The 56,763-nt window shown below is 51.3% G+C and carries 55 protein-coding genes and 1 pseudogene (1 of these 56 only partly in view); 22 read left to right on the top strand and 34 right to left on the bottom strand.

The features are described from left to right. From H6F57_RS04355 to H6F57_RS04330, 6 genes are all read left to right on the top strand, one after another. Positions 1-194: the 3' portion of a type II toxin-antitoxin system HigB family toxin gene (locus H6F57_RS04355; RefSeq protein WP_190626424.1), read on the top strand. 109 nt of this gene lie to the left of the window's left edge; the window shows 194 of its 303 coding nt (coding positions 110-303); its start codon lies beyond the left edge, outside the window; the stop codon is at positions 192-194. Between the two features lie 85 nt (positions 195-279). Continuing rightward, a complete protein-coding gene (locus tag H6F57_RS04350) occupies positions 280-687 on the top strand; it encodes a transcriptional regulator (protein ID WP_190626423.1) in 408 nt (135 codons plus the stop codon). Further along, the gene (locus H6F57_RS04345) at positions 687-1,502 is read left to right on the top strand and encodes a tetratricopeptide repeat protein (protein ID WP_190626422.1); all 816 of its coding nucleotides are present in this window, start codon (positions 687-689) and stop codon (positions 1,500-1,502) included. Before H6F57_RS04350 ends, H6F57_RS04345 begins: the two co-directional genes overlap by 1 nt. 211 nt (positions 1,503-1,713) lie before the next feature. Then, complete coding sequence (locus H6F57_RS04340) at positions 1,714-2,298, top strand: TetR/AcrR family transcriptional regulator (protein WP_190626421.1); 585 nt, start codon at positions 1,714-1,716, stop codon at positions 2,296-2,298. After that, a complete protein-coding gene (locus tag H6F57_RS04335; RefSeq protein WP_190794981.1) occupies positions 2,298-2,495 on the top strand; it encodes a hypothetical protein in 198 nt (65 codons plus the stop codon). Before H6F57_RS04340 ends, H6F57_RS04335 begins: the two co-directional genes overlap by 1 nt. Before the next feature lie 5 nt (positions 2,496-2,500). Then, entirely contained in the window at positions 2,501-3,118 is a 618-nt protein-coding gene (locus tag H6F57_RS04330; protein WP_190626419.1) for a GNAT family N-acetyltransferase, read from the top strand. 178 nt (positions 3,119-3,296) lie between these two features. Here the strand turns inward: H6F57_RS04330 and H6F57_RS04325 are convergent, their stop codons facing one another. The 5 genes from H6F57_RS04325 to H6F57_RS04305 form a co-directional block, all read right to left on the bottom strand. Then, complete coding sequence (locus H6F57_RS04325) at positions 3,297-3,824, bottom strand: DUF937 domain-containing protein (RefSeq protein WP_190626418.1); 528 nt, start codon at positions 3,822-3,824, stop codon at positions 3,297-3,299. 71 nt (positions 3,825-3,895) lie between these two features. Continuing rightward, entirely contained in the window at positions 3,896-6,349 is a 2,454-nt protein-coding gene (locus H6F57_RS04320; RefSeq protein WP_190626417.1) for a DUF4912 domain-containing protein, read from the bottom strand. A gap of 297 nt (positions 6,350-6,646) precedes the next feature. Further along, positions 6,647-7,495 carry a neutral zinc metallopeptidase gene (locus H6F57_RS04315; protein ID WP_190626416.1) on the bottom strand — a complete coding sequence of 283 codons (849 nt, stop codon included), beginning with the start codon at positions 7,493-7,495 and terminating at the stop codon, positions 6,647-6,649. Positions 7,496-7,847: 352 nt separating this feature from the next. Beyond that, the gene (gene rimM, locus H6F57_RS04310; RefSeq protein ID WP_190626415.1) at positions 7,848-8,408 is read right to left on the bottom strand and encodes a ribosome maturation factor RimM; all 561 of its coding nucleotides are present in this window, start codon (positions 8,406-8,408) and stop codon (positions 7,848-7,850) included. A gap of 26 nt (positions 8,409-8,434) precedes the next feature. Continuing rightward, positions 8,435-9,730, bottom strand: coding sequence for a valine--pyruvate transaminase (locus H6F57_RS04305; RefSeq protein ID WP_190626414.1), 1,296 nt, complete (start codon positions 9,728-9,730; stop codon positions 8,435-8,437). A gap of 203 nt (positions 9,731-9,933) precedes the next feature. Between H6F57_RS04305 and H6F57_RS04300 the strand changes: the two genes are divergently transcribed. After that, the gene (locus H6F57_RS04300) at positions 9,934-10,704 is read left to right on the top strand and encodes a ZIP family metal transporter (RefSeq protein ID WP_190626413.1); all 771 of its coding nucleotides are present in this window, start codon (positions 9,934-9,936) and stop codon (positions 10,702-10,704) included. A gap of 912 nt (positions 10,705-11,616) precedes the next feature. On the opposite strand, the gene H6F57_RS04295 is transcribed toward H6F57_RS04300, so the two are convergent. Next, a complete protein-coding gene (locus H6F57_RS04295) occupies positions 11,617-12,204 on the bottom strand; it encodes a phycobiliprotein lyase (protein ID WP_190626412.1) in 588 nt (195 codons plus the stop codon). Positions 12,205-12,921: 717 nt separating this feature from the next. Between H6F57_RS04295 and H6F57_RS04290 the strand changes: the two genes are divergently transcribed. From H6F57_RS04290 to H6F57_RS04255, 8 genes and pseudogenes are all read left to right on the top strand, one after another. Next, positions 12,922-13,440, top strand: a complete 519-nt coding sequence (locus H6F57_RS04290) for a phycocyanin subunit beta (protein WP_190626411.1) — start codon at positions 12,922-12,924, stop codon at positions 13,438-13,440. Positions 13,441-13,541: 101 nt separating this feature from the next. Continuing rightward, positions 13,542-14,030, top strand: a complete 489-nt coding sequence (cpcA, locus tag H6F57_RS04285) for a phycocyanin subunit alpha (RefSeq protein WP_190626410.1) — start codon at positions 13,542-13,544, stop codon at positions 14,028-14,030. A 102-nt stretch (positions 14,031-14,132) separates the two neighbouring features. Continuing rightward, a complete protein-coding gene (locus tag H6F57_RS04280) occupies positions 14,133-14,948 on the top strand; it encodes a phycobilisome linker polypeptide (protein WP_190626409.1) in 816 nt (271 codons plus the stop codon). 204 nt (positions 14,949-15,152) lie between these two features. After that, on the top strand, positions 15,153-16,028 hold the full coding sequence (locus H6F57_RS04275) for a phycobilisome rod-core linker polypeptide (protein ID WP_190626408.1): 876 nt from the start codon (positions 15,153-15,155) through the stop codon (positions 16,026-16,028). Between the two features lie 97 nt (positions 16,029-16,125). Further along, positions 16,126-16,341 (top strand): annotated as a pseudogene (locus H6F57_RS04270) (phycobilisome linker polypeptide); the annotation flags it as partial. A 49-nt stretch (positions 16,342-16,390) separates the two neighbouring features. Further along, positions 16,391-17,224, top strand: coding sequence for a HEAT repeat domain-containing protein (locus H6F57_RS04265; protein ID WP_190626406.1), 834 nt, complete (start codon positions 16,391-16,393; stop codon positions 17,222-17,224). Positions 17,225-17,346: 122 nt separating this feature from the next. Next, positions 17,347-17,937 carry a HEAT repeat domain-containing protein gene (locus H6F57_RS04260; RefSeq protein WP_190626564.1) on the top strand — a complete coding sequence of 197 codons (591 nt, stop codon included), beginning with the start codon at positions 17,347-17,349 and terminating at the stop codon, positions 17,935-17,937. A 149-nt stretch (positions 17,938-18,086) separates the two neighbouring features. Then, positions 18,087-18,824: a WecB/TagA/CpsF family glycosyltransferase gene (locus H6F57_RS04255; RefSeq protein ID WP_199289665.1), complete on the top strand. Its 738-nt coding sequence runs from the start codon at positions 18,087-18,089 to the stop codon at positions 18,822-18,824. Between the two features lie 70 nt (positions 18,825-18,894). Here H6F57_RS04255 and sfsA read toward each other — a convergent pair whose 3' ends face one another. Both sfsA and recJ read right to left on the bottom strand, forming a co-directional pair. Further along, positions 18,895-19,626, bottom strand: coding sequence for a DNA/RNA nuclease SfsA (gene sfsA, locus H6F57_RS04250; protein ID WP_190626405.1), 732 nt, complete (start codon positions 19,624-19,626; stop codon positions 18,895-18,897). Positions 19,627-19,659: 33 nt separating this feature from the next. Beyond that, positions 19,660-21,909, bottom strand: a complete 2,250-nt coding sequence (gene recJ, locus H6F57_RS04245; protein WP_190626404.1) for a single-stranded-DNA-specific exonuclease RecJ — start codon at positions 21,907-21,909, stop codon at positions 19,660-19,662. A 318-nt stretch (positions 21,910-22,227) separates the two neighbouring features. On the opposite strand from recJ, the gene H6F57_RS04240 reads away from it, so the two are divergent. From H6F57_RS04240 to H6F57_RS04225, 4 genes are all read left to right on the top strand, one after another. Continuing rightward, complete coding sequence (locus H6F57_RS04240; protein WP_190626403.1) at positions 22,228-23,316, top strand: hypothetical protein; 1,089 nt, start codon at positions 22,228-22,230, stop codon at positions 23,314-23,316. 152 nt (positions 23,317-23,468) lie between these two features. Beyond that, positions 23,469-24,956 carry an adenylate/guanylate cyclase domain-containing protein gene (locus H6F57_RS04235; protein WP_190626402.1) on the top strand — a complete coding sequence of 496 codons (1,488 nt, stop codon included), beginning with the start codon at positions 23,469-23,471 and terminating at the stop codon, positions 24,954-24,956. Positions 24,957-24,974: 18 nt separating this feature from the next. Further along, positions 24,975-26,027: a tRNA dihydrouridine synthase DusB gene (dusB, locus tag H6F57_RS04230; RefSeq protein ID WP_190626401.1), complete on the top strand. Its 1,053-nt coding sequence runs from the start codon at positions 24,975-24,977 to the stop codon at positions 26,025-26,027. Between the two features lie 135 nt (positions 26,028-26,162). Further along, positions 26,163-26,816, top strand: coding sequence for a DUF3318 domain-containing protein (locus H6F57_RS04225; RefSeq protein ID WP_190626400.1), 654 nt, complete (start codon positions 26,163-26,165; stop codon positions 26,814-26,816). A gap of 87 nt (positions 26,817-26,903) precedes the next feature. Here the strand turns inward: H6F57_RS04225 and H6F57_RS04220 are convergent, their stop codons facing one another. Beyond that, entirely contained in the window at positions 26,904-27,872 is a 969-nt protein-coding gene (locus H6F57_RS04220; protein WP_190626399.1) for a CIA30 family protein, read from the bottom strand. A 523-nt stretch (positions 27,873-28,395) separates the two neighbouring features. On the opposite strand from H6F57_RS04220, the gene H6F57_RS04215 reads away from it, so the two are divergent. Next, positions 28,396-29,679, top strand: coding sequence for a glycosyltransferase family 4 protein (locus H6F57_RS04215; RefSeq protein ID WP_190626398.1), 1,284 nt, complete (start codon positions 28,396-28,398; stop codon positions 29,677-29,679). Positions 29,680-29,824: 145 nt separating this feature from the next. Here the strand turns inward: H6F57_RS04215 and H6F57_RS04210 are convergent, their stop codons facing one another. Then, positions 29,825-30,517 (bottom strand): MotA/TolQ/ExbB proton channel family protein, encoded by a 693-nt coding sequence (locus H6F57_RS04210; RefSeq protein ID WP_190626397.1) that lies wholly within the window; start codon positions 30,515-30,517, stop codon positions 29,825-29,827. A gap of 126 nt (positions 30,518-30,643) precedes the next feature. Beyond that, a complete protein-coding gene (locus tag H6F57_RS04205; RefSeq protein ID WP_190794980.1) occupies positions 30,644-31,354 on the bottom strand; it encodes a DUF4333 domain-containing protein in 711 nt (236 codons plus the stop codon). Between the two features lie 191 nt (positions 31,355-31,545). On the opposite strand from H6F57_RS04205, the gene H6F57_RS04200 reads away from it, so the two are divergent. Further along, positions 31,546-33,057: a UbiD family decarboxylase gene (locus H6F57_RS04200; RefSeq protein ID WP_190626395.1), complete on the top strand. Its 1,512-nt coding sequence runs from the start codon at positions 31,546-31,548 to the stop codon at positions 33,055-33,057. After that, positions 33,044-33,382, top strand: coding sequence for a hypothetical protein (locus tag H6F57_RS04195; RefSeq protein ID WP_190626394.1), 339 nt, complete (start codon positions 33,044-33,046; stop codon positions 33,380-33,382). Before H6F57_RS04200 ends, H6F57_RS04195 begins: the two co-directional genes overlap by 14 nt. 1 nt (position 33,383) lies before the next feature. On the opposite strand, the gene H6F57_RS04190 is transcribed toward H6F57_RS04195, so the two are convergent. From H6F57_RS04190 to H6F57_RS04080, 23 genes are all read right to left on the bottom strand, one after another. Further along, entirely contained in the window at positions 33,384-34,577 is a 1,194-nt protein-coding gene (locus tag H6F57_RS04190) for a glycosyltransferase (protein ID WP_190626393.1), read from the bottom strand. Between the two features lies 1 nt (position 34,578). Then, a complete protein-coding gene (locus H6F57_RS04185; protein ID WP_190626392.1) occupies positions 34,579-35,754 on the bottom strand; it encodes a glycosyltransferase in 1,176 nt (391 codons plus the stop codon). 15 nt (positions 35,755-35,769) lie between these two features. Further along, positions 35,770-37,026: a glycosyltransferase family 4 protein gene (locus H6F57_RS04180; protein WP_190626391.1), complete on the bottom strand. Its 1,257-nt coding sequence runs from the start codon at positions 37,024-37,026 to the stop codon at positions 35,770-35,772. Beyond that, positions 36,986-38,398: a hypothetical protein gene (locus H6F57_RS04175; protein WP_190626390.1), complete on the bottom strand. Its 1,413-nt coding sequence runs from the start codon at positions 38,396-38,398 to the stop codon at positions 36,986-36,988. The genes H6F57_RS04180 and H6F57_RS04175 overlap by 41 nt, the downstream gene beginning before the upstream one ends. After that, positions 38,395-39,417 (bottom strand): glycosyltransferase family 4 protein, encoded by a 1,023-nt coding sequence (locus tag H6F57_RS04170; protein ID WP_190626389.1) that lies wholly within the window; start codon positions 39,415-39,417, stop codon positions 38,395-38,397. Before H6F57_RS04170 ends, H6F57_RS04175 begins: the two co-directional genes overlap by 4 nt. Further along, positions 39,414-40,085 carry a class I SAM-dependent methyltransferase gene (locus H6F57_RS04165; RefSeq protein ID WP_190626388.1) on the bottom strand — a complete coding sequence of 224 codons (672 nt, stop codon included), beginning with the start codon at positions 40,083-40,085 and terminating at the stop codon, positions 39,414-39,416. Before H6F57_RS04165 ends, H6F57_RS04170 begins: the two co-directional genes overlap by 4 nt. Before the next feature lie 29 nt (positions 40,086-40,114). Further along, entirely contained in the window at positions 40,115-40,801 is a 687-nt protein-coding gene (locus H6F57_RS04160) for a methyltransferase domain-containing protein (protein WP_190626387.1), read from the bottom strand. A 30-nt stretch (positions 40,802-40,831) separates the two neighbouring features. Beyond that, positions 40,832-41,941: a glycosyltransferase family 1 protein gene (locus tag H6F57_RS04155; RefSeq protein WP_199294688.1), complete on the bottom strand. Its 1,110-nt coding sequence runs from the start codon at positions 41,939-41,941 to the stop codon at positions 40,832-40,834. A 74-nt stretch (positions 41,942-42,015) separates the two neighbouring features. Then, positions 42,016-42,891 (bottom strand): sulfotransferase, encoded by an 876-nt coding sequence (locus H6F57_RS04150; protein ID WP_190626386.1) that lies wholly within the window; start codon positions 42,889-42,891, stop codon positions 42,016-42,018. A 21-nt stretch (positions 42,892-42,912) separates the two neighbouring features. Further along, the gene (locus tag H6F57_RS04145) at positions 42,913-43,842 is read right to left on the bottom strand and encodes a glycosyltransferase family 2 protein (protein ID WP_190626385.1); all 930 of its coding nucleotides are present in this window, start codon (positions 43,840-43,842) and stop codon (positions 42,913-42,915) included. A 37-nt stretch (positions 43,843-43,879) separates the two neighbouring features. Next, positions 43,880-45,070: a glycosyltransferase gene (locus tag H6F57_RS04140; RefSeq protein WP_190626384.1), complete on the bottom strand. Its 1,191-nt coding sequence runs from the start codon at positions 45,068-45,070 to the stop codon at positions 43,880-43,882. Next, positions 45,067-46,002, bottom strand: a complete 936-nt coding sequence (locus tag H6F57_RS04135; protein ID WP_190626383.1) for an NAD-dependent epimerase/dehydratase family protein — start codon at positions 46,000-46,002, stop codon at positions 45,067-45,069. The genes H6F57_RS04140 and H6F57_RS04135 overlap by 4 nt, the downstream gene beginning before the upstream one ends. Continuing rightward, the gene (locus H6F57_RS04130) at positions 45,999-46,844 is read right to left on the bottom strand and encodes a class I SAM-dependent methyltransferase (protein WP_190626382.1); all 846 of its coding nucleotides are present in this window, start codon (positions 46,842-46,844) and stop codon (positions 45,999-46,001) included. The genes H6F57_RS04135 and H6F57_RS04130 overlap by 4 nt, the downstream gene beginning before the upstream one ends. Then, a complete protein-coding gene (locus H6F57_RS04125; RefSeq protein WP_190626381.1) occupies positions 46,834-47,400 on the bottom strand; it encodes an acyltransferase in 567 nt (188 codons plus the stop codon). Before H6F57_RS04125 ends, H6F57_RS04130 begins: the two co-directional genes overlap by 11 nt. A 175-nt stretch (positions 47,401-47,575) precedes the next feature. Beyond that, positions 47,576-48,301, bottom strand: a complete 726-nt coding sequence (locus H6F57_RS04120) for a class I SAM-dependent methyltransferase (RefSeq protein WP_190626380.1) — start codon at positions 48,299-48,301, stop codon at positions 47,576-47,578. 396 nt (positions 48,302-48,697) lie between these two features. Continuing rightward, positions 48,698-49,624: a glycosyltransferase family 2 protein gene (locus H6F57_RS04115; protein WP_190626379.1), complete on the bottom strand. Its 927-nt coding sequence runs from the start codon at positions 49,622-49,624 to the stop codon at positions 48,698-48,700. Positions 49,625-49,627: 3 nt separating this feature from the next. Then, positions 49,628-50,245 (bottom strand): sulfotransferase family 2 domain-containing protein, encoded by a 618-nt coding sequence (locus tag H6F57_RS04110; RefSeq protein WP_190626378.1) that lies wholly within the window; start codon positions 50,243-50,245, stop codon positions 49,628-49,630. Between the two features lie 37 nt (positions 50,246-50,282). Continuing rightward, the gene (locus tag H6F57_RS04105) at positions 50,283-51,017 is read right to left on the bottom strand and encodes an FkbM family methyltransferase (protein WP_190626377.1); all 735 of its coding nucleotides are present in this window, start codon (positions 51,015-51,017) and stop codon (positions 50,283-50,285) included. 5 nt (positions 51,018-51,022) lie between these two features. After that, the gene (locus H6F57_RS04100) at positions 51,023-51,736 is read right to left on the bottom strand and encodes an SAM-dependent methyltransferase (RefSeq protein WP_190626376.1); all 714 of its coding nucleotides are present in this window, start codon (positions 51,734-51,736) and stop codon (positions 51,023-51,025) included. 34 nt (positions 51,737-51,770) lie between these two features. Continuing rightward, entirely contained in the window at positions 51,771-53,066 is a 1,296-nt protein-coding gene (locus tag H6F57_RS04095; RefSeq protein WP_190626375.1) for an ABC transporter ATP-binding protein, read from the bottom strand. Positions 53,067-53,107: 41 nt separating this feature from the next. After that, positions 53,108-53,974 carry an ABC transporter permease gene (locus H6F57_RS04090; protein WP_190626374.1) on the bottom strand — a complete coding sequence of 289 codons (867 nt, stop codon included), beginning with the start codon at positions 53,972-53,974 and terminating at the stop codon, positions 53,108-53,110. 33 nt (positions 53,975-54,007) lie between these two features. Further along, positions 54,008-54,433: a hypothetical protein gene (locus H6F57_RS04085; protein WP_190626373.1), complete on the bottom strand. Its 426-nt coding sequence runs from the start codon at positions 54,431-54,433 to the stop codon at positions 54,008-54,010. A 228-nt stretch (positions 54,434-54,661) separates the two neighbouring features. Beyond that, a complete protein-coding gene (locus H6F57_RS04080) occupies positions 54,662-55,966 on the bottom strand; it encodes a glycosyltransferase family 4 protein (RefSeq protein ID WP_199289664.1) in 1,305 nt (434 codons plus the stop codon). Between the last annotated feature and the right edge of the window lie 797 nt (positions 55,967-56,763).

The following is a 56,763-nucleotide window of genomic DNA, read 5'->3' as shown; positions in this document are numbered from 1 at the left end:
ACCTGGCTGAAGTGCGCAGAGTATTTCCGACTGCCGACTCAGTTGGCAACCTGACAGTTTTCAATATAGGCGGCAATAAATATCGCCTGATCACGTTGATTGACTATACCTACCAAAAAGTGTTTATCCGCAACGTTCTTACCCATGCCGAGTATGACAAGAACAACTGGAAAAAAGACAACTGGTATGAGTGATCTAACAGGCCAGTTTCAGAGCACGACGTGGGCAAAGAACAATTTACTAGAAAACTAGCGATCGCAAGCAGTAGAGGAATCCACCATGTTTGCCACTGGGCCAGAAAGCTACCTTCAGCTCTTGCAAAAATTTCCGCCTCGACCGATCAGAACGGAGGAGCAGTTTCTAGCCGTACAAAACGTGATTGACAGCCTGGTAGATGCTGAAGACATAACGTCAGAAAAGCAAGACTATCTCAATGTTCTAGGCATGCTTGTCTATGAATATGAAGAGCAGCATGTGTCAATGCCAGACCTAAGCGGCATCGACTTACTTCGTGCACTGATGGATGAGTTTAGGCTCAAACAGAAGGATTTGGTTCCCGTCTTTAAGACCGAGTCTATTGTTTCGGCCATTCTCAATGGCCAACGCAATTTCACCGTTGAGCACATTGAAAAGCTGGCTGATTTTTTTCATATTTCACCCGCCGCATTCTTTCCTCGCCCACTGTGATGAATTTAGTTTTTCGGCCTCTAGTAATAGCTTTGCTCTGCCTGCTATGTGTCACGGGTTGGGGTCTCCCTGCCCAAGCACAATCCACCCTGGCAGACCTTTCCCCCCAGGTGGTGCAGGAGATTTCTGACCTGCGTCAAAAAGCCTTTACCGCCTCCCAAAAGGGGCAGTTTGTCGAGGCTGAAACCTACTGGAGCCAGCTGATCGACTACTTGCCCAACGAAGCTGCCCTGTGGAGCAACCGGGGCAACGTGCGAGTGAGCCAAAACAAGCTGGCTGAAGCGCTGGAAGACTACAACCAGGCGGTGACTCTGGCCCCGGCCCAGCCCGATCCTTACCTCAATCGGGGAGCGGCTTTAGAAGGCTTGGGGCGGTGGGAGGATGCGATCGCCGACTACAGCCAAGTGCTTGCCTTGAACCCCGATGATGCAGCTGCCTACAACAATCGGGGCAACGCCCAGGCCGGTCTAGGCAACTGGGAAATAGCCCTGGCCGACTACCAAAAAGCCGCCGATCTCGACCCCAAATTTGCCTTTGCCCGGGTCAACGCCGCCCTGGCCGAATACCAACTGGGCCACGCCGAAGAAGCCATTCGCCAGTTTCGCAGCCTCACCCGCCGCTACCCCAACTTCGCCGATGCTCGCGCTGCCCTCACCGCCGCCCTCTGGGGCCAGGGCCAAAGTGGCGAAGCCGAAAGCAACTGGGTCGCCGTCATGGGCCTCGATCACCGCTACAAAGATTTAGACTGGGTTGGCACCGTGCGCCGCTGGCCCCCGGCCATGGTTGCCGCCTTGGAGAAATTTCTGCATCTGTAGCCCGCAAAGCAATACAGTTTGCCGCTGGTTTTTTGCTATGTCCCTGCCCGCAGAATTGCAGACGGCTGGGCAAATTTTTAAGGTCTGTTGGCTGGGCGATCGCGGTTCCAATCTCTAACCAGACTGGACAACCAGCTCACTAATTGGGCAAAGTTGACGATCAAAAAACCTGTGCTACTCTTAAAAATAACGAGCGCTCAGTTAAAAAAGAATGCCGAAGGTTGTTGACCACGACGAGTATCGTAAAGAGCTTTTAGGTCAGTGCTTTAACTTATTTGCCGACCACGGCTACGCCAGCCTGACTACTCGACAGATTGCTAAAGCGCTGGGCGTTTCCACCGGCACGCTGTACTACTACTTCCCCAGTAAGGAAGATCTGTTTATGCAGCTGATCGAAGAGCTGACCACCCAAGACTTGCTACGGGCCACCGCTCAGATTCAAGGGCTGAGCAGTTTGAGGGAGCGCATTTTGGCCTTAGGCGATTTTCTAGAAGCCAACGAAGACTACTTCATTAAGCAGACCTTGCTGATGATGGATTTTTATCAGCAGGCGGGGGTGGGGCAGTCGCGGGTGAATGAGGCGGTGCAGCGGGTCGCGATGCGATCGCGCGACGAAATCATGACTGCCCTCCAGCTCGACAATCCCCTGATAGCCACCCACATCCTCTGTCTAATTGACGGGCTGATTTCCGAGCGCATGGTCGACCCAGCAATGGTGTCCTACCGTCAGCAGGCCGAGCTTTTGGCCGACCTACTCACCGCCTACCTGGAAAAATTCCCTGGAGGAAAGCGATGATGCTGCGTTCGCTTTGGGTGTGGCTGCGCTATGGCCGCCGCCAGCTCTATCCCTGGCTGGTGCTGGCGTGGGCGGGGTGGCAGTGGCTGCTGCTCTGCGGGGTCGATCGCGATCGCGCCGCCATTCGCTGGATGTCCACCCTGGTAAAAATTGACGGCGTTAAATTGACCGCGCTTCTCAACGACTTAATCTGGTGAACCCTATGGAAACCTTAGCCCTAACCACCCTGCAACCCACCCAGTTCGATGGAGCCACGGAGCTGTTGACCGCAGCCTTCGCCGATGATCCGCTGTTGCACTACCTGGTACCTACCGATGTGTGCGATCGCCCGACAGTAATGGCCTACCTATTTCGCATGCTGCTGATCTGCGGCGCTGGGGGTGGGCACAGCTATTGCCTGAGCGATGGCCAAACCCTCAAAGGCGTGGTGATTTGGATGCCGCCAGAACAGTCAGTCGATCTCATAGACCTGTTGCGGGCAGGGTTATACGAGCTGCCCTTTCGCCTGCCCCTACAGTATTTGCCACGCTGGCAGGCGGCCTTGGCCCTCGACCACTATCGCCACCAGGCCATGCCCCATCCTCACTGGTACCTGATGTTGCTGGCGGTTAGCCCCAGCTCTCAGCGCCAGGGCGTTGGCCACCAGCTCATGCAGCCAGGCCTAGATGAAAGTACCCATACCCATCACCCTTGCTACGTCGAAACCTCCACCGAGGGCGCAGTGCGCTTTTACCAGCGCCACGGCTTTGAAGTCGTTAAAACCGGCCCTTTCGCCGAGCAAGCGCCAACGTTTTGGACGCTACAGCGGCGGAGCGGGTGAGAGGGAGGAGATAGGGAAGATGGAGGAGAGGGAGGGGATAGGGAAGATGGAGGAGATGGGGGGATCAAGAAAAGCAGTGTCAGACTACCACCTTCTCATCCTCCTCACGCAAAAGCGCCACCCAGGGGCAGCGCTCAGGAGAAGTCATGACCAACGCTGAACGGTTCGCCTAAAAACCCTATTGCGGCGAGTTCAGAAAGCGTTCGGCAAACTTCACCACGGTGCCTAGGTCGGTGGAGTTGGGAGCGCCAGAATTGAGGAACGTTTTGAGCAACGGGTTGCCGCTGCTGACTGTGCCGGGCTTAGCGGCCCCCATGCCCAGCAGCCCAATGACCACGGGCAACAGCTTGGGCAGCATAGTTTGAATCATGCCGGTATTTAGACCACTCTTTTGGGCCACAGCCTCGATCAGCTGCTGCTGCATCTGAGGTGGAATGGCCGCGGCGAGTGCCGCTGCGCCACCTGCTCCGGACAATTTGCTGAGCATACCTTCGAGCTGACCGATACCCATGGTGGCGGCATGCTCTTTGAGAGTGGGCTGTAGAGCCTCCCCAAGGGCGTTGAGAATGCCCCCCATTTGGTCGGTATTTATGCCCTGACTTCCGGCGAGCTGCTGCACGGAAGCCATCACCGAGCTGAGCTGGTCGATGCTGCCCTGCTGGTTGGGGTTGTTGATGGAGCTCAGAACATCAAAAAATAGAGACATAGTCGTTCCTTTCGCTGAAGTGCGGTCGTGGAGTAATTGCGATCACGGGGAGATAATATCGGGAGCGCAGCCTAGGCGGGCACGCGCACATGGAGCGATCGCACCAGCTGGAGCCACTGACCGTCGTCGGTGAGGTAGCCCAGTTCGGCTACATAGTCGCGATCGGCGGTCCAAATTGACACGTGTTGGTCGTGGTCGCCATCCGCCAAAATGTATTCTTGGGTGGCGTGGGGAGGTTGGCTGTCCAGTTCTACGTTGGTGGCATCGTGAATGCGCAGGGCCATAATTCGGCCCCCTTCTTGCCGTAGGGCCTCTTTGTGGGCTGGGGCAACTTCCCAGTAGGCGTAGGCGGCATCAGCCCCGCGGGGCACCAAAATGATTTTGCTCTCGACCCCCATGTCGGCGCGTCGACCGACGCCAACGGCAGTCTCTTGCCCTGGGGCGGCGGCATCAGCAGTGCGGCTCCCCACGCTGGCACCTAGCCCGGCGGTGGTGACTCCACCGGCCAGGCCAAGGAGAGCCGTCTCTTCGATCGCACCTTCTCTGTGTTCAGTCTGTAGGTCGCCGCTCAGGCCAGTGGCCCCTCCGAGGGGAGCGTCGAGGGTGGTGCCAGGGAAGGCTGCGGCTCCATTTGATGGGCAGGCGGGTACGCGCACCGGCTCAGACTTAGCCAGAGCTTGCCACTGGTAGTTGCTGTCGACATAGCCTACCTCTACCAGGTAGTCGCGATCGTCAATGGCAATGGGCAATTGCAAATCGCCCATTGCCACCAGCTCAGCGTTAAACTCTTGCAGGCTGTTGAGGCGGTTGCTGTGGCCGGGCAGCTCGGTGACATCGTACAGCCGAGCCTTGAGGCTGCGAGAGCCAGCCTTGAGATCGTCCACAATTGAGGCGGGCAGTTCCCAGTAGGCGTCAGCTGTTCTGCAATCGCGAGGGGTGAGAATGACCCGCGCCAGGGCAGCGGTTTCGGACGGGCGGGCGATCGCAGCCGCGCCCACCCCCAGGGCACCCAAACCAGCGGCAGCAGTAGCAGCGCTTACCCCAGCCGTACCGGGAGTGCTGCTGGGGCAAGCGGGCACGCGCACGTGGGCCGATCGCGCCAGGGCATGCCAGGTGTTGTCGGTGCCTAGGTAGCCCAGTTCGACGAGATAGTCGCGGTCGTCGACGGCCACGGGCAGGTGGCGATCGCCTACGGCTACGGTGTCGCAGTCAAACGGGTAGGTGTTGTGGGGCGACTGTCGGTCAACATCAGCAATGTCGGTGACATCGTGAAGTTTGAGCGCCAGGGAGCAATTTTGCTGGCGGAGGGCCTCGACTTCGCCCTCGGGCAGTTCCCAGTAGGCGTAGGCATCACGGCAGGTGCGCGGGGTGAGAATGATGCGGCGATCGGTGGTGACTGCTAGGGGAGCCGCCAGAGGCACTGCTACCGGCGCACTATCCTTGAGCAGCCACCAGAGCAGACTACCCAGAACGGGCAGCGCCAGCAGCCAGGGCCACCAGGGCAAACCCCGCGCTGGGGCTGAAGCGGGGGGGACAGGGTCGGTTTCTTCGAGGGTGTTTTCTGGGGTGGCTTCGGCGGCGGGGTCGGTTTCTGCTTCAGTGGTGCCACGATCGGCGATCGCTGCGTCTTGAGCCCCCTCAATTAGCGCCTCGCTGCTGGGGCTGACGGCAAAGCCAAGAAAGGCGAGGGCCGCGGGGCTGGCCGTCTGGGGATTGTAAACGTAGGCGAGAGGCTGGGAGAAAGGATAGCGATCGTCGTCGGGCAGGGTGTCGTGCATGGGCACAATTTTCACCGCCGGGTTGTTGAGCGCCTGCTCGGCCACAACATAGCTAATGCTGTTCTCGTCGAGATTTTCGACGATGCTGGCAGCGTCGGCCTCTAATAACACGGTTGCCCCAGGAGCCGACTCAAAGACCCCCGAGGCAAACACCGGATAGTTGAGAAAGGCCTGGCGGGTATCGCTGTTGCCGGGTTGGTCGATTAGCACGATGGGGGCATCTTGGCCGCCCACCTCAGACCAGTTGGTAATTTCGCCGCGAAAGATTTGGGCAAATTGCTCAATGGTGAGGCTACCAGCAAAGGGGTTATTGGGGCTGACCAGAATGGCGATTTTTTGACGCGAAACCGGCACTTCCCGCAGCCCGGTGCTGGCCTCTTCCTGGGTTAGGCTGCGGCCAATGGCGGCAAGATCAGCGTCGCCATCGGCTAGGGCTTGCAGGGCGTTGCTGGCGCTGTCGTAGTCAACGGCTACATCGGCATCGCCGTACTGGCTAGAGAAGCGCGATCGCAGCGCCTCATTTACCAAACGCATGGCCTCTGAACTCTCAATGGTTAACTCGCTACCCGGCGCTAACGAGGTGGGTATTTCAACGCCCTCTAGAGGTTTAGAGGTCTGTGCCCAGACCCCGTCGCGCTCCAGCACAACGGTGGCGGCAATCACTAGAGGTGCTGCGGTCATCCAAAGCAGCGATCGCCCCAAAAGTGTCTTGGCGCTTTGGGCATGAGCACTGTGGCGTTTAAACATAAGCAGGTACCAGAATATTTCGAATGTAAACAGAGAGGATTGCTAAATTTCTAGACTGTAAATCTAGGTTACTAAAGACATTACAGCCCAGCCGTTTGAGCTGAATTTGAACCCGAGTTAAGCCGCTTTGAAGCGCTTCTAAAAGCTAGAAAATCTACATTGCCTGCTAGTCTCGGTCATTCTTGGCATCGGGAGCTTAAATCACAAACGTAAGAACGTCATAAACGCTCCTGTACCCAGCAACTGCGCTAGGGTTAACGGCTGTGACAGATAAATTTATCAAGGTGGCAACGCGGGCTAAATGCGGTCTACATCAAAGGTGTTGCACTGGTTGATGTCACCCGTTTCAATGCCGCGATAAAACCATTCGGCCCGCTGCTGCGATGACCCATGGGTAAATGAGTCGGGGGTAACGTAGCCTTGGGATTCCATTTGCAGGCGATCGTCGCCGATTTGGCTGGCGGCGTTGAGGGCTTCTTCGATGTCACCTTCCTCTAAAATTTCCCGCGACCTCTGCGCCCGGTTGGCCCACACCCCGGCAAAACAGTCGGCTTGCAACTCTAGCCGTACTGACAGCTCGTTGGCCTCGGTCTGGCTCACTCGCTGCTGGGCACGCTGCACCTGGCTAGATACTCCCAGCAGGTTTTGGACGTGGTGCCCCACCTCATGGGCAATCACGTAGGCCTGGGCAAAATCGCCCGGCGCTCCCAAACTCACCTGCAAGTCGCGGAAAAAACTGGTGTCAAGATACACCTTTTGGTCGGCCGGGCAGTAAAACGGCCCCATGGCCGCTTGCCCCCTACCACAGGCTGACTGAGTGGCCCCAGAATAAAGCACTAGGCCGGGCTCCTGGTAGGCGGCACCAAACTCAGACTGAAAGATGCTGTGCCAGGTGTCTTCAGTTTCGCCCAGCACGGCAGCCACGAAATCGGCTGCGCGATCGCTCTCCTCTGATGAGGCCTGGGGTGCCCCTTCGTAGGGGTTGCCCTCTACCCCACGCTCAAGCACCACCGATGGATCGCCCCCCAGCAACGCCACCACCAGCGCCAGCAAGACTGACCCCAGCCCCCCAATGGCAGCACCGCCACCAGGCATGCCCCGGCGATCGTCAATATTGAGGCTGCGCCGACTCGATTGCCACTTCATCAATTCACCTCGTTTTGCTAGGCATTGGTAGTTATGCCTTAGAGTACCGAATTACAACGTCTGTTTCATCGTCGTTTCGTTGCTAATGCTACGGGTGTGGTCTGCTGTCGGCACTGGACAGAAACCCTTGGTCAGGTTCTGCTGACTGAACCTTCAGGTCTGCCTTTGGGAAGAAGTGGGAGCGCTGGCGCTGTAAATAAAGTGATGTTTCAGCCAGCGATGGCTGAACCCTGTCGATGACTCAGTTCCACAAGCAAACCCCAGCCCTCTAGAGAGGACTGGGGCGAATTGGTCGTTCCATTTATGGTCGTTGATAGCAACAGTAAGACTTAAAGATAAGAAAGTTATAAGACTAGGGGTCTAAAAGTCCAGCCGGAGGACTAATTTCCAGGTATTTTTCGCCTAAATTTACCACCGGTACAATGGCGGCGACGAAGGGCACCAGCACCTTACGGGGCTTGGCGGGCTGCGAGTTCTTGTCGGCAGCAGGATAATAAGTAACTTCTAAGAGGTCGTTGCCGGCGGCAAATATATCGGTTACAGTGCCAATTTCCTCGCCTGTGACCTGCACAATGACCCGTAACCCCACCAGGTCAGCCACATAAAACTCGTCATCATCAAGCTGCGGGCGATCGCCCGCAGGCACCAGCAGCACCGCATCCCGCAGCGCTTCGGCATCCTCACGGCTGTTGATCCCGGCAATCTGCACTACATACAGTCCCTTGCCGTCGATATGCCGCCCGCGCACTAGCTCTACAGTCTCTGGTGTGAGGCTGCGCGGGCGTTTGAGCCAGCGCTCTCCCGGCTCTAAAAACCGCTCTGGAAAATCGCTGCTGGGGTAAACGCGCACTTCGCCCTTCACGCCCTGAGGGGCAACAATGCGGCCAATCTCAACCCAGTCTTCGGGAGTCATTGCACTAGATGATGTAGGAGGAACCATTAGGCGGGCACCGCCATCGAGCTGGGTTGGGCTTGATAGACCTCGCTTACTAGGGCACCCAGACGGATCGCAGCCTCCGCCAAATCTTCGCGGCTGGCGGTCAGGCTGAGGCGCAGGCACTGGCGGGTGTGGGGCCAGTCTTCGCGCAAGCCCGGAAAGAAGGGATTGCCCGGCACCACAATTACCCCCCGCTGCTTGAGCTGCTCATACAGGTTTTGGTCGGTGATCGGCAGCCCATCAAACCACAGCCAGGCAAAAATCGCCCCCTCGCCGTTGTGCAGATACCAGGGCAGCTCATTGGGCATGGCCTGGTCTAGGGCCGCTGCGAGCACCGCAAATTTGTCTTGGTAGTAGGGGCGAATCACCTGCTCGGCCAGGCGGGCCAGCTCGCCGGAGGCAATGGCGCGAGCCGCGATCGCCTGTCCGTAGCGCGACGAGTGAATGCAAAAATTGGTTTGAAAACATTCCAGCACATTAATAATCGCCGGATCGCCGATCGCTACCCCCAGCCTCTCGCCCGGCAGCCCTGCTTTCGACAGACTCATGCAGTGAAGAATGTTGTCGCCAAACACCGGCTCCATATCAGTAAAGTTGAGCGCTGGGTAGGGGGGCGCGTAGGCCGAATCGACCAACATCGGCACGTTGTGGGTCGCGGCCAAGCTGGCGATCTGCCGCACATCCTCACCACTCAAGACGTTGCCCGTAGGATTGCAGGGGCGCGAAAACAGCACAAACCCCGTGTCGGCAGTAATACTGAGCTGGCTAAAGTCGGGCCGATAGCGGAAGCGGTGAGCTGCTTCATCCACATCGATCGTAGGTCGGTAGGCTCGCACCGCCTCGGGTACCAACGAAATGCCGCCGTAGCCGGTGTAGTCGGGGCTGAGGGGCAGCACAATGTCTTTCATGCGCCCGGTGGCCTGGTAGCCGCCCAAGGCATTGGCCGCTAAGAAATAGAGCGCCTGGCTACCGGGAGTGATGAGAATGTGGCGATCGCTCAACTCCAGCCCGTACCGCTGGTTAAAGTCGTTTTTAATCGCCGCAATTAGTGGCTCGTAGCCCTGACTGGCGCCATAGCGACACACCACATTGCCGTACTCGGGGCTGGCCAACAGCTCCTGGGTGCAGTCGCGCCAGAGCTGCTCAATCTCAGGCAAAATCACCGGGTTACCGGCGCTGAGGTTGATGAAATGCTGTCCCTGACCCGCGCGCAGCGTCTCAATGATGTCTTTCATAATGGCGCGCACGCCGGTGAGGTGAGACATTTCCTCGCCAAAGCGGGTGAGTTCAGGGGTCATAGGAAGTGAGGGGTGAGGGGTGGATGGGGGTGTCCTGCAGGCCGAGTGGATGGGTGCCGACTTGAAAGACATTATCGAGACGCTACAGCTCCTACCTAAACGCCCTAGATAGGGTCACGATAACTATAGTCACTAGGGTCAGACTAGTATAGTAGCCTCGCCAGGCCATCCACCCATCCACCCTCTACTCATCCATCTATCCCATGAATCCCCTAGCCGCTGGATTTTTTGCGAGTCTCTTTGCTGGCCTGAGTACAAGCATTGGTGCCCTGCCGGTGCTGCTGCCCTTCGACCCATCCGAGCGCACTCAGGGTATTTTGCTGGGCATCGGCGGCGGCATGATGCTGGCAGCCACGTCCTTTTCGCTGATTTTGCCCGGCACCGACGCTGCGATCGCCCTGGGCTACCCCGGCCCGCTTGCAGCCGCGGTCATGGTCACCGGAGTTCTGCTCGGCGGCGCGTTTTTGTGGGGAGCCCACCATGTCTTTCCCCACGAGCATTTTTTTAAGGGAACCGAGGGGCCAGAGGCCCAAAACATTAAGCGCATCTGGCTATTTGTGATCGCGATCGCCCTGCACAACTTCCCCGAAGGCTTGGCGGTGGGTGTAGGCTTTGGCGGCGGTGAACAGGCTGGGGCGATCGCCCTAGCCCTGGGCATTGCGCTGCAGAATATTCCAGAGGGACTGGTGGTGGCGATCGCCCTGCGCGACATCGGCTATGCCCCCCGCAAGGCCTTTGCGGTTTCGTCGTTGACGGGCTTAATTGAGCCGATTGGGGGCCTGTTTGGGTCGGCGGTCGTAACCATGGCCCAGGCCGCCCTGCCCTGGGCCATGGGCTTTGCCGCTGGGGCTATGCTGTTTGTCATTGTGGATGAAATCATCCCCGACATTGATCAGAAGGCTTTAGGCCAGCGAGGCACCCTCGGCCTCATGGGTGGCTTTGTAATCATGATGTTCTTGGATATTGCGCTGTGATGGATTTGTCTCTGAGCTAGTGCAGTCGTCACCTTTTGCCGCAAAAAAGCCTTCCGCCACCAGCGAGGGCTAGTCACCAGCGGAAACCTCATGCGGGCGCGAGCGGTTATAGGGCGGAGAGTATTGTAGACATTGCGCCCTAGCAATCCCTGTAATCACTATTCCACAAAGCGGTAATTGTTGTTGACATCCTAATTCCAAATGCAAAATGGGTTTGAGGTTGCCAACTTTCGCACAAAATCTTTTGCCGAAGTTCAACCGCCTTGTAATTGTGACTCCAACAAAGTCTGGCGATTACTTTTCAGCATTTGCCGCTCGTGAAAAATGTCGATAGCCCGCCGCAATTAGGGCATCCATATCGAGCACATTTACATCCGTGATCGAGAAGGTTTTGTCTAGGGCAAAAATTCTTGACTGCTCGCCTCCTGGCCATTCATAGCCCTCCACACATCGCAAAATAAAAAAGCTCTCTTCTTTAGCTTGAGGTCATAGCAAACAGGCGACCTGCCATGGTGTTTTTGCTTAAAAAATCTTTGAATTTCAATTTAGATTAGGGCCAATAATGGCTAAGGTTTAGCCTACGAGATGGGGTAATTAAGTATTCTTATCTCGATAGGGAGAGTAACGAACGGTTATGCTTCTTCAAGCAAAGACTTGATTATTTTCTTTTCAATAAAGAATTGAATGCGGCATCGAGATAGTGGAGTAAATTCCCGATCAAAATCCCTAGCCAAAATCTACCGGCGCGAGGCCAGCTCGTTGATGCTGCGTCAGGTCGGGCGGCGGTTAGGAGCAGTGCTTTGGCCCTGTCAAACGATGCCTACACATACCCCCTCATCTATTAGTGCCAATAGATGAGGGGGTATCATTTGAGCTATAGGTGTTGCCTAGATAGGTGACGGACTCAGCCCCTTACCAGCCAAAGGCCGATACAGGCGCTAGCGCTTGTTCTGCTTTACCCTCGGCCTCATCAGTTGGTGCAGCCAGCCGCGATTCGGCACAGAATGAGGCAGTGCTAAAGCCGCCAAACCGCTTCACCACGCTGGTGCGCAGGCGCAGGTTGGGGTTGGCAAACCAAAAGCGCTCCACTGAGCTCATAGTTTCGTACTCAGTAATCAGCAGCAGCCCTTCGTCACCGTCGATTTCGTAGCGGCCAATAACGGGCACAATCTCGGCATAGCCCCGCTCGCGCAAGAGCTGGCCGCGGCTGGGGTCGTCAGCATCGGGCACCAGGGCAAACACAGTGCTGCCTTCGTGGTTCTCATCCTCTTTATCCCAGGCCATAACCCCTTGCCAAGTAACAAGCGCGCCGCCAACGGCGAGGGTGGGGTCGACCTCATGCAGGTTACAAATTTCTACTACGCTGGGGTGTCCAGCATCCAATGCCTCCACGGCAATGGTAGACCCACCCAACTCAGCCCGGCGAAAGGGCAGGTGGTGAGTAGTGCGCTGGGAGTTCCACTGGCCCGCACTCATGCGGAAAAAGTCCATTACGTCCATGGGGCAGGTCTCTACTGTCTCAATGTTGCTTACTGGCGTTCTCAGAATTACAAATTCAATTCATCCGAACCCAGGTTGGCCTAGCTGGATCTTACCGCTGTCTGCGGGCTATTGCAGCGGCTAAGTCAGAGGTGGCCTGGGCTGGCTACCGCAAGCAGGATGTTTACTAAGCATTGAAATCTAAGTAGAGACTAGCGATCGCGCTCCCAAAGAAAGTCTCTGACCCCTGCGATCGGGGCCTTTCCCTGGCCATGACATTGCGGAATATTACGTTATCTGAGAAGACTTGAAGTCAATTCAAAGTCCCCGAAGTGCCTGAAATAGCAGAATTCTTTTGCTTTACCTCCACGGTATGGGTCACTTTTCCTTAATAACTTGTAAAAGACAAAGACCCACCAGCGGTGTATAAACATCTTTGGAGGGTTAATTGAATTAGCGAAAGCCAATTCAGGCAACGGTTTCGAGAAATATTGCGGATCTCTTACAGAGTCGCTTTTTCTCATCTCATCTGCCTTCCCTTTGAGGTTGCCGAGCCGAATGTATAGAAGCTTGAACAACCTTGAAGAAATGTAAACTAGATGAGAAAACCGAGCACGCTGATCTTTAAGATCCTTCCTAATAGATTGGTTAGACAGCTCCGGCTGAACTAATGATTAACTTGGTCTATCCTGACCATTTTCAAGCAACTCAGCGACAAAAATTAGGAGATTTGAGTCGATGTTTGACGCATACACTAAGGTTGTTTCTCAAGCTGATGCACGAGGAGATTTCCTGTCTGGCGATCAGCTAGACGCTCTGTCCCGTGTTACTGGCGACGGTCTCAAGCGGATCGATGCTGTTAACCGCATGACCGGTAGTGCTTCCAAGATCGTGTCTGATGCCGCTCGCGCTCTGTTTGCCGAGCAGCCCCAGCTCATCGCTCCCGGCGGCAATGCTTACACCAACCGTCGTATGGCTGCTTGCCTGCGCGACATGGAAATCATCCTGCGCTACGTGACCTACGCTACCTTCACTGGCGATGCTAGCGTCCTCAACGATCGCTGCCTGAACGGCCTGCGCGAGACCTATGTTGCCCTGGGTACTCCCGGTGCTTCCGTAGCTGCTGGCGTTGAGAAAATGAAGGCTGCTGCTATCGGTATCGTCTCTGACACCCAAGGCATCACCCAAGGCGATTGCAGCTCTCTCTACTCTGAGATCGGTAGCTACTTCGACCTAGCTGCTGCAGCTGTTGCCTAGGCTCAGCCTAAATTGAACCTCACTTGAGTTGAGCCAACTTGGTTTAATTCTCACTGCCTGTTCGTTTGCTGTGAAGACAATTTAAGGAGAATCTTTAGACTATGAAAACCCCATTAACCGAAGCTGTTGCAGCAGCCGATTCTCAAGGTCGCTTTCTAAGCGCTTCTGAACTACAAGTTGCTTTTGGCCGTCTACGTCAAGCCAACGCTGGTCTAGAAGCTGCTAAAGCTCTGACCAACAAAGCTGATTCTCTGGTCAGCGGTGCTGCTCAAGCTGTGTACAACAAGTTCCCCTACACCACCCAAATGCAGGGGGCTAACTACGCTTCTGACGAGCGTGGCAAAGGCAAGTGCGCCCGCGACATCGGCTACTACATCCGCATGGTCACCTACTGCTGCGTAGCTGGCGGCACTGGCCCTATGGATGAGTACTTGGTTGCTGGTCTTGACGAAATCAACAGCACCTTCGAACTGTCCCCCAGCTGGTATGTGGAAGCTCTGAAGTACGTCAAAGCTAACCACGGTCTGTCTGGCGACGCAGCCACCGAAGCTAACTCCTACATCGACTACGCCATCAACGCTCTAAGCTAGGTTGGCCATTTGCCCGGAGGGGCAGACAGTTGTTAGCGCATTGTTAGCGATTGTTTGCTGCTCCGGGCATTGTTGTATCTATATACGCCCAAGGAGGCAACCATGGCAGTAACCACTGCGGCGGGACGCCTTGGCGTTTCGCCCTACGACGAGTCGATGCGGATTGAGCTGCGGCCCAACTGGATCGAAGGCGATGTGGAGGCAGTAATTCGTGCTGCTTACCGTCAGGTCTTTGGCAACCAGTACATTATGGCCAGCGAGCGCAATACCAGCGCCGAATCTTTGCTACAGCAGGGAGCTATTTCAGTTCGGGATTTTGTGCGGGCTTTGGCCCTGTCTGACCTCTATCGGGATAAGTTTTTCCTGAGCGGGCCACAAAATCGCTTTATCGAGCTGAACTACAAGCACTTGCTAGGTCGGGCGCCCTACGGCCAGGACGAAATCGCCTTTCACACCGACCTTTATAACACCGATGGCTACGCAGCGGAAATCAATTCCTATATTGATTCCCAAGAGTACCGCGATAACTTTGGGGACAATGTAGTTCCCTACTATCGCGGCCACCTAACCCAGCGGAGCCAAAAGACGGTCGGGTTTACCCGCTTCTTTCAGCTTTATCGGGGCTACGGCACCAGCGATCGCGCCCAGGGGAGCGTTCGCTCGCGGCTCGTGTCTGAAATCGCCAAAAACTCTTCGTCGCCCGTGGGCAGCGGAGCTACTGGAGCCGCCATTGTAGGCGGATCTGGGGGCGATCGCGAGAAGCTATATCGGGTGCGAGTTACCCAGGCCACTGTGCCGGGTCGCCCCCAGGTGCGTCGCATCTGCACCGAATTTTTGGTGCCCTACGAGCAGCTGTCTCGCAAACTCCAACAAGTTAACCGCTCCGGCGGTCGGGTAACTAAAGTCGACCTGGCCTAGGCTGCGGCTTTAATACCTCATATGGCGGAGTGCTTGGTCTTGCTTTTGCAGGCCGCGTTAGTTATCTCCTCTGGACGGGGGCAGCTAGGTTTAGGCCTTAGCTCGCTCACTTTCAGGAGACCTAACCTGAGTACTGCGCCATCTTTGTATTCTGCCTGTGTAGATTGAGCTCACGCTCACTGTGTTGATAAGGAGGATAATCCTGTGCCTATTACAACGGCAGCATCCCGTTTGGGAACCGCTGCATTTGATGAAACCCTGCCCGTAGAGCTGCGTGCCAACTGGACTTCCGACGACGCCGATGTAGTCATCCGAGCCGTGTATCGCCAGCTGTTGGGTAACGATTACCTGATGAAATCTGAGCGCCTAGTGGGTGCCGAGTCGCTGCTCAAAAATGGCTATATCAGCGTGCGCGATTTTGTGCGGGCTGTGGCCAAGTCTGAGCTGTACAAAGACAAATTCTTTTACGGCAATTTCCAAACCCGTGTGATTGAGCTGCACACCAAGCACCTGCTCGGTCGCGCCGTTTACGATGAGTCTGAGGTGGTTGATCACCTCGATCGCTACGAGACCCAGGGCTACGATGCCGATGTTGACTCGTTCATCGACAGTGAAGAGTACCAGGCTAACTTTGGCGACAACGTAGTGCCCTACTACCGCAGCTTTGTCTATCAAGCTGGCCAGCGTTCGGTAGGCTTTACCCGCATGTTCCAAATGTATCGGGGCTACGCCACCAGCGATACTTCCCAGGCGGGAGGCAAAAAGTCTCGCTTAGCTGGGGAGCTGGGTCGCAATACCTCGTCTTCAATCATTAGCCCCACCAGCGCTGCTGCTGGCTGGTCGGCTAAGGCTAACAAGCTGACTACCCCCAGCAAGGCTCTAGGTGGGTCTACCCCCTACGGTGTCGGTGCTGGTAAGGTCTATCGGATTGAGGTAGTTGGGGCCAACCTGCCTCGCTATCCCAAGGTACGGCGCATCAATACCGCCTACCTGGTGCCCTACGAGCAGCTGTCTGCCAAGCTTCAGCAGATTCACAAGCAGGGTGGTAAGGTGACCAGCGTTACCGCCGCTAGCCTCTAAGCTAAATGCCATCAGTGGCGCAATTCCTCAAGAATGCGCCACTGATGGGTGAAACGCCTCATTCGACGAGATCTCGCAACGACCAGGAGAGTTTTCTATGCTCGCTCAAAACGCCTTTGGTAGTCAGACTACTAACCGCATGTTTCTCTACGAGGTTGAGGGGCTGCGCCAAAATGACGCCACTGACCAAAACAACTACCCCATTCGCCAAAGTGGCAGCACCTTTATTAAGGTGCCTTACAGCCGCATGAACGAGGAAATGCAGCGCATTACTCGCATGGGTGGCAAAATCGTCAGTATTCAGTCTTTGTCGGCCGACTAAGCCAAAGACAGGTCTGAACGTGCTGGAGACGTACTGAGGTATGGGACAGGATCCGCAACAGTTGGTCAACGCCGAGGGAGAATCCCTGACGGTGGATCAGGCCATTGAGAACCTGCGCCAAACCGCTGATACCGGGCTGCGCTATTACGCTGCCTGGTGGCTGGGGCGCTTTCGCGTGGCCCAGCCCGAGGCGATTGCCGCTCTGGTGTCAGCCCTGGAGGATGTGGGCGATCGCGCCCCCGACGGGGGGTATCCACTGCGTCGCAATGCCGCTCGAGCACTGGGTAAACTGGGCGATCGCACCGTTGTTCCGGCGCTGATTCAATGCTTAGATTGCGATGACTACTACGTGCGCGAGTCTGCCGCCCAAGCGCTAGAGTCCCTGGGCGATGCTCAGGCAATTCCAGCGCTGCGATTGCTGCTGGCGGGCGGGGTTGCCGCTGCGGTGGCGGTGCCCGATAAGCCCCACCTGGTGCAGCCCTATAACGCGGTGCTAGAGGCCCTCGGCACCCTGGGCGCTACCGACGCAGTAGACGAAATTATCCCGTTTCTAGAGCATGAGGTGGCCCAAGTGCAAAATGCCGCTACCCGCGCCCTCTATCAGCTGACGGGGCAGGCAACCTACTGCGATCGCCTGGTACAGCGCCTGCAAGAGCCCAACCTACAGCTGCGGCGATCGGCCATGATGGATTTAGGGGCGATCGGCTATTTGCCCGCCGCCCAACCTATTGCCGCCACCCTAGCCGAAAACAGCCTCAAGCTGATTGCCCTCCAGGGCGTTTTAGAAACTCACCTGCGGCAGACCGGGTTTCCTCAACGCGGCCTGACGGATGAAGCTCGCCAGGTATTGTTATTAATGGACGAGCTGCTGTAAGTGCTGAGGGCTTGCAGCACAAATGAATTAATTGGATCAATAGGGCTGGAGAACGGTTAGTTGTGGGCGCAACAGTAGCAGAGCTAGTTCAGGCGGTCGAAACCGCTGATTCTAAGGGCGCAATGGTTGTTGCGGTCCATCATCTAGCAGCTGCTCGAGATGTCGCCGCCATCCCCACTCTAATCACCGTGCTGGGGTACAACAATCCTGGTGCTGCGGTGGCCGCAGTGGATGGGTTGGTGGCCTTGGGCCAAGACGCTGTGCCTGCGCTATTGGAACAAATTGATGGCTACAACTATGGCGCGAGGGCTTGGGCCATTCGGGCCGTGGCTCTGATCGGCGACCCCCGCGCTCTGCCCGTGCTGCTAGAAACGGCCAAAGGGGATTTTGCCCTGAGCGTGCGTCGCGCTGCGGCACGGGGGTTAGGCACCATCGATTGGGCTAAGCTGCCTGCCGACCAAGCGCCCTCATCTCAACAAGAGGTGCTTAGCGTATTAATTGGAGCGGCCCAGGATCCAGAATGGGTAGTGCGCTACGCAGCAATGGCTGCTCTCGAGGGCCTCGCAAAAGCCCTGGCGGAGCCTGAAACTCAAAAGCCACCGATCCTTACCTGTCTTCAGCAAGCCTTTCATCACGATGAAACTCTTGCTGTGCAGGCCCGGGCCTGTAAGGCCTTAGAGACCCTGGGCGAACTGGCCAACGCTACAAATTAAAGCCTCTGCCTCGACGTTGAGAAATGCAACACATTGATTCAGTTTCGAGGTATGGTCTTCTATGGTTAATGCGCACAGGGGCCAAGCCCGAGCGCTGAAGGCAAACGCTCAGCGGTTTAGCGCCCACAATTGAGTTGGGGAAGGTGTTCATGGTGTTGGCACGGTCAAATGCACCAGAAGTCTTGCAGGTGATGGGGCTGCCTGTTCACTGGCGAACCGACTATGCAGACTGGCTCGTCGATCAGTATCGCCGAGGGTATGGGGCCCATGTGGTCACTCTGAATGCCGAAATGGCGATGCAGGCCGACCAAAACCCCGACCTGCGCCAGGTCATTGTCAATGCCGAACTTGTGATTCCTGATGGGGCGGGGGTCGTGCTGTACTTTCGCGCCAAAGGGCAGCGTATAGAGCGAGCTCCAGGTATTGAGCTGGCCGCCACAGTACTCAAGCGCATCTCCCCCCAAGAAACAGTCTTTATGTATGGCGGTGTACCCGGCGTGGCCGATCGAGCTGCTATGTATTGGCAGCGCCAGGTAGCCGGGCTTAAGGTGGTGGGCACTCAACACGGCTACCTAGGTCCAACCGATCAGCCCGAGTTTTTGCGTCATTTAGAGCAGCTCCAGCCCAGCGTGATTTTGGTTGGCATGGGCGTGCCCCGACAAGAACTGTGGATTCGTGACCACCGCTACCTCTGCCCCAACAGCGTGTGGATTGGCGTGGGCGGCAGCTTTGATATCTGGGCTGGGGTCAAGTCTCGCGCCCCTGAATGGATGTGCAACAACCACCTAGAATGGCTCTACCGCCTCTACAAAGAGCCCTGGCGCTGGCGGCGGATGTTGGCACTGCCTCACTTTGCGTGGCGATCGCTCACCTACTCGGCCCGCTAAAGATGAAGGGTGTAGGGTATGGGGTATAGGCCAAAACCTTGAACCCTATACCCTGCACCCTACATCTTCCTCAATCCAGCCTCAAATTTGCCAGTCCTAGATATCGCAGCCCGGCCGGAGTCACCTCAAACCGGCAGGGCAGAACTTTAACGCCCTTAGCCATGGCTTCGCGCAGCAACAGGCCATAGGTGGGGTCGGCCTCGTCTCCAGGGGCAAAGTCCGTACAATCGCCTCGGTTGATGAAGTACAGCATCGCCGCCTGGGTTTCAGGAACCAGCGCCGCCAGTTCCCTTAGATGCTTTTGGCCACGGGTGGTCACCGTATCGGGAAACAGGGCTAGGGTGCCCTTGGCCCAGGTAGTATTTTTGACCTCAACGTAGGTTGTTAAGGCTGCATCCTCCCCAGAAATGACAAAGTCGATTCGGCTTTTGCCGTCGCCGCCGTAGCGAACCTCTGGGCGAATGGTGGTGTAGTTGCCCAATTCTGGAATTTGCCTTGCCTCCAGCAGCGACTTCACCACGCGGTTGGGCAGTGCCGTGTTGACCCCGGCCCAGGTAGGCACAGTGTCGCGCACCTCTGTCAGTTCCCAGGTGTAGGCCAGCTTGCGTTTGGGGTTGGGGTTGTAAGAGACCAGGGCGCGGCCACCAATGTGGTAGACCCCGGTCATGGGGCCGGTATTGGGGCAGTGGGCAACGATCACCTCGCCGGTTTCTAGCTCAATATCGACAAAGAATCGCTTGTAGCGCTTGAGTACTGTGCCCTCAATCAGGGGCGGAAAAGGATAGAACCAGTCGGCTGACATGAGGGCGGGAAATGTTGGGCAGTGCCCACCCTATCAGGAAAGGGCAGTAACCGGCACCTGAGCAAAATAGCGACGACGAAATTGCTCCTCTTGCAGCACATCGAGAAACGGCTGCATCGCTGCGGGGGCTGGTGTCATGGGGCCGGGATCAAACTGAATTGTGAGGATGTCTTGCTCTGGGATAGCAGCATCCAAGGAGTGCAAATCTGGAGTGATCTCAAAGCCAGCGGTTTCTAAGGCGGCTAAGCCCAAGGCCAGGCTAGTGGGCGAAAGGCGCAGGCGATCGCCGAGCTGCGATCGCGTTACCGGGGTTTGGGTGCGAGCCAGGTACTTGGCTAAGCCCACCAGCTCTTGCCAGACCTCCCCTGGCGACAGGTGATCGATCGCTGGAGAAAAGGCTAGGGCCAAAGGCAACTTTGTCTGGGCGGCCTGCTGCCGCCAGTCGAGAACGGAGTTAGACAGCCCTGGTTCTGACTCCGGCTTGCCTACGGCAAGGGGCCGCACGTCTATGAGCTTGACGTGGTAGCCGGTATTGCTGTTGAAGTCGAGTTCGACCACGACATCGCAGCGGCCGGGGGGAAGTTCATCGCGGTAGTGGCCCCACCACTCGCCGGGAAAGCCTGACTCGGCCGCGTCATCCCACAGTTCAAACTCGGTTTTGATGAAGCTCACCGCTTTGTTTTGGCGATCGCGCAATTTCTTATGAAAGACATTTTGAAACCAGACATTGCTAAGCAGCAGCTTCGGCACCGGGTTGCCCATGCCGCACGGCTCTAGCCACTTGAGTTCGCGAAACAGGGGCTGACCCAGATCCGCCACCGTCACCGTCAGATCGACTTGAAGCAGGGGCTGAGGCGCACCCTCGCCTCCCAACTGCTCGCGCACCATGCGGTTGAGCGCCGCCGCCAACACCTCAATATGTTCCGCTGGCAACGTTAGCCCTGCCGCTAAAGGATGTCCGCCAAAGCCGGTCAGTAACGCCGATTGCGCCTGAAATAGCTGGTAGAGATCGAGTCCTGCCACCGAGCGGGCCGACCCCCGTGCCAGCCGGGGGCTGCCGTTCTCCGATGGCGGGTCGATGCATAGCAGAATGGTCGGGCGTCCGAGGGCCTGAGTCACTTGTCCTGCCACCAATCCCAAAATGCCGGTGGGCCAAGCCTCGTCGGCCAGCACCAGGCAGCGGGTGGTGGCTAAATCGACCTGGGCCAGTCGTGCCATCACCTGGGTGTAGAGATCGCGCTGGAGGGCTTTGCGGCGGGTATTGGCCAGCTCGGCCTCGTAGGCTAGGGTTTTAGTGCGATCGCGGTCGCGACTAGTCAGCAGCTCCACACAAAAGCTGGCATCGCCGTGGATGCGGCTAACGGCATTGATGCGCGGCCCTAGCCCAAAAGAAATATCAGTGGGGCGATCGCCCGTGCGCTTACATAACGCCAGCAGCTCGGCCAGCCCCGGTCTCAGATAAGGCGGGTTGGGCTGAGTTTGGGTTTGCAGGCGCGCCAGCCCAATCTGAGCTAAGTAGCGGCAGTCGCCCCGCAACTCCACGAGGTCGGCAATCAGGCCAATGGCCACTAGATCGAGCACGTGCTCTAGCGGTAGCGGTGGAGAAGAATCCAGCGCTGCGTAAAGCCCCTCTAGCAGCTTGTAGGCCACTGCCACTCCCGACAGCGTGGCCAAGGGATGCTCAGAGGGCAGGCTGCGGGGGTTGATCAGCGCAATTGCGCCAATATCAATTTCTGGCAGAGTGTGGTGGTCGGTGACAATCACCTCCAGGCCTAGGGCCTTGGCATAGGCAATTTCAGTGCCGCTGGTGCTGCCGGTGTCGCAGGTCACCACCAGGGTCGCACCCCACTCAGCCAAATGGTCGATACCCCGCTGCGACAGCCCGTGGGATTCACTCAGGCGGTTGGGGATGAAATAGGTGAGGCGATCGCCCTTAGGTATCAGCTGCCCCAGCCCATCCCACAGCACGGCGGTGGCGGTCACGCCATCGGCGTCAAAGTCTCCCCAGATTGCTACCTTCTCCTTGTTGGCGATCGCCTGTTTGAGGCGGCTGACGGCGATCGCCATCGCTGGCCCTAGATTGCTGGCGGGGGCGGGCTGGTAGAGAGCAGGGTTTAGCCAGCCCTCTAGCGGCTCGACAAAACCGAGCTGTCGCTGCCACAGCACTTGGGCCAACCAGCGGGGAGGCGTTGTTCCTGGAGTTGCCCGAGCGACTGTCTTTACCCAGCTTTCAGGAGCGGCATCCGCCTTGGGCAGGTTCCAACGCAGCGGCAGGGCATCCATGGGGCATCAAAAAATAGTGAGGTGGTGGTGGGAGTTCGACCCAGACGGGCAATTTAAAGAAGCTTCCGTAAACTAAAGAAAGCCTAAAATCATAGTTCAGTTTTGTGAGATAGCTTGGCGAAGGCTAAAGGTTCCTCCATTTGGCCGAATACACCCATTAACTAATTGTGCTCTCTCCAACGTTATCCTGGGGATTTATCCTCCTATTGTCTTGCATATCTCTTTAGGTTTTGATGCTCAACGGAAGCGCCAGACAAGCTCTGCTGTGGCCCTTGGCCCCCAGGCTGATGCTGGGGTTGTTCACTCCTCCTTATACCTATGACTAAACGTAGCCATCCTGAGCTAGACGGGCAAAATCCTCAAACCCTTTACAGTTTTGTACTCAAGCGACCGGGGCAAACCCTGAGAGAACGGTTGACATGGAGCGCGGTTGGGCTATCGGTGGGCCTCGGAGTCGCCGCTGGTTTTATATTTCTTAATCCTCAAGAGCGCCCCTGGTCGTGGCTGCCCGCTCGTGCGGCTGTGTCCGTCAACGGCGACGCCTTTCGCCAGGGGTCTGAGCGGGCGATGAAAGCGGCAGAACTCACCCAAAGCGCAGAATTTCGCGAAGAGTGGGCTGAGGTGGTCATTCTCTGGCAGCAGGCGATCGCCCACATGCGAGCGGTGCCCAACGGCAGCGCCAATGCGGCCCTAGCCAAACAAAAGGTTGTCGAGTACGTGCGTAATTTGCAGTACGCCCAAAGCAATGTGGGTAGCCGGGTCAGTCGCGCCCCCGATCGCAAAACCTACTGGACCCTAGGCTCCGATCGCGATCTGGTAACAACCGTTCAGGGAGCGCCCTCTCAAACCGTGCAGTCCCAGGATGCCTGCCAGCAAACCCTGCGCTACGGCAACAGCATTGTTGAGCTGCACAACGGCTACGTAAAGCAGTACAACAACCCCGACGGCAACCTCCAGGTCTTGGCCGACGGCGACGTGGTGGTTTCGGTCAGCGCCCCTGAAAACCGCTGGACCCTAGGGGCAACCGAAACCGATGTCCTACAGCTCCAGGGCACACCCACCCGCCAAGAGCAATACACCTCGAACGGGTTTACCACGCTGTACTACGGCAAAAGCTCAGTGCTGTTTGAAAACGGCCAGGTGATTGGCTACCTCAACGCTGACCAAAACCTTAAGGTGTCGGCGCAGCCCCCGGCCCTACTGTCTGGCCAAACTGCCCCCGAGTTTTGGACCATGGGCTCCAGCCGGACCGAGGTGTTGCGGGCCGAGGGGCAAACCCCAGTGGCCATCAGCCGCAACGACAACAGCTGTGAAGAAGTCTTTCACTTCGAAGACGGCGAAGTCACCTTTCGCCAAGGGTTAGTGACGGGCTACCGCAACCGCAGTGGTGCACTTAAGGTGCGTTAACCAGCCAGCCATTACATCTGTTTCAGCACACCCTGTGGCCGGATGGCGTTACCCTAGAGCCCAGGGTGTAGATCGGTGTAGATCCAGTGCATCGTTTCGGCTTAATATCCGTATGCTTAGACCAATCCCCTAGTCTGCCCTGTCCCCGCGCTGTGGATGATGCTCCCATCGCCATTGATTTAGTCATCGTCGATGACGATGCTGAGACATCGTGCCTGCTGCAGCGGCTATTGAGCCAGCAGGGGTACCGCATTCAAGTGGCTGAGAGTGGTCAGCAGGCGATCGCGCTGATTTTGGCAAGCCGCCCAGAGCTAGTGCTGCTCGACATTCTGCTGCCTGACATGGATGGTTACTCGCTGTGTCAGCAGCTCAAGCACAATCCCCTCACCGCTGAGATACCGGTGATTGTCCTGAGTTCTCTAATAGATTCGGTAGACAAGGTCAAAGCCTTCCAGGTTGGAGCTACTGACTACATCACAAAACCCTTTGCGGTGCAGGAAGTGCTAGTGCGGGTGCAAAACCAGCTGCGGTTGGCCCAGCAGCGACAGCAGCTCAGTCAGCAAAATGCGCTTCTCATCCAAGAGGTAGAAGAGCGCACCCAGATGGAGCAGGCGCTAACTGCGGCCGAGATAAACTACCGCAGCATTTTTGAGAATGCGACAGTGGGTATTTTTAAGGCTTCAGCTACGGGGCAGCTGCTTAGCGTCAACCCTTCCATGGCTCGCCTCTACGGCTATGGGTCAGCCGAGGAAATGGTGTCCACTGTCGAAGACATTAGTCGCCAAATCTACCTTCAGCCCAAGCGTCGCGACGAACTGACGGTCTACCTCGATCGCTTTGACAAAATTGCCGACGCCGAGTCGGAGGTGTTGCGCAAAGACGGCACCACCTTTTGGGTAAGCGAAGACATTTGGAAAGTGTGGGACAAAGCAGGTACCTTTCTGCACTACGAAGGCATTGTCCACGACATCAGCGAACGCCGCCAGATGGAGACTGAGCTGCGCCAGCAGCGGCAGCAGGCCGATCGCCTGCTGGTAAACATTCTGCCCTACCGCATTGCCCAGCGTCTCAAGGGCGGGGCGCGCACCATTGCCGAGAGCCTCGACCAAGTCAGCGTGCTGTTCGCCGACCTGGTTGACTTTACCGCCGCCTCTAGCGAGATGACGCCGCGTGAGCTGGTCAAGCTGCTCAACGAGGTCTTTTCTATGTTCGATCAGCTAGCCGAGTTTCATCGCCTAGAAAAAATTAAAACCATCGGCGACGCCTACATGGTAGCTGGGGGGTTGCCCTCTGCCAACGACGACCATGCGGCGGCGATCGCTCAGTTCGCCCTCGACATCTGCGATGCCATCAAGCAGTTTCCCCGCCCCGACGGCAAGACCTTTCAACTTCGGGTGGGCATCAACACCGGCTCGGTAGTCGCCGGGGTGATTGGGCGGCGCAAATTTGCCTATGACCTGTGGGGCGACACTGTCAACATCGCCAGCCGGATGGAAACCACTGGAGAGGCCCAGCGCATTCAGGTCACTCCCAACTTATACGAACGGCTGAAGGACACGTTTCAGTTTGAGCAGCGCGGCTACGTGGCAGTTAAGGGTCGCGGCCAAATGCTCACCTATTGGCTGGTGGGCAAGCTCTAGTCGGGTATCAGCATAGCTATGGTTCCTCTCTCCTCCACACTCTTGCAGCGGCTGCGATCGCCCTTAGTTATCGGCTCGGTCACTATCCAGAGCCGGGTGCTCCAAGCCCCCCTCTCGGGCGTGACCGATCGCGCCTTTCGCCAGCTGGTGCGCCGCTATGCGCCGGTCTCAATGCTTTACACCGAGATGGTGCAGGCCACTGGCGTCTGCCACGCCCAGCAGCTTGAGAAGATTATGGATATTGGCGATCGCGAGCAGCCGATATCCATCCAGCTGTTTGACTGTTGCCCTGACTTTATGGCTGCCGCCGCTCGCAAGGCCGTCGCCGAGGGAGCTAAAACCATCGATATCAACATGGGCTGCCCGGTGAATAAAATCACTAAAAAGGGTGGTGGGTCGTCGCTGCTGCGCCAGCCCGAGATAGCTGAAGCGATTGTGCGCACTGTGGCTGAGGCGGTGCCCGTGCCCGTCACCGTTAAAACTCGCCTTGGCTGGGATGATGACCACATCAATGCGGTCGAGTTTGCCCGCCGCATGGAGGCCGCTGGAGCTCAAATGCTCACCCTCCACGGTCGTACCCGCAGCCAGGGCTATCACGGCCCCGCCCGCTGGGATTGGATTGCCCGGGTCAAAGCCGCCCTCTCGATTCCGGTGATTGCCAACGGCGACATTGTCTCGGTGGAGTCAGCGGTGCGCTGCCTGCAAGAAACCGGGGCCGATGGGGTGATGTGCTCGCGGGGCACCCTGGGCTACCCGTTTTTGGTGGGTGAAATCGACAGGTTCTTAAAAACCGGCAATGACCCTTCAGCACCTACGCCAGTGGATCGGCTGTGCTACGCCCGTGAGCATTTGGGGCTGCTGTGGCAGTACAAGGGGCAGAAAGGCATTCACCAGGCCCGCAAGCACATGGCCTGGTATGTCAAAGGCTTTGAGGGAGCCGCCCCTCTGCGCCAGCAGCTCTGTCAAATTGACACGGTAGAGGCCGGTTATGCTCTGCTGGATGGGGCGATCGCACAGCTTGAGAATGCCGCTGACCCCGAGGACGCGATCGCCCCCTACGCCTTGATCTGACTGTAGCGATATTCTGATGTTAGCCCCGCTTCCACCCCGACTAGCTCAAGAGCGGATAACCGCCCATTGACTAAAAGGGTTTAAGGTAGGATTTATGAATAAATTTGATTTGCAGTTGTCACCCCCGTAATCTCCATGACCTCGTACGCCACCGCCACTGCCCGCGCCGATATGGGTGAGCTTCGCCGTCTGAGAAGCCTGCTGCCCCCAGAACTTCAGAGCTGGGTGACGGTGGAGTCGGCCATTGATGTCACCCCACCGCTCGTCACCTGCGAGGAACTGGGCAAAGACCAGGTCGAAATCCAGATTGACCTGATCAAGTGGGAGCAGCTGGCTTTAGACCAGCGCAATCTGCTGTTTTGGCACGAGGTCGGTCGCATTCAAAACGACACCATCCCTCGCGACGGCTGGGAAATGGCGGCTCTGGCCATTGGCCTCGGCGGTGCTGTGGGTGAGCTGTGGGTGCAAGATGGGCTGCTGCTCACGCTGGCTCTAGGGCTTTGCGGCTTTTCGAGCTGGCGGCTCTATAAGCGCAACAATAACCAGAAGACCCTGCAAGAAAGCATCAGCGCCGACGAGCGGGCGATCGCCATTGCCACTCGCTTTGGCTACACCCTGCCCAACGCCTACAAGAGCTTGGGCAGCGCCCTCAAAACCTTGATCGAGCAAACCCCTAAGAAGCGCCAGCGCGATCGCTACATTAAGCGCCTCGAAGCTCTCAAAAAGAGCGCTGCTAAAGCCAAAGAGAGCGCCCGTGCTGAACGCGGCGACATACGATCGGCTTACTAACCTTTTTCGTGCTTCGTACCCTTTTCATACAGTTCGGGAGCCTGTGGCTTAATGGAAGTCTCTGTTAAGCCACGGGCTCTTGGGTTTTTAACCGAAAACCTCAAAAATGGCCTCGATCACGGCTGGCTTAACCTCTGGAAGCAATTTGTCATTGGCTCCAACCACTGCAAAGCCCTCTCCCTGACGGATTACTCCCGTCAGCCCTGCTGCGGCTAGCAGTTGCCCGAAGTCAGCCGCATTTTCTCCTGGCAGCACGACTATCGGCTTTGGCCCCTGTCGATAAACCCCGAGACTCTGCACCGTTAACCCAAAGGCACCGGCTTGAAACGCTGGGTTTAATTCACCGTCGTACTCAAACTTGCTCAGCATAAGTTGCATAGAGTACAGCTGAGCTGGGTTGAGGGGGCTGGCATCCGGCACCGTGCGGGCGCGACGAGTAGCAACCATTTCTAAAAACGGTGTCCTTACCGTGATAAGTCGATCTGCCTCAGTATCGAAAGAGCGGCAATAGGCTAGGCTATCCCAGCCGGGGCGATCGCGCAAAATCCACTTATAGCGCTGGCCGTCGCCTTGGGCAGAGAGCACTGTACCCTGCCACTGGCCAAGATTCAGCGGTGGCTCAAGGTTGCGGGTGCGTATCGAGGCAAACCCGCCGCTATTGGCCGTAGACACCTCACCCCCAAACCGCAGCCCCTCCCGCCACTGCACCTGGCTAGCGCTGACGCCACCCATGACACCGTCGTCTAAACTGCCCCACAGAGCTGCCATCGCCGGGTCAGGCTGGCGAAAATCGATTAGGGTAGCTTCTTGGTAGGTAGCCCGTTGCCCCAGATCTTCGAGCATGGGGCCAAACTCTAAACCAGCCGCCGCTCCTGGCCAAACTACCACGGGTATATTCACCAGCGAGTGCTCCGGCTGCTCGGTAGTAACCGAGTAGTCTAGAGATGCTACGGATTTAGCTAGAGCCTCAGTGACTCCCCTGGCGGCCCCCGGCAGCCACAGCAACTGTTTTGCCGGTGCTGGAACTAAACTGTTGGCGTCTAAAGCCTGTGTCATAGCAATACCTGAGTTCGTCATGCCGGGTAAGTTGCGCAGTCCTTTACTGAAAGGCCCAGCGACCTCAAAGTGAATCAGGGTTTTTAACAGCCTGAGGGGGTTCCAAACCATCGGAAAACCTAGCAGAACAATAGTTGCAAAATGCTTAATCTGGTCTGGCTTGTCACACTGAGAGCCAGCTTTTCTGTGAATTTACCCATTAACTCGCTACTCTCCGCTGGGTATGCTGAACCTATTGATTACTAGGCGCTCAAATTAGCGATCGGCCAGCCATTCTGGCCATCGGTGACCAAATGTGGATCTAGATTTACAGGCTAAAGTTTCTATAGGGCAAAGTTAGGCGAGGCATCAATATTTGATGAACAAGGCCTTAATGCTTCCGGATAGTAGCGCTTGCCCTCAGTCTAGTAGAAGCAAGCCACCCTAGGTTAGGCGCAGACCAGCTCTCACTCAGACTTACCCTAGTCGTCTTTTGCCCCAACACAGCTGTTGTGTACGTGGTTTTCTGGAGCAGGCGTTGTCGATGCGAATTCTAATTTATTCCTATAATTACTATCCTGAGCCCATCGGCATTGCGCCCTTGATGACTGAGTTGGCAGAGGGGCTGGTTGCTAGAGGGCATCAGGTGCGGGTAGTAACCGCCATGCCCAACTACCCCGAACGCAGTATCTATCCTCAGTATCGTGGGCGGCTTTACGCCACCGAAGAGCGCAATGGCGTCATGATTCAGCGCTGCTTTGTGCTAGCCAATGCTAGGCGGGGGCTAGTGGGGCGGCTGCTGCTGGAATCGAGCTTTATTACCCTCAGCCTCTGGCCAGCCCTGCGAGGCTGGCGACCCGACATCATTCTCAACGCCAGCCCTTCTTTGCCGGCTTGCCTGCCGGTAGCTGCCCTCAAGCTGCTGTTTCAGTGCCCCAGTGTGCTGAATCTACAAGACATTTTGCCGGAAGCCGCTGTCCAAACCGGGCTGCTAACCAATTCCTGGGCAATTTGTCTGTTTGAGGTGCTAGAGAAGTTTGCTTATCAAAATGCCACTCGCATCACCGTCATTGCCCAGGGTTTTCGTGACAATCTGTTGGCTAAGGGGGTGCCCGACGCCAAAATGGTGTCTGTTTCTAACTGGGTGGATGTTGACTTCATTGCCCCTCGATCCCAGGCTAGTAGTGAGTTTCGCCGTCGCCACGGGCTGCAAGACAAGTTTGTGGTGCTCTATACCGGCAACATCGCTGAAACCCAGGGAATCCGAACGGCGATTCGAGCGGCCCAGGCGCTGAGAGCTTACCCAGACATTCAAATGGTGATTGTGGGTGAAAGCAAGCAACTAGAGGCGTTAGAGCGCTTTTGCCGGGAGCTGGGGCTGACAAATGTGTCGTTGTTGCCCTTTGTGCCCCGTGCCGAACTGCCCGATATGCTAGCGGCCGCCGATGTGGGGCTGATCTTGCAGAAGCACGGCGTGGTGGGCTTCAATATGCCCTCTAAAACTCAGGTGCTGTTGGCCAGTGGCCGACCGATTCTGGCTTCTGTACCTGCCCATGGCACGGCGGCCCAGGCGGTGCTGGCCAGCGGCGGTGGTCTGGTGGTCGAACCCGAAAACCCTACCGCCCTAGCCAAGGGAATTCTCATGCTGTACCATCAGCCCGAAACGGCAGAGCTACTAGCTCGTCGCGGGCGACAATATGCTTTGGAGCATTATTCGGCTAAACGGGCGATCGATCGCTACGAGGCGTTGTTCTATGCCCTGGTGGCACCCCAGAGATGGCCTTTGGAGGGCGATGTGGTGCTGGCGCTACAGTCGGCGCAAGAGTAAGCGCGTGGGTTGACAACAATCTCTGCCCCAGTTTAATTGGGCGGCACTTGCCCCGTCGGGAGCGCGGCGCTATGAGGATCGACTGGGCTGCTCAGCGGGGCTGTACGGCAAGCAGCGTTGCCTAGGTCGTAAAGCACCTAAGGGATTAAAGGCGATCGCCGCTGCCGATAAACTCTCCCCGGTGGGCGGGGTCGTTGGCCAGGGCGGTGGGCTCGTACCAATACTGACGGTAGATGAGTTCTAGCTCATTGCCAGCATCGGAAAAGTAGTCAACCTGCTGAGCCTGGAGGGTCACCAAGACGCGAAAGATTAGCAGTGCCAGGATGGCGACAACCATGCCCGCCGCGGTCGTAATCAGCGCTTCGCCGATACCAGAGGCGGCGGCGGTCGCCTGATCTCCTGAGCCGCCGCCGCCAATGTTGAGGTTGCTGAAGGTGGCAATGAGGCCGGTTACCGTCCCTAACAGACCCAGCAGCGGCGCGATTGCCACGACGGTTTCTAGAAGCTTGTCGCCCTTGCGCATTTTGACCAATTCGCGATCGCCCACTGTTTCCATTGCCAGACGAAAGGTTTCGGGGGAGGGCTGCTTGAGCCGCAGGGGAGCCAGCAAAAACCGGCCGATGGGCAAATCTTGGGACTGGGCTGCGATCGCAGCAGCCTGGCTCAGATCGCGCCGGGAGGCATCGAGCACCTCAGCCACGACCTGGTCTTCTCGGCGCAGCAGCTTTGTCCAAAACAGGGCGCGCTCTAGGGCCGTGGCAATGGTGAGCACCGAGCAGCCCAAAATGGGCACCATTACGGGTCCACCCTTGACCAAAACGTCGAGAACAGTTGTCATAGCCCAGCTCTAGCCTTGAATTGGTTTGCTCGTCAGTGTTTCTATCACGATAAGCCTACCGAAAGCAGTTATCCCAGAAATTAAAGAATAGGCATTGACGACTTAAGAAAAGGTTAAGTGACCTGTCTAATCGTCGTCGCCCTGAACGTAGGGGCGATTGACGGTGCGCCCCGTAGGCCCTGTCACCGCAGTTGATTTAGGCCCGGCCGTAGGAGCGGCTGCCGCTGGAGCTTTAGCCTGAGGGGCGGCGGTACCGGCGGGTGATGGGTTGCCAGGGGCCGCGATCGCCTGGAGGGAAGTCCCTGGGGCCGCCGTCTGCTCCTGCCAGCTGAGATCGCCGTCGGGGTCAATGCTGACTACAACGGCGGTAATAGTTCTGGTGTCGGTAGTTACGCCCCCCACGACCTGGCACTCAAAGCGATCGCCTGGCTGATTCACCCGGTAGGTGGCGCTGCCGCAGTCAATCAGGGCGCGCTTGCCGTGGGCCTGGGAGAGCCCTTGTTGAATGCTGTCTTCGACCTTAGGCAAATTGAGCAACGCTTTAGAGTTGGGCACCTCCCAGGTGATATTGCCCTGGTTGTCTTGCTGAATCACGTTGATCGTAAAGGTGCCGCCACCATCCACCTCGCCCACACAGCGGAAATAGGCCTCTGCTTGGCGTGAGACATCCCCTGGGCAGAGTACGGCCTTGAGCGAGAGCCGGCGGCCCTGGCGCTCAATGTCGGCCTGAATGGCACTCTCGACCTCAGCTGTGTCGAGCCGATTGCCACAGGCCACCAGACCTAGGGTCAGAGGCCAGACCAAATACTTAGACAATCTCAGCGTGCGCCTTTGCATCGATCTCGAGAATCCTTTGAGCAGCTGTCATTGCCGATGGCAATAACCCCGATTGTGCCAGGAAGTGGGCGCGATCGCATGCTGCCTCCACTACTTCACCACGTCAAAGAATTGGGCAGGGTTCTCCAGACTGGCCCCCCGCTCCACCATAATGAAAGTGGCCTTAACACTCGTTCACAAATCCTCTCCCTATGGCAAACGATCTACAGCAGTTTCTCACTCTTCTGGAACAGCGAGGTCAGCTGCGCCGCATCACGGCCCCCGTCAGCCCAGAGTTAGAGATTGCCGAGATCGCCAACCGTCTGCTGCTAGGGGGTGGCCCGGCCCTGCTATTTGAGAATGTGCAGGGCGCGACCATGCCTCTGGCCATCAACGTGCTGGGCACCGTCGAGCGGGTGTGCTGGGCCATGGGCATGGAGCACCCCGCCGAACTCGAAACCCTGGGTGAGAAGCTAGCGCTGCTCTACCAACCCCGCCCGCCTAAGCAGTTTTCCCAGGCTATCGACCTCGGCAAAGCGCTGTTTGACGTAGTAAAAGCCAAGCCCATGCGCGACCTGCTGCCCCCCTGTCAGCAGGTGGTGCTCAAAGATGACGCGGTGGATCTCAACCAAATTCCCCTGCTGCGGGTCTACCCCGGCGACGCCGACAAGGTGATAACCCTGGGGTTAATGATTACCAAAGACCCCGAAACCAATATTCCTAACGTAGGGGTCTATCGCCTCCAGCTTCAGTCAAAAAATACCGCTACGGTGCAGTGGCTCTCGGTAAGGGGCTGTAGCCGCCATCTGCGCAAGGCCGCTGAGATGGGTAAGAATTTGGAGGTGGCGATCGCGATCGGCGTTCATCCTCTGGTGATTCTTGCCGCTGCTACGCCGCTGCCCATCGACCTCTCGGAGTGGCTGTTCGCCGGACTCTACGCTGGCAAAGGTCTCAGCTTAGCCAAGTGCAAAACCGTCGGTTTAGAAGTTCCGGCCCAGTCTGAAATCGTGCTAGAGGGCACCATTACCCCCGGTGACACCGCCGTCGATGGCCCCGCTGGTGACCACATCGGCTACTACGGCGGTATCAACGAAGCCGCGCCTTTGTTGCGCTTTCACTGCCTCACCCACCGCAAAAATCCGATTTACATGACCACCTTTAGCGGTCGCCCACCGAAGGAAGACGCCATGATGGCGATCGCCCTTAACCGCATCTACAACCCAATTCTGCGTCAGCAGGTGCCCGAAATTCAAGACTTCTTTCTACCGATGGAAGGGCTGAGCTACAAAGCTGCTGTACTCTCCATTGAAAAGTCGTACCCTGGGCAAGCTAAGCGCGCCGCCCTAGCCTTTTGGTCGGCCCTGCCCCAGTTTAGCTACACCAAGTTTGTCATCGTCGTCGATAAATCCATCAACATCCGCGATCCGCGTCAGGTGATGTGGGCCGTGACCTCAAAGGTCGACCCCGTCCGAGACGTATTCATTCTGCCTGACAACCCCTTTGATAGCCTTGACTTCGCCACCGAAAAGCCTGGTCTTGGCAGCCGCATGGGCATTGACGCCACCACCAAGGTCTATCCCGAAACCGATCGTCCTTGGAGTGAAGAACTCACCCCCGACTCAAACACCGCTGCCCTAGTCGATCGCCGCTGGATAGAGTACGGCCTAAGCGATCTAAATCTGGGCGATGTCGATCCTAATTTGTTTGGCTATGACCTGCGCTAATGAACGAAAGAGTAAAGATACGGTGCGCGCTTTGATTGTGGTGCTGATGGGGCTTGGGCTCTGGGGAGTCCTGTTGGTTTGGAGCTCTGAGTCCTCGGCCAGCGTTCTCTGTCGCGACTTAGAGGGGCAGCAAGTCTGTATTGAAACGATCAAGCGCAGTGCCAAATATGCCTGGGAGTATCGGGTGGTTGTTGGCATTGATGGCAAAAGCCGACCTGTTAAACGCTACGATTGCCGACAGAATACCGGCACTGATCGAGAGTTGGCTATGCCCTATTCTGAAGCTGCTTTACGACAATTTATTTGCCATCGCGTCACTCACTGAGTCAAGACCTATAGGCAAACGATAGGGGTTGACCAGTAAGAATTTCATCATAGGACTGGCTCAGGTTTTGCGCGATCGCGGGCCAGCTGTATTTTGTTTTGGCGAGCCGCTGACCATTTTGGCCTAGCTGAGTTCTTAAACTAGAGGAACAGAGCAGTGTGTCTAGGGCCTCAGTCCAATCTTCTAGGCGATCGGGAACCACTAGTCCTGCCTGAACCGCCGCGACGTCAGGTGCGATTTGAACATCAGGAGTGATAATAACCGGAAGACTAGCTGCTAAAGCCTCTGCTACAGCGATGCCAAAGTTTTCTGAGTAAGATGGCAGCGCAAATAGGTCAGCCCCTTGCAACAGCAGATTCTTATCTGAGCCAGAGACAAAGCCAGTAAATGTAACGCTGTCGGCGATACCTAGCGTGTGGGTGAGAGCGTGTAGGCAATCGCAGTAGCCTGCCTCCCCAGAGCCTGCCAGCAACAAATGATGACCCTGAGACTTAGGAGCAAGTTGGGCAAAAGCACGCAGTAGAAAATCGGGGCGCTTCTTCTCGTGCAGTCGAGATAGAAACAGGGTGATTGTGCTGTTGGTTGGTATGGCGTAGCGATCGCGCAGTCGTGCTGCTGCACTAAGGTCAACAGCTATAGGATTAACCCCTAGAGGCAAGACCAGGGTAGGAGCTGTAACCCCAAACCGGCGAACATCCTCGGCTTCAGCTACGGTCGTGCAGTGAACAGCGGCAGCCCGGTTAAGCGTTGGGCGTTCGATTAAACGACTGTAAATTTGTTTTCTGTGTTGGCTTTGTTGAAGCGCCCACGGCGTTAGCTGACCAATCGTGCGAGTAATATAGGGAACGCCACGATACTGTGCCAATCTCGCGGCTACAGTTGGTGCGTAGCAGAATAAATAGTGATTATGAATTAGGTCATATTCTTCTAAATGGTTAACCATCCACTGAGTTAGCCCAATAGATGGAATAAAGGCTTTGAGCCGAGCTAAGCGCGAAAAGAACCACACCGGTACGCCGTCATAGTCAAAACGACGGCCTGTAGGAACGTCTAGAAAACTAGATTCATCATCATTGGTAGTTGCTATTTCAGCATCAACGTCCAAATCTCGTAGGGTTCGAACAATGTTAAGGGCAGCCTGAGTAGGTCCACCCAGCCTATAACTGAGTGAGGGCAGCACATGAAGGACTCTCATACTACGATGACATCAAGTTAGATTTTTCGATTAAATTCAACCAATTAGCCTGAAACTTCTCAAATCCATAAATTGCTTCAACTCTCTGCCGCAGAACCTTTGGCCGATAAAGAATGGGGTGAGGCGATTTTCCTTGAAGAATTTCTACTAAAGTAGAAGCAATTTCAGCCAAATCGTCAGGATCAACTAAAACGCCGAGTTCACCGTTACACAGAGCATCAACAGCACCATCCTGGTTACCTCCTACGGTAGGCTTACCACAAGCTAAAGATTCAAGGTAAACGATGCCAAATCCCTCACCTTTACTGGGCATGGCAAAAACATCGCAGAGGTTGTAGTAATCACAAATCTCTTTATCGGGCACAAACCCAGCTAAAGTCACACAATCATCTAGCTGCAAAGCGTGGATCAAATTTTCTATTCGCGATTTATCGCAACCTTTACCCACTAAAACATAATGGACATCAGGAATTTTGCGACGTATCTCAGGTAAAGTTCTGAGAATTTGATCGTACCCTTTATGTCTCGCCTGGCCAGCAAGACGAGCAACCGTAAGAATGACTGGTTGACCTGCGCCAAGACAATGCCTGTCAAGGAGATAAGAAGGCTTCGGCTGAATTTGGAAACGATTTACATTGAATGTGACCGGCAAAAGTGAAATCTTGCTGAGTGATAAACCTTGCTCCTGCACCAAGCGATCGCGGGTACATCCACTAATCGAAATAACTTTCTCAGCAGCATGTAAAGCTCGGCATTGAAGGGAATTTTTAATATTCCAGGCATCAACACCGTATACCCACACCCAGTAGGGAATGCCTAGTAAGCGATAAAGGAAATAGGCAACAGGTGCAAAATTTAAATGGCCACACAATATTAAATTTGGTCGGTGCGTAAAAGCGATCGCTAGAGCTTTCAGGCTAAACACCAAAGTTTGCAAACTCTTAGGAAATTTCCCAGTAAAAATAAATGAAAAACAGCTAACATCAAATATGCTTACGGGTTTGCCAACGTCAAGCTTATCAATTATGACGATATCCAAAAAGAAATTATTTTGATTATAAAGTTGCTCTATTGAAAGTAGAATGTCGCATAAATAAACCTGAATTCCACCCTTGAATTCAAAAAGGTTGGGCACCCAAAAGTGTATTAAATGCTTCTCACCAGAGCCTGCAGCCATAATATTTTTGAACTCTCAAACAATTGGGAGTAGTTCTCGAATTTTGCTTGCCAATTTGTGTCGATAGGTAAGCCAAGTTGATTGTTCGGCTTTTTGTCGTGCAGCGAGCCCCATTGCCATCGTTTCTTCAGGGTGGTCATAGCACCACTCTAGCTTTTCTTGAATTGCTGCAGAATCACGGATGGGAATTATAAATCCTTCAACCCCATCGGTAATAATATCAGGGCCAGCTGCATTAGGGGTAGTTATAACGGGTATTCCACAGGCCATAGCTTCAAGAATAACAAGGCCAAAACCCTCAACCAAAGACGGAAAGACAAGAAGACTGGCATCACAATAATGTTGAGCTAAGCTGCTATGTGGCACACTAGGTAAATAGTGAATATAGTTCTGATAGGCCTCTAACCAACCTTTTGGAAACTCGTTAATGCCTATTAGCTTCAGTTCAGCATTGCTAAGCCCGAGGTTCTTCCACGCTTCTAGCAAGTAGTGAACACCTTTACGAGGGCCAACTCGACCTACAAATAAAGCTCGAAATTGTTTATCGATCTTAGGCTGAGGTCGAAAGTAGTCAACTGGTGCACCATAAGGAATTACTGAAATGCGCTCGGAATTTATACCTGCATCTAGAAGCGACTGCCGTGTCATAGAAGAAGCCACAAAAATGTGATCAGCAAGGGCAACTTCTTGTTCCTTTCGCTCTAGCTTCCAAAGGGGCTCATGAACACCTTGCAAGGAAGAAGCAAGTTCTGGAAATCGATTAGCTTCTTCTTGCTGAATCTGTCGACTAGTACGGTGAAAGGCGATCGGCAATTCATAAAAGCAGCGTATACCTTTTTGCTTAGCTGCTTGAAAGGTATACGCTGCACCATCCTCATAAGCATAGATTGCGTCAAGATGATCAAGATGATAGGTTGCAACGTGGCGATCAAGGGAAGCATATACCCAATCGATTGGCCCCTGACGTCCTAAGCCCAGTTTAACGCTCAGCCCTGACTTAACTAAGCAGATCCTCAACAACTCTTTCCACAAATGGGGCATCATAACCGCATTGCTAGGTATAACCCAGAGGCGACGCTCTAATTCTTGATTAAGCAGCAATTTAACAGGGCTAGGTAAGTACTGAATAAGCTGAGATAACTTGTAATTAGGGTTGTAAGCAACAGTCGTGATAACCTCATAGAGCAGGTTAGCTTCAGCTAGGGCGATCGCAGCATTTCGAGAATTTGGATTACCAGTTGGGTGTACTAGAGAGATGCGGTTGATAGCCATACATAGAGTTGGTTTGCTGAGCCTGCTGCCATTGCTCCACACGTTCTAAGTGAGGAAGTAAAAGGATAAAACCATAGAAAAACCAATGATAAACATTAGCTGTGTGGTTATAGACCATTTGGGAAATGAAGGTCACACCTTGATAGACAAAAATACTAATTGCTAACTGACGCAAAAATGGATGTCTAAGCTTGAGACAAACTTGAAACAGAGTAGCCAGTAACAATAATCGTAGACCATACCATAAAAAGAATCCAATCGGGCCAACCTCTAAAGCTATACGCCCCATCTCATTTTCGTAGTAAACCGGTATGACTTCACCAGGAGGCAACTGAAAAGCTCTGCGAATGATTCCGTTAGCTTGAAAAGTAGCGCCTAAACCGTATCCATCAAGCCCTTTAAGATGAAAAATCTTGAAGGGTTGAAGAAATGGATTGATAATTCGATCAACAACATTGTCATTGGCCGTCTCCACTCGTTTCCAAAAAGAGTTAAATGCTAGTTGGGTACCTTGGGAAACTACTAAAAAACTGATAATTGCTGGCAGAAAGAGTTTTCGAGTACTACTAAAAAAGCTGGAAAAGCTGGTTAATGCCAACAACAATCCATAGCCTGTAATTAGCAACACTGAACCAAGCACAAGGCCTCGAGAACCGGTCATAAACGAGGTAGCTGCAATCAAGGCTCCCTCAGTTAAAGTTAACACTTGCCACAAACGTGACTGAGGGCGAGAGATTACTGGCAACAGTAAACAAAGGCAAGCTAACAGGTAAGTTGAATACCCTGTTAAATACGAGAAAGTTCCTGTTACCCTAACCGTATTTAAACCAGAACTAACTACAGCCGGCCCTTCCTCACCCCAAGCATAAACATTAAGCGGGCTAGTCGGTGGACTAAAGAACTGCACAATGGCCAGGAGGCCTACCGGAATCAAAAGCAATAAATAGCTGCGAATAAATCGATATAGAGCCTCCTCAGTTTCAAACATCTGAGGCACCAACCAAATAAGAGGTACGTAAAGGAAGTAGCTTTTAATCCCGAAAAGTCCAATGATTGGCGAACCCAAGCTAGGATTGAGTGCTTGTACCCCTGCCCAAAAAGCAGTACAACCAACAAGTAGTAAAATTGAAGACTTCTTGGTAAATAGCTGAATCTGAGTCGAAGACAGCAAAAAATACCGTATATAAGCACCAATTAGAACGAAATCTTTTAGAAAGTAGATGACCTGACTTGCTTGAGGAAGCACCCATTTTCGTAAAGCTCCTTCAAGCACGACTAAAACTAGAACAGCCTGAATAGACCGACGCCAGTCTTGAGCAGAAAATAACAAAACCAAACCAATGACGACAAATAGCGGTATAAGATTGCTCATCGTCGAGCTTTCTCTAAAACTTGGAGATAGGCTTTAGCTACAGCAGTTTTCTGATGTCTCAATAGGTGAGACGATGCGTTAGCACGATAATGTGCCAGTAGTTCAGGCTGAGTAAGTAGTTCGAGCAGTGCTTCAGTTAAGGCATCCTCATCACCATTGGGGAAAGTGCTTCCACAGTCTCCAATGGCATCCTTTAGTCCACCACCTGATGAACCAACCACCACACAGCCACAAGCTATACCTTCCAAGGCTACAACTCCAAAAGGTTCTTTCCAGCGAGACGGAACAACTAAAATTTGATGCTCGTTAAGTAGATGAACTAGGTCATAGCCGATTTTTGACCCAACGAAAGTAACCTGGTTCTCAAGCTGTAGATTTTTGGTCTGCTGCCGCAAGCCAACATCTGACTCACCCGACCCAATAACTGTAAGCTTGGGATATAGTCCATATGCCCTTAGGCTCGTCATAGCATTTAGAAGTAAGTCTAAGCCCTTATCAGAAACCAAACGCCCCAAAAAAACTAATTCTTTGTTCCGAGGTATGTTTGGCAAACAGCGAAATAAATTGTCCCTATAGGGATTAGGAATTATTACAGATGGATGACGAAGATGCTCTGCAATGGACTGACTTATAGCGATGGAGGTGGCAAACCGAACTACATATAGCTTGAGTCGAGTCAACTGGGTAGCTGGTACACCTGGGTGTTGTATCCAAGTTTGGTGGCGAATAACTAAAGGTGTGCGAGTGGTCAGTATCGCTAAAAATTGTTTGAGGATAATACCGTTTTGAAGGCATACATCACACCAGCGCATTAGTGCTATGAACCGCAGAGGGTTAGGACGTCGAATAACTTGAAACGGAAATGCTCCCTCTCCGGAAACAGAGGTTGTATCAAGCGTGTGAGTAACAAGTTTAATCTGATGACCTAGCTTTACAAACTCATGGGCAAGAATCTCAGCATTTGTTTCGCTACCTCCTAAGCTAGGGTAAAAAAAACGAGATGATATCAATATTCTCATGCTTTACCGGACGCTGACTTTCGTTGAATCCAAAGACACAAGATATCTCCCTGAAGCTCATCTTTGATAAATAATTTAGCGATCAATGAAAGCAACTTCAGGCTAGGGCGTGAGGTAACAGAATGAGTTTTTGGAAACGTCCATTTTTCAGTGATTTCCAGCCCATGTAATGCTAGCAAGCGCTCAAGAGGGGCTAGAAAGACCGGATAAATATGAGTTGGTTCACCTTTAGCGTCAAATTGCCGTAGATTCCCAGTTAAAAGAAGCCGCATTCGACATAGTACGGAATGCAAATTAGGAGTAGTCAGCAAAAAATAGCCGCTTGGAGCGAGAAGTGTTGATACATGCTGGAAAAGGCGCCCCGGATTTTCCAGGTGCTCAATTACCTCAATGGATGTGATCAAATCAAACACTTCATTATCAAGATTTAAGCTGCCATAATCAAGATCGGCAACGATAAATTTTCCTTTTGAAGCTTGAAAGTACTCTGCACTTTTATCAACGCCGTATAAGTTCTGAAAGCCAGAATTACCTAACCTTTCTATCCAAGCGCCAGCGCCAGCACCTAGGTCAAGAATTTTTGAAGCCTTGCTAAACCGAGATTCGACCTCTAAAGCTAGGGACTTATGAAATCCCTTGACCATAGTGAATTCAGTCAATGTAGTCATTATTTGTGTCCATAGATTGTAACAATCAATCACATTTTAGGTTTGCGGGCCACTGCGAGGAGGTTGTCACTAAAACGTAAACCACGGAAAGAGGTGAGCGGGACATCTTGCCAGTAATACTTTGGAAGCTTGGGAATAACGCCAAAGTTAGTAAATAAAAGCTGAGTATCGATAAACCCTGCCTCACATAATATTCGTGAAATATCTTTGCGAACAAGCGCTGTTATATGAGCAGGATAGGACGAGTCACCAAAACTTACAAAATGACCGCGAAATATCAGGGCTAATATCGAACGCCAACTTTCATTGTTAGGTGTACTAAAAATGAGTAAGCCTCCAGGCTTAAGAAGTCTAAGCCACTCCCGCACTAAAGCTCGGGGGTTTTCGAGATGTTCAATAACCTCTGCTGATAGGATCAAGTCAAACGTTTCATTTTCAATGTTTACTGGCTCATTCAAGTCTGCTTGCATCCAAATCACTGAAGGATCAAGACTTTCTGGACGGCTTTGAATATCTATAGCTGTAACTGACTTAAAGAGCCTCAATTGCAGTACCCGCTGAGTTAGTAACCCCTTTCCTGCACCCCAATCGAGCACAGTCCCTGTTATTGAATGACTTTTAAGAACAGATTCAAAGCAGTCATAGATTACTGTACTGCTAATGCCAGCAGTAAACTCAGCTGAAGATTTTCTATGCTGGTACAAGTTTGGAGGCATTTCGGTTAAAGTCTCTAATTATGAAGTTTTTCATTCAGTAAGCAGGTGACAATAAGCTTTTGCCTGAGTCGACAAATTATGAGATTGATACCAGATATGAGCATTAGTAGCTATCTTTTGTGCAGTAGAAATGTCGATGTCATGGGGAGCCGATGGAAGAAACCAGTAATGAAACTGCTTCCTCAATCCATCATCCTCCAATCCTTGGTCTCGCCCAATAATTGGCAACATGCCATGAGCACAATAACTTGCAAAAATGCTTGACTTACCCAAGTAATTAATAGAGTAATCAAGAAAGCCAGCAAATGATGAAGATAGGATCTGGCTAATTTCCGATGAAGATCTGATTCCCAAAACATCAACCGGAACGTGCTCAACACTACATATACTCAAACCCTTAGTAGGTCCGATATCAATAATTTTTTCAATGCTTAGCTTTTCACATATTTGAATTAGACCCATCTGACAGTGCTGGTATACACGCAAGCGCCTGTTAAGGCCTCCAAATACAACTAATGTACGTGGTCTGTCGGCAAGAGGTAAAATGTTTTCTAGCTCTCCAACACTTGAGAAAACAGGTAAAACCGTAGTCAATTTTTCCGCTTTGTGATGTTCCCTAATACTGCCGAGAATATCTTGCAATGTCTCAGCATAAAGTTGCTTGCTTGTGACAAAGTGATTGCTTATATTTAGTAGTTGTTTTACCAAGCTTCTTTGCAATGCCGAAAGCCAAAAAGCACTTGTCCATACGGGACCAGAGGCAGCTATTTCATGAAACATTGTCACTAGATTTGCTTGCAGATATTGTTCCCTCCAAGCTTTTAATCCGTCAATCAGCCACAGCGGGCATCCACGATCAGCATAGCCATAACCTACGTAGTGAAGCAGAACAGAACTTTCTCGGTAAATTTGAGCTAAATGAGAAAACAGAATTTTTGCTGACCTTCTGGAAATCTTAGATACATGAAACCCTTCCACCTGCCCACTTCCAAGCCAAGTCGGATCACAGACCAAAAAATGAGTTTCAATACCAAAATCCAAACGAATTTGGCACGCTAAGCTAAGGGCATAATCACCAACTCCATCTACAGAAGGTGGTAATCGTGGAACTATAGAAATAATCATTTTGGAGATATTCACATCATGCAGAGCTTCAATCTAACCATATTAGTTATCACAGCTAATTTTCCTAAAACCTAAGATGGCTTGCTAGGCTAAACTAAGTAATTATGAAATTTTAATTCATCATACGCCACTTGCTCTGCCGACTTCACTTCTAATGGATCACGAGTCTTGTATTTACCAATTGATTTAGGCGATGCTTTTTGAAGGTTTTTGATGAAGCGATCGCTTGTTTGGACACCTAGATGTTTTGAAATCTTTTCCCCAACGGTTATTGGCTCCCTAGCTAAATCTTCGTAGCTAATTTGCAAAACCCTTCCATTGGAAATCACCTCATCTTGACAGAAAAAGCGATCGCAACATTTCACCATTTCTTTCCACATCCAAATTGCTCGCACGTAAGGAGAAGCTTCCAGAAAATCACTTGCCTGATCGCCTTCAACCCACCAAGGTATACACATACCTTGATACATATACCCGAAAGGGGATTCTGAAGTGCGAAAACCTTTTAATTTTTCATCAGTTAATACGTCATAGCTTTTAACTAAGGAGTTAGCGCAATCACGACCATCACGAACTAAGTATATAATTTTAGATTTGGGTAGCGCCTGCTGAATAAACTTAGGAGCAAAGCTAAAAAACGGCTCTTTGTAAATCAAATTTTGCAGTTGACGCTTCCGCCGAAATAATTCTATTGCTTCGTTAGAAGACATAGAACCAGTTAAAAGACGATGAAATGCTCTAAATCGGGAATTGGGTACGGCATCAAGATAGACATTTAGGGATGATTCTAAAGAGTACTCTAAACAGTGGTTTATCTGCTCAGGCAACTTTTGAGCAGCCAAATGAGCCATGGGAACTGGAAAAGAGATTCCCGACAAGCACTCTGTATAGGGAAGAGCTTGTAAACAATCCATCAAGAAAGTTGTACCTGATCTGGGACAACCTAGAACAAAAATTACATTCATGAAAATATGTTTTTCGTCGGCTTATCTGCTTGTCAAATATTTCTTCTGAAAACAAGTTAATTTATGATAAATGTAAGGACTCCCAATTAAAAAGGGGCGTGCGATTGCTTCTCTTATTAGCCTTGTTTTACTAATCTTTTTTGGTTGAGATCTATACTCAGTATTGAAAAGCTTTTTCCATTCTCTAGAAGATTCTTCTTGTTTTATATGAGGTATAGCTGAGCTTTTGTTCTGTCTATAACACCGAAAGTAACCTAAATAATCATTGATTTTTAGAAATTTTCCGTAGAAGTATAGTCGGCCAAAAAATTCTAAATCCATTGCAAATTGAAGTTCTTCTTTCAGATATCCGGCTTGTTCCATCACTCTCTTTCTCCAAAAGGTGGTTTCCGAACAAATGACATACTGAGTTATTTCAGGCACAAAGGATGGCGGAATGGATAATCCTGTAACCTCACCTCTTTCATTAAGTAAAATACGGTTGCCGTGAAAAACCGAATAAGATTTATTATGGTAGGAAGCCCTTGCAATTTTTTGAAGGGTGTTTTTCACATACAGATCATCGCTGTTGATCCAACCCAAAATAGAGCCTGTCGCTATCCTCAAACCCTTGTTAATTGCATGAGTTTGTCCGTTATCTATTTCGCTAACCCAATAATTAATACAGGGAGAATACTTTTGAAGTATTTCAACCGAATTGTCTGTGCTGCCTCCGTCAATAATTATATATTCTAGGTTTGGATATCCCTGGAGCAAGACCGATCGAATCGTCTCTTCAATAAACTTACCCTGGTTATAGCTGGGCGTCACAATGCTGATGCGCGGATATTTAGAACCATCGGATATTCGATCACCCACAGGTTTACTTTGCTCAGTCCAAGGCCATCCTGTTTTGCCGGGGGGAGGAGCAGGCAAATCATGAAGAGTAAGGGCTTTCGTTATTGGTGTCATAGGTGTGATCCGCAATATCGTTTTTCCTTTCTGGAGCTTACCCAGATGTTTGGGAAATTTCCAGAAAAGCCTCACCAAATATTTTGATTTCCTTTAAACTATTCGCTTTTGCCATTGCTTCATTTTCCGGATTGGGTCCGGGCATTAAATGCTCCCAATGCTCTGCTAGAAAAGTCGTCAAGTGTTCCGCAGAATCTCGCTTAAAGAAAATACTGTGAGGTGGATTTTGTTCTTTATTTACTGGTAAATCTGATAGAATCAAGTGCTTTCCAAGACATCTTGCGTCCTCAACTAGAGTGCTCCATCCCTCAAATAGCGAGGGTTGAATTACTGCTAGCGCACGTCGCATAAGTTGCACCTGATCGATTTTTGGGATTAACCCTAGCAAAAACACTTGCTGAGCTAATCCCCATTTGTGAATTGTTTGCAGAATAGTGTCTGAATAAGCAGGCTGACGATAATCGTAAATATGGCCTGTACAAACGACAATTGGATAAATAGATTTTTCCCTTAGCAGCTTCAATGCTTCAAAGATAACTAGGTGATTTTTATGTTGCCAGAACTGGTTACTAATAATAAAAAAACGGTCGGGTAAGTGGTATTTTCTCTGCGTCTGCAAAGGATCACCTGCATAGAATGCGGAACGAAGAGAAGTCTTAAAAGGGAGGATAATGGTTTTATCGATTGTTTCGGGAAAAAACTTATGTAGGTCAGATTCAGCAGTTTTGCTACTCAAAACTATAGTAGATGAATATTTAGCGATGTTGGCGAATTTTCTATCCCTACTATTAATTATATCGCTTGTAAAGAAGTGCGGTAGATGCTTATGTTGAAGGTCAAAGATCCATGCAGCCGAACGATAAGATCTCTTTCTGGTAGTTCGACTAAAATAAGGATAAACAAAATCAATTTGCTTGCTATTAAGAAATGATTCGAGCCGTAGATTGTCGATCTTGAAGAGGCTGCGAGAAAGTTTCCAACAAATTCGATTTAATAATGTTATGGGCTGAAGATCTTGCTGAGTATAAATTTTGTTTAGGTATGGATGGATCTGGTGTTTAGTTTCTTCTTCTAACTTGTTATTGCACAATAGATTCAGCTCAAAGGTTGCTCGAGTTTCGGCTGGTAAGCTTCCCAATGCTAAGATAATGTTTTTGATATATTCGCTACCACCAATCCAATCGCGTCCGCCCTGCATTATGAGACAGATCTTTAGAGGCTTACTCATACACCAACTAACTCCGCACGACACCAGTTTGTGAAGGTTTGCACACCCCTTTCTAATGCAACAGAGGGAATAAACCCCAGGGTTTGCAATTTTGAGATGTTTGCTTTCCAATGCAAGGGGTTCCCGGTCGGAACTTTACCGTCAAACTCTAATCTTCCCTCATATTCCAGGGTTTCCAGCACCAATCCGGCAATTTCGGCAATGGTTACTTCTCTCCCTGTTGCCAGATTATAAGTTTCCCCCTCCATAGTGGGGGCTTTGGCGATTGTAAACAACGCTTTGGCGATATCTAAAGCGTGAATAAAGTCCCGGCTCTCCTGCCCGGTGCCCTGGAGTTGAACGGAATGATGGACAATGGCTTTCTGGCAAATGTCCCAGAGTACCTGACGGCGCAACCCAGGTCCATAGGCCGAGAAAATGCGAACAGCAGCAGTAGGCACTTGATAAAGCTTGGTAAATTCCAAACAGATTTGCTCACATTGCAGCTTGTGGAACCCATAGGGGGAAATGGGAGCTGTTAACTGGTCTTCACTGATGGGAATGGAATCGGGGTTGCCATAGACTGCAGCACTTGATAACAGAATGAAACGACATTGAGGAGCATGGAGACGTAATGCGTTTAGTAATTCAAAGGTCAGAACAGTGTTGCCATAAAAATCTGCTTCTGGGTCTTTAACCGAGAGCCCGACCGACGCCCGACCTGCACAGTGTATAAGAACTTGAGGAGATGTTTCTTGAAAAATAGTCTTTAAATTACTGTCCGGTAATTGCAGACGATGATAGACAGTTAGATTGGATAAGGGCGCATTTTCCGGAAGAGAGTTATCAATCCCTACTACGGCCCACCCCTGTTCCATAAAATACCGAACAACATAGCGGCCAATAAAGCCTGCTGCTCCCGTTACTAAAACAACTTTTGATGGAGTAATCACGATTTAATTGCTAGAAATGAGTAGTGACAACCGGGAGTTTGTGATCGATAAGAGAGGTAACGACCGCATAGACTCTGCACTATCTCACTAGATGCCAACCTCTGTGCAAGCCCCTGTTCAATCCAGCGACCCAACATTGAGACAATCACTGAACGGAATTCTGATTTCGTCATGGGTGCATAATTGATGACGCTTTCCCACGGGCCAATTACTTGCTTAAGTCTCAACCCTGCCTCGTTGATTGCCTGAGTATATTCCTGAAGCAGGTAAGCGTTTTCACCTCCATAGAGAAAGTGCAGGGTATGGGTGTTAAGAAATACCTGTAAATCTTCTTTTTTAGAAAGGACATGCTCACGGGTTGCAAGTAGAATGCCACCTGGTTTCAGAACTCTTGCTGCTTCACGGCACAATTGCTCTAGTTGATGGGCATGGTGAAGCACCGCTCTACCATAAACAATGTCGAAGCTGTTGTCGGCAAAGGGCAATTCCTCACCATATTCCTGCACCACTTCGATCGGTAATTGAGTGCGACTAACCAGAGATTGAATGGCCTGAGCACCAACAATTGCACTGGGATCGGGTTCTAATGCAACGACAGAACATCCCGATTTTGCAAAAGCATAGCTAGAAATGCCCCGACCTGCACCAATATCCAGTACCTTTCCCCGCATGAATGCTCCTAACAATTGCTCAATTGCAGCCCACTCCTCACTACGATAAAATCGCTCAACGGCAGACTCCAAAGGATCATCGTAATAGCAATGTTGAACTAATAGCTGCCGATCGGGTTGTTGCCGCAGCCAATCAACGGCTTGTTCCCAGGTAAGAAGCTTATCGCTCATATTCGGGAATCTCTTGAATAATACGAGCCGGATTGCCCGCCACAATCGTCCACGGAGGCACATCTTTAGTCACAACCGAGCCTGCCCCGACTATCGCCCCCTCGCCGATCGTGACTCCCTTCAAAATAATTGCGTGAGTTCCGATCCATGCTCCATTACTTACAGTGATTGGGCTGCTTTTAGTAGTTGTCCAATCATGCTTTCCCTGTCTCCAATCGGCTAAATCCTTTCTTCGAATACTGTATCGAGTACTATGGTTATCACTATCTGCAAAAACACATCCATAAGAGACTAAGACGTCATCTCCTATTGAAATTGATACAACACAGTCTAATATAGTACTGCCTCCAATATATGTATTATTACCTATAGTTATTGAGCTACCATCAGTCTCAGTTACCAAAAAGCCTTCTATTAAAGAGTCATCTCCTATTTTGATCAGGCTATTTTTTGATCGCTTATCTATAGAACCTCGTATTTCACTATTGCTCCCTAGGAAGTCCACTGAAGTAGGCTTATTTCTGCTCAAAATCTTACGAAAAACATTTGCAATCATGTAATTTTTCATCCACTTTGGAGAAAGTATCTCGCTTAAGTGCATCCTACTTCTCAAGAAAGACTGCTTTTTGTTTCGTCATAGAAAGAGCTTCACTTAGCTTCTAGCAAAACTGAGATACATTTAGTTTAAAACTTGCAGATGTGACTGAACGAGAAAAAACTGCTAAAAATTATTATCTACCTCCCTTTAGGCAAATAAACCATTTACCTATAGAAATGTCATCATTCCATTGAGAATCCAGAACATATACGGTTGGATAAACTTGCTTAAACTTGTCAAGCCACCATTCAATGGAGTTGTTGTGAAAGCTCTGAAGCGTCTTCATCCAACCTTCATTTTGATTGCTTCTTGATACAGGAAGCATATGAAAAGAAGAAGCTTTTGTAATTCGATAACTTTCAGTGATAAACTTCAAAATGCCATCTTCAGTGAAGTGTTCTAGAGAGCCTATAGAGTATGAATAATCAAAAGAACTATCTATGTAATTTGTTTTAGTTGCATCAGAAATCTTAAGTTTCTTATCTGAGAAACCACGTTGCTTTGCCTTCCCAATCAGTAAATCCGAGATGTCAACGCCATATAAGTCTAAATTGGGAAATTTAGACAGAATCTCCATAGTCCGACCAGTGCCGCAAGCAATGTCAAGAACCTTACCTTCAAGGGGGGCCATCAAAAACTGAACTTCGTTCCAAACATTTCCTTCCCCCCAAGTTTCCAATAAATTTGCTATCTTAGAGTCCCAGTATAAATCTAGATCTTGAACATTCGGATTTGCATCTTGTTTCAGTTTCTTCGATTTTTGGGCAGTTTTATTTTTGAGATTGGCTAATTTAGCTTTGAGTTTGGATGAGCCCGACCACAGCAATGGAGGACACAATTGATTAGCAATATTCTTCACTGAATTTACTCCCTTATTAAAAAACTTAGCGAGATTAAATGAATCTGAATTTCATTTTAAGAAAATACAAAAGAGAATTTATAGTAAAATGCTCATTTTTTCAGTTAATTTAATTTCCTTTCAAGTTCAAAGCTCTTAATTTCCGAGACATAGGCTCCCGCTGCTAAATCAGAAGATAGATAAGATAACTGATTCATTGTAAAGATAGGCACACCAGAGGAGTTATAGACTCACCACGAAATTTCTAAATTGTAATTGCTCGGCTTAATTCATGTTCTAGGCCGATAGCGATTGTCGTTCGTACATCCAAAACAGAAGTAATTTAATATTGCAAATCTAACAATAAAAATCTGATTTCCTATTGTGCTTAAGCACTGGAGATAAATCTTTTAAGGATTAAGTTAAAAAATAAGAAGCGAACCTCCTCAAAAGGCGTTTACTTTTTGAAAAAGCATATTGTTTAGGTTTTATGCCACTATAGTAATGACTAGAAGTATGGGCATCAGCTGTACAGTTTCTCAAAATAGAGGAGGGATGATTTATTTCACCTATATCTAAAGCCGGGATATTTGATAGCATACTCTTTTGAGTTGTGTGTGTTGCATCAGAGCCAAAGCCTATATTTGAAACTAAATTTATATTTGGTAAGATTGTCAAGCCACCATTGCTCATGCAGGTAAAGGTCCACTGGTAATCCCAAGTATCAGGTTTGTTTTGGGTATAAAGGGTATCCCAAATTCGGCCCCAGTATTGTTGTTCAAGAGGATTTTCAAAGATTATGCTTAATAAGCCTGATGCTTTAAAGCTAGGCCATTTCTTTAATTCACCATCATAGTGTTTCCAAGCGCGACGCCAGGTAGCCCATCCCCAGCAATGGTTATATCTTGAGAAATAATAACTATAGGGCGTCTGTTGCTGCCCGTCTTGCACGTTATTGCCGCTGACTACCATGATGCGCTCGTCATGGCGATAGTATTCAAGCAGGATTTCGCAGTAGGGAAAAAATGATGGATGAGGGAGACAGTCATCCTCAAGGATAATCGCTTCTTCTACCTGTTCAAAGGCCCAGGTTATACCGGAAGATATCCGCTTCCGACAGCCCAAGTTCACATCTGAGTAATTGCGTAAGACTTCGCAATTCCAATCAATATTTTCAGTAACAGCTCTGGCTTGCTGGCATAGAACAGATTCTCCTTCACTACGAGGGCCATCGGCTACTACCAGTAGCTTTGTAGGTTGGGCTTGACGGATTGCTTCAAAAACCTGGGCTGTCAAATTAGGACGGCGAAAAATAAGGAATACGACTGGGGTGGAGCAAACCATAAGTTAAAAAGAATAGTTAAAAAGAGATATATCAGGTTCAAATGCAGCCTCAACCATATCTCGCGTCTTTTGAGTATAAAATTTTTGGTACGGGACAGTGTTTGAAACGTTTAGCTTAGGTAAGCGGGCAGGTATACCTATACGTTTGCAAACCACTTTAAAGTCTTCATCAAGTGTTTCGAATCTACCGACAAAGTCTACTAAGAGTTCTCCATTTTGAGAATAAATAAAATCCTTCTGAAATCTAACCTCTTTAGTACATCGCCAATCTAAGTAGTTTTCAAAGCTCTTAAATTCTTTGGCGAGTTTATGCTGAGGATGGTTAGGAGTTTTTAACATGTATTGGTAGAGGGAGACTTGCCAATCCCACGGATTCCGCACAAAACAAAAGGAAAAGTATGACTTAAATTTTTCTTCTCCAATAACTGAGCTTATTGTGGCAGCTGTGGCATGAGTTGAGCATGGCTGAGCGAGGTAAGAAATGCCAATTTTTTTAAGTTGGCGACTTGTAAAGCGCTGCAATTTAGTAGCCATAAAAGGCAACAAGGCAGTTGATACGCTTGTGCCAGCATTTTTATATATATGAACAAAAATAAATTTATGTCTGTGCGAGATCAGCATGATTTTTTATTTAAAAAATTTTCAATTACTGAATGTCTTATGTCTCTAGAATATAAAAAATCGTATTCATGGTTTTCGCAAATAACCTATAACCCTGGCTTTTCAGGAACACGTAAGACTCAGATGTTTCAAGTGGCTTATCTAGATTAAATTCCAGCTCTTCGATTAAAATTATTTTAGGGCGATACTTGCTCCAGTTGTTTGACAACAAAACTTGATAATCCAAGCCTTCCACGTCAATAGACATAAAATCGATTGATGTAGTGCTGGATATATATTCGTCTAAAATGCTGCTAAGCCTTTGGGTTTTTATAGTCTTTTGATTAATCAGCTTAACTACACCTCTTAAGCCATCTCGCTTTTCGGAAAGTTCTTCAGAAAAGCTATTGTAGGCTGGATTGTTAAACATGTAATACGTTAAGTCCTCTTCTTTTTGAGCAATGGCTCGCTCTAGATTAATATCATCTGGCCTTGTAACTTTAAAGGCATCCATACTTCCAGGCATTGCATCAATATTTATGCCCCGCCACCCTCGTAAGTAAAAAAGGTAAGTATTTGAGAATAGTTGAGGATGATGAGCGCCTACGTCAACATAGTAGCCTTTCTCTTTCCTTTCAAATAGTCGAGCCAGTATCCGATCCTCGCCTTCTTGAGAGAAAGAGATAGTGTGATGATTGTAAATGGGAAAAGGATAAATAAATGTTTTTTGAAAGGCCGCCTTTGCAGTTTTCTTGAGCCTTAAACTAAATTTTTTAAATACATTCTCGATCATAGAGTTTACGAATACCCAAATTGGGCTTGGTCAAGAGTACTGTTGAAGTTGTCGTACTTCGATACCTGCTGAATTCCCGCTTTAGAGAAGGATGGTTGCTTTTTCTCCTTCGAAAGAAAGCGAAATTCGCGATGAAAATATAAAGATGTAGTCCAAGAATAATCGTTGACTGGCCCGAAACCATGCATGTCAACTTCGATTAAATTACAGTCATTTCTTAAAAAAGCTGATGTATTAGGATGCCAATCTGAGTTATCCAGCACTATTAATCCTCCATCATTAAGATGCTTTACAGATTTTTGTGCACATTCGCCTCTACGCAGAGAATCTATAATTATCAAATCGAACTTTGATGATGATTCATCGATAGCTTCAGCAAATTCTGATTCTTCTCGGAAACGGATGTCTTGATTTGGCAGTGACTGCTGAGAGCAATATCCATACCATTCTTTACTACTTTCGATACTTGTAATCCTTTTGCATCGCTTCGCGAAAAAAAGCGAGGAGTTGCCTGCTCCCCACTCAAAAACTGACTTGTCGCTCAGATCCAATTGAGCTAGGTATTCAATAGCAGGGTAGGTAAACCAAGGCAAAGGGTCGTGGTTAGTATCGACTGGCTTCTGTAGTGATCTTGTATAGTGATACCCATACTTTTCTGCAAGGTTGTAAGTTAAACCTTCTAAACTTTTGTCACATGGAAAGACGCTATAGTAGCTCATAAGCTTATGAACTACTCTATTGAGCAGAGGCTTACTACGCATATTCATAAGAATTTTTAGCTATCGAGAAATCTACAAGGACACTTTTTCCTTGATAACCAAAAGGGCAGGGCTTGCCCGTACCATAAAAATCTCCTCCTTCAACAGAGAACTGAATTCCTTCGGTTATCCAATCTTGAATAATGCCGTTGGATTCAGCAAAAAGTGATAGCGAGTAATTGCCATCGGTGAGAGGCAGTTTTTTGATGCAAAAATCTATAAAATCACAATCTCTAATGTGAACTTCCTCTTGACATGTCATTTCAGTCGAAAGCACAATATTGACTCCGGATACACTTGCTATAGCAACGCCTATACGACAGTTTTTGAATATGGGTTTTGCCAAAGAGGTTGAAAAAAACAGTCTGATACCCAGCGGCTCTCCCGATAAAGCAGCATTGATTGAATTTTTCTGGTCGTCTAATAATTCTAGTTTTGAGAATCTCAAGCCACCTTCTCCTCGGCGTTGAGCAATTTTGTGCAAATCACTCCAATCTTGGGAGGTGGCGCCTGTATTTAAATAGAGCTGAATCATAGAGTTAGGTTCACCTTTAGCTTGAACCTGGCCACGATTTAGAAAAATGATGTAGTTACATAAATTCTGTATCATTGCCATATTGTGGCTTACGAATAAAACTGTGCGTCCATCTTTCTCTGCCACGTCTTCCATTTTTCCTAAGCATTTTTTCTGGAATGCGGCATCGCCCACTGCTAATACTTCATCTACCACTAAGATTTCGGGTTCTAAGTGAGCCGCTACGGCAAATGCTAATCGTACGTACATACCGCTGCTGTAGCGCTTGACAGGTGTATCTAAAAACTTTTCTACCTCTGCAAAAGCTACGATCTCGTCAAAATTGCGGCGAATTTCTACCTTGCTCATCCCCAAGATGGCCCCGTTGAGGTAAATATTTTCTCGTCCTGTTAGCTCTGGGTGAAACCCTGTGCCTACTTCTAGTAGACTGGCTACTCGCCCCTTGATGCTAATGCGACCTTCGGTTGGTTCAGTAATGCGGCTGAGGATCTTGAGCAGAGTAGATTTGCCTGCGCCATTGCGACCGATGATGCCAATGCGATCGCCCCGTTTAACCTCAAAGGAGACATCTTTTAATGCCCAAAACTCTTCAAGATTGGAACTTGGTTTTTTAGAGAACTTTGGGTTGAAAAGCTGGGTAATACCTTTAGCTCTATTGGCTAAAACATCTCGCAGAGCCGTGTAGCGCTCTTGCTGCTGATGGCCAATGATGTATTTTTTGCCCAAATTTTCAACGCGAATTACGGTATCAGACATGGTAGCCGTCGGTGAAGGTCGTCGTAGGAAGGTATCAGAGGCTAAATCACGTCTGCAAAGGTTCGCTCCATTTTCCGGAAGTACCAGATGCCAGATACCAGCAGCAGCATGACTAGACTTACCGATAGAGCAAACCCTGGCCAGTAGATGCTGGCCTCATTCCCTAAGATGGCCCAGCGAAAGCCGTCAATTACTCCGACCATAGGGTTTAACGAGTACAACAACCGCCAGCGATCGGGCACAATGCTACTGCTAAACCCCACTGGAGAAATGTAGAGGCCAAATTGAACTAAAAACGGCACAATATATCGAAAATCGCGATACTGAACATTCAGCGATGCCATCCATAGCCCTACGCCTAGAGAGGCTGCTAGGGCTATCAATGTGAACAGGGGTAGGGTAACGATCCGCCAATTGGGCACGTAGGCAAACCACACCATTAGCGCCACCAAAATGATGCCAGAAATGGCAAAGTCCACAAAGCTAACTACTACAGCGCTAGTGGGTACTACCAAGCGAGGAAAGTACACTTTTGATAGTAGATTGGCATTAGCGATCAGGCTGTTGCTGCACTCTGCTAGGGCGGTGGAAAACAGCTGCCAGGGTAGCATGGCAGAAAACACTAAAATGGGGTACGGCACGCCGTCCGATGGCAAGTTCGCTAGACGACCAAATACTACTGTAAACACCACCATCGTCAGAAATGGCCGAATGAGTGCCCACCCCACTCCAATGGCAGTCTGTTTGTAGCGCACTAAAATATCGCGCCAGGCTAAAAAATAAAATAGCTCTCGATAGCGCCAGATATCTTGCCAGTAATTTTTCTCTGTGCGACCTGCTTCAATAATCAGCTCGGCCTCTCCAGGAGCACTCGATGCCCGGCGTCGCTTAATTTTCAGCTTGGTCATCGAGGGTTACCTGAATCGGAGTCAAGTGCTAGCTTAGCCAATGTGGCGAAAGTCTTTGATGCCCTGGTACTGGGTTTGGCGAGCCTGCCGGCGGGTAAACTCGCCCACGCTAGGGTTGCCGGTAGGAAGAATTACGCCGCTGGCCTGCATCCAGAGGTGTTCTGGCGCGGCTACAACTATGTATCGGTTAGCGACGGTTCTGTGGACATGGTACCAGCGGGTTGCTTGGCAGTGATTGCACCAAAAGGCCTCTATCCATTCTCCGGTCAAGGGGACGGTGCCATAACCAGCAATCACGGTGAGTGATCGCAGTCGGCTTAACCCCCGCTGTTGGAGATGCTCTGGCTCAGTGGTGTAGAGCGGATACTTTTGGCTAACGCTGTCGAGGTAGGTGCCGTGGTCAGAGCAGTAAATGGCGCGTCGTTTAGATCGGCTGCGATTGCGGCGGGGCTGAGTCATGGTGGGAGAATGGCAAAGAGCACAGGGTTAACTAACAGGCATTGGCTAAAGATAGCCACACCCGTCCTGGGCTACGGCCTCGGCAATGGCTGCTGAGGTTGCGGGGGAGAGACTGAGATCACAGTGACCATCAAAGCCCACTCCATGCCAGAAGGGTACAGGATTTATTGAATTAAGCAAGGTCTAAAGCCGAGTTTTTTTAAGATTCTTTCGCCCATGTTGGTCAAATTACAAGTGAGAGACGGTAGCCTTAGGCACCTCAGCCTGCGGAGCTGCTGCTTTTGGGGTCTGTAGGCAAGCTTTTACAACCTCAAAATAACGATGGGTGCCCTGCTCAGGGGTAAACTTTTGCTGCATGTAGCGGCGACCTCGGCTGCCCATTTGCTGAACTAGGGCGGGGTTGGCCACCAATGTGCGAATAAAATTGGCCAGCCCTGCGCCATCGCCATTGCTAAAGGCCCGGCCAAAGCCCCCCTCTGCTAACAGCGATCGCAGGTAAGAATGGGGCTCACAAATAGCGGCCACAGGTCGGCCCGCCGCTAGGCTGCCGTACAGTTTGCTGGGAGCTACCAGCCCTTCTACCCCTTCTACCAGGCTAACTAAGCTGAGGTCACAGGCAGTGAGAGAAAAGGGCAGGGTTTCTTTTGCTTGGTAGGGTAAAAACAAGCAATTGGTCAACGCTGCGCGGGCAGTACGGTCAACACAGAGCTGGCGCTTGGCCCCAGCCCCAATAAACACAAACCTGACGGGCTCGTGGCGCAGAGCCATGGCTGCTGCCAGGATAGTGTCCATGTCGTGGCAGCGCCCCATATTGCCGGAATAGAGCACCGTAAAGACTTGATCGAGCTGATGGTGTAAAGCAAACCAGTTATTGGCTTTTGGTAAGGGAACAATCAGGCTAGGGTCAGCCCAGTTGTGAATTACCGATATTTTGTCGGCGGCTTCGGGGCAGTGATCGACAATGCGCTGTTTCATGGTTTGGCTCAGCACTACAATGGCCTCGGCTTGTTGCCAGGTGCGGCAGTTGAGCCAGCGCCAGAGGAGCACCAGCCAGTGATGCTTCGAGACCACTCCCAGGGCCAAGGCCACTTCGGGATAAAGGTCATACACCACGCACAGATAGGGTTGACCGAACAGGCAATGCATCAGGTAGGCCAGCACCGGTAGATAGGGGGGTTCGGTGGTGACTAGCAGCAGCTGGCCGCGACGGTCTGGGTGCAATAGCTTAATCAGCGATCGCAAACAGTAAAGCAGCCCACCCACTGCGCGCCCCCGAATGCGTTTGGGCCAGAGCCGTGAGGTGCGTGTGCGGCGAATCGTCACCCCTTGCACCTCCTCTTGCTTAGGGGCAAGTCTGCGATCGTAGGCATAGCCTGGCTGTCCGGCAAACACCTGCACCCCCACCCCTTGCCGACTAAAGCTCTGAGCCAGTTCTTCCACAAGCTGCCCAGTAGCGGCATAGTCGGGTGGGAAAAACTGAGTCAGAATTGAGACCTGCAAGGGAAGGCTAAGCCGGTTTTGGTTTGCTCTCATAGGATCTACTCATTGTGCGATGCAACACGGATGACAGCTAAATACTCTAATTCTGAGCTTTAGTTTTTAGAGAAGTGTAGAGTCTATCGGTTAAGAAACCCCTAGCGATTAGATGTGATATTGCCCTTAACTAGCGGTTGGAGTATGTATTGGAGGCCACATTTCTTAGGGCTGCCACTGAATTTCAAAATTTATTCTTTAGTGTTCAGAGTATTGCCTAAAGTTCGATGAGAGAGGGGCTAGAGATATTATTTTTTACAATTTACCTCATGACTGCACATTTGGGCTTTCTAACTTCAAATTTGACCCTGAGTTTTCGGAGAGACTGAGGGCGAATTGGTCGTGAGTTAGTTAACTCCAGCACCAGCTCCGCTCGGCCAATCCTATGATAACCTCTTCCAAAACAACTAACTATTCGTGCGGTGCTGGTGTGAGGATAACGCCTGAATCTTTGCCGACCTTATGTAAGTCTAGGAACAAAGATTCTTGAATCTATCTTAGGTATGAACCTTGAATGATTTCTGGAAGTAGATTGGCTCTCTGATTGATAAGCCCAGCAGAATATCCCAGCGGCATTAGCTCAGATTGCTGCTGTTCAAGTCTTCGTGATATTGACAGTCTCTAAACTCATGCTGCTGTTAAAAGCGCAAGGCAGATGAAAACTACGTTTTGGCAAAAAGAGATGGGTAGTGTTCTAGACCTGTGTATGGGTTGTTATATAGGTCGCCCAAATTCATAGCGGTTGATGAACAGTCCAATCACGGTGTCATGCATCAAGACAGATTTAGAGAAGCAAA

The sequence above is a fragment of the Leptolyngbya sp. FACHB-60 genome (assembly GCF_014695775.1).
GTDB lineage: Bacteria > Cyanobacteriota > Cyanobacteriia > Phormidesmidales > Phormidesmidaceae > Nodosilinea.
The sequence above is the reverse complement of the archived record's forward strand: the minus strand, read 5'-3'. Positions and strand labels throughout refer to the sequence as shown.

Excerpts from the sequence above, each read along its gene's own strand:
- H6F57_RS04350 (WP_190626423.1), top strand. The coding sequence starts at position 280 with ATGTTTGCCACTGGGCCAGAAAGCTACCTTCAGCTCTTGCAAAAATTT.
- H6F57_RS04345 (WP_190626422.1), top strand. The coding sequence starts at position 687 with ATGAATTTAGTTTTTCGGCCTCTAGTAATAGCTTTGCTCTGCCTGCTA.
- H6F57_RS04340 (WP_190626421.1), top strand. The coding sequence starts at position 1,714 with ATGCCGAAGGTTGTTGACCACGACGAGTATCGTAAAGAGCTTTTAGGT.
- H6F57_RS04335 (WP_190794981.1), top strand. The coding sequence starts at position 2,298 with ATGCTGCGTTCGCTTTGGGTGTGGCTGCGCTATGGCCGCCGCCAGCTC.
- H6F57_RS04330 (WP_190626419.1), top strand. The coding sequence starts at position 2,501 with ATGGAAACCTTAGCCCTAACCACCCTGCAACCCACCCAGTTCGATGGA.
- H6F57_RS04325 (WP_190626418.1), bottom strand. The coding sequence starts at position 3,824 with ATGTCTCTATTTTTTGATGTTCTGAGCTCCATCAACAACCCCAACCAG.
- H6F57_RS04320 (WP_190626417.1), bottom strand. The coding sequence starts at position 6,349 with ATGTTTAAACGCCACAGTGCTCATGCCCAAAGCGCCAAGACACTTTTG.
- H6F57_RS04315 (WP_190626416.1), bottom strand. The coding sequence starts at position 7,495 with ATGAAGTGGCAATCGAGTCGGCGCAGCCTCAATATTGACGATCGCCGG.
- rimM (WP_190626415.1), bottom strand. The coding sequence starts at position 8,408 with ATGACTCCCGAAGACTGGGTTGAGATTGGCCGCATTGTTGCCCCTCAG.
- H6F57_RS04305 (WP_190626414.1), bottom strand. The coding sequence starts at position 9,730 with ATGACCCCTGAACTCACCCGCTTTGGCGAGGAAATGTCTCACCTCACC.
- H6F57_RS04300 (WP_190626413.1), top strand. The coding sequence starts at position 9,934 with ATGAATCCCCTAGCCGCTGGATTTTTTGCGAGTCTCTTTGCTGGCCTG.
- H6F57_RS04295 (WP_190626412.1), bottom strand. The coding sequence starts at position 12,204 with ATGGACGTAATGGACTTTTTCCGCATGAGTGCGGGCCAGTGGAACTCC.
- H6F57_RS04290 (WP_190626411.1), top strand. The coding sequence starts at position 12,922 with ATGTTTGACGCATACACTAAGGTTGTTTCTCAAGCTGATGCACGAGGA.
- cpcA (WP_190626410.1), top strand. The coding sequence starts at position 13,542 with ATGAAAACCCCATTAACCGAAGCTGTTGCAGCAGCCGATTCTCAAGGT.
- H6F57_RS04280 (WP_190626409.1), top strand. The coding sequence starts at position 14,133 with ATGGCAGTAACCACTGCGGCGGGACGCCTTGGCGTTTCGCCCTACGAC.
- H6F57_RS04265 (WP_190626406.1), top strand. The coding sequence starts at position 16,391 with ATGGGACAGGATCCGCAACAGTTGGTCAACGCCGAGGGAGAATCCCTG.
- H6F57_RS04260 (WP_190626564.1), top strand. The coding sequence starts at position 17,347 with ATGGTTGTTGCGGTCCATCATCTAGCAGCTGCTCGAGATGTCGCCGCC.
- H6F57_RS04255 (WP_199289665.1), top strand. The coding sequence starts at position 18,087 with ATGGTGTTGGCACGGTCAAATGCACCAGAAGTCTTGCAGGTGATGGGG.
- sfsA (WP_190626405.1), bottom strand. The coding sequence starts at position 19,626 with ATGTCAGCCGACTGGTTCTATCCTTTTCCGCCCCTGATTGAGGGCACA.
- recJ (WP_190626404.1), bottom strand. The coding sequence starts at position 21,909 with ATGGATGCCCTGCCGCTGCGTTGGAACCTGCCCAAGGCGGATGCCGCT.
- H6F57_RS04240 (WP_190626403.1), top strand. The coding sequence starts at position 22,228 with ATGACTAAACGTAGCCATCCTGAGCTAGACGGGCAAAATCCTCAAACC.
- dusB (WP_190626401.1), top strand. The coding sequence starts at position 24,975 with ATGGTTCCTCTCTCCTCCACACTCTTGCAGCGGCTGCGATCGCCCTTA.
- H6F57_RS04225 (WP_190626400.1), top strand. The coding sequence starts at position 26,163 with ATGACCTCGTACGCCACCGCCACTGCCCGCGCCGATATGGGTGAGCTT.
- H6F57_RS04220 (WP_190626399.1), bottom strand. The coding sequence starts at position 27,872 with ATGACACAGGCTTTAGACGCCAACAGTTTAGTTCCAGCACCGGCAAAA.
- H6F57_RS04215 (WP_190626398.1), top strand. The coding sequence starts at position 28,396 with ATGCGAATTCTAATTTATTCCTATAATTACTATCCTGAGCCCATCGGC.
- H6F57_RS04210 (WP_190626397.1), bottom strand. The coding sequence starts at position 30,517 with ATGACAACTGTTCTCGACGTTTTGGTCAAGGGTGGACCCGTAATGGTG.
- H6F57_RS04205 (WP_190794980.1), bottom strand. The coding sequence starts at position 31,354 with ATGCAAAGGCGCACGCTGAGATTGTCTAAGTATTTGGTCTGGCCTCTG.
- H6F57_RS04200 (WP_190626395.1), top strand. The coding sequence starts at position 31,546 with ATGGCAAACGATCTACAGCAGTTTCTCACTCTTCTGGAACAGCGAGGT.
- H6F57_RS04195 (WP_190626394.1), top strand. The coding sequence starts at position 33,044 with ATGACCTGCGCTAATGAACGAAAGAGTAAAGATACGGTGCGCGCTTTG.
- H6F57_RS04190 (WP_190626393.1), bottom strand. The coding sequence starts at position 34,577 with ATGAGAGTCCTTCATGTGCTGCCCTCACTCAGTTATAGGCTGGGTGGA.
- H6F57_RS04185 (WP_190626392.1), bottom strand. The coding sequence starts at position 35,754 with ATGGCTGCAGGCTCTGGTGAGAAGCATTTAATACACTTTTGGGTGCCC.
- H6F57_RS04180 (WP_190626391.1), bottom strand. The coding sequence starts at position 37,026 with ATGGCTATCAACCGCATCTCTCTAGTACACCCAACTGGTAATCCAAAT.
- H6F57_RS04175 (WP_190626390.1), bottom strand. The coding sequence starts at position 38,398 with ATGAGCAATCTTATACCGCTATTTGTCGTCATTGGTTTGGTTTTGTTA.
- H6F57_RS04170 (WP_190626389.1), bottom strand. The coding sequence starts at position 39,417 with ATGAGAATATTGATATCATCTCGTTTTTTTTACCCTAGCTTAGGAGGT.
- H6F57_RS04165 (WP_190626388.1), bottom strand. The coding sequence starts at position 40,085 with ATGACTACATTGACTGAATTCACTATGGTCAAGGGATTTCATAAGTCC.
- H6F57_RS04160 (WP_190626387.1), bottom strand. The coding sequence starts at position 40,801 with ATGCCTCCAAACTTGTACCAGCATAGAAAATCTTCAGCTGAGTTTACT.
- H6F57_RS04150 (WP_190626386.1), bottom strand. The coding sequence starts at position 42,891 with ATGAATGTAATTTTTGTTCTAGGTTGTCCCAGATCAGGTACAACTTTC.
- H6F57_RS04145 (WP_190626385.1), bottom strand. The coding sequence starts at position 43,842 with ATGACACCAATAACGAAAGCCCTTACTCTTCATGATTTGCCTGCTCCT.
- H6F57_RS04140 (WP_190626384.1), bottom strand. The coding sequence starts at position 45,070 with ATGAGTAAGCCTCTAAAGATCTGTCTCATAATGCAGGGCGGACGCGAT.
- H6F57_RS04130 (WP_190626382.1), bottom strand. The coding sequence starts at position 46,844 with ATGAGCGATAAGCTTCTTACCTGGGAACAAGCCGTTGATTGGCTGCGG.
- H6F57_RS04125 (WP_190626381.1), bottom strand. The coding sequence starts at position 47,400 with ATGATTGCAAATGTTTTTCGTAAGATTTTGAGCAGAAATAAGCCTACT.
- H6F57_RS04115 (WP_190626379.1), bottom strand. The coding sequence starts at position 49,624 with ATGGTTTGCTCCACCCCAGTCGTATTCCTTATTTTTCGCCGTCCTAAT.
- H6F57_RS04110 (WP_190626378.1), bottom strand. The coding sequence starts at position 50,245 with ATGCTGATCTCGCACAGACATAAATTTATTTTTGTTCATATATATAAA.
- H6F57_RS04105 (WP_190626377.1), bottom strand. The coding sequence starts at position 51,017 with ATGATCGAGAATGTATTTAAAAAATTTAGTTTAAGGCTCAAGAAAACT.
- H6F57_RS04100 (WP_190626376.1), bottom strand. The coding sequence starts at position 51,736 with ATGAGCTACTATAGCGTCTTTCCATGTGACAAAAGTTTAGAAGGTTTA.
- H6F57_RS04095 (WP_190626375.1), bottom strand. The coding sequence starts at position 53,066 with ATGTCTGATACCGTAATTCGCGTTGAAAATTTGGGCAAAAAATACATC.
- H6F57_RS04090 (WP_190626374.1), bottom strand. The coding sequence starts at position 53,974 with ATGACCAAGCTGAAAATTAAGCGACGCCGGGCATCGAGTGCTCCTGGA.
- H6F57_RS04085 (WP_190626373.1), bottom strand. The coding sequence starts at position 54,433 with ATGACTCAGCCCCGCCGCAATCGCAGCCGATCTAAACGACGCGCCATT.
- H6F57_RS04080 (WP_199289664.1), bottom strand. The coding sequence starts at position 55,966 with ATGAGAGCAAACCAAAACCGGCTTAGCCTTCCCTTGCAGGTCTCAATT.